This is a genomic window from Bacillus sp. GW821-FHT11D08 (assembly GCF_058808515.1).
In genome coordinates this window covers 1-57,671 of the sequence record NZ_JBXARS010000001.1, presented here as the reverse complement: position 1 = coordinate 57,671, position 57,671 = coordinate 1, and the positions used below count along the sequence as shown (strand labels likewise).

The window sequence follows — 57,671 nt, the reverse complement described above, 5'->3', positions numbered from 1 at the left end:
GATCGTTTTCAGCAGGTCATATTCTTTTTCTGATTGAATATGGCTGAAATCAAGATCTGCCGCCGGTTTAAGTCCCTGCTCCTCCCCTTGGCGAAGCATGCTGCAAATACGTGCATGTGCGTATTGTGCATAATACACAGGGTTTTCGTTAGATGTGGATACGGCAAGATCCAAGTCAAAATCCATGTGCGTATCAGCGCTGCGCATCGCGAAGAAATAACGCACGGCATCCAAGCCGACTTCTTCAATCAGGTCGCGCATCGTTACGGCTTTCCCCGTACGTTTGCTCATCTTCATTTTTTCGCCGTTTTTGTATAAATGAACGAGCTGAATGATCTCAACTTCCAATGTGCCTTTCTTGTAACCGAGCGCTTCAATCGCCGCTTTCATACGCGGAATATACCCGTGGTGATCCGCGCCCCATACATTGATGAGCTTGTCGAATCCGCGGTCAAGTTTGTCTTTATGGTATGCGATATCCGGCAGCAAATAAGTGTATGAGCCGTCTTTTTTGATCAGCACACGGTCTTTATCGTCGCCGAACGATGTGGAGCGGAACCATGTCGCGCCGTCCTCTTCGTATACATGGCCCTTTTCGCGAAGCGCCTCAAGCGCCTGATCAATTTTTCCGTTTTCGTACAGTGACGTTTCAGAATACCATACGTCAAACGGCACGCGGAAATTTTCCAGGTCGGAGCGAAGTTTATCAAGCTCGTACTTTAAGCCGTATTCACGGAAAAACGCCTGACGTTCGCTCTCCTCTTCGTGTACGAAACGGTCGCCGAAATCTTCGGCAAGCTTTTTCCCGATGGCGATAATATCCTCGCCGCGGTAGCCGTCTTCCGGCATCGGTTTCTCGAGACCGAGCGCTTCAAAATAACGGACTTCAACGGAAAGCGCCAGGTTGTTAATCTGGTTGCCCGCATCATTAATATAGTATTCGCGGCTCACATCATAGCCCGCTTTAGAAAGCACGCTGCACAGCGCGTCACCTACCGCCGCGCCGCGCGCATGGCCTAAGTGAAGATCTCCCGTCGGGTTGGCTGATACGAATTCGACCTGAATCTTTTCGCCTTGTCCGATGTTTGTCTCTCCGTAATGTTCACCCGCTTCAAGCACGGACGGAATCAGTTTTGTTAAGTAGCTGTTGTTCATGTAAAAGTTGATAAAGCCGGGTCCCGCAATATCCATCTTTTCAATGGAAGCTTTGCCTTTATCAAATGATGCCACGATCTCCTCAGCGATTTGGCGCGGCGCTTTTTTTGCGATTCTCGCCAGCTGCATCGCCATGTTTGTGGAATAATCACCGTGTGTTTTTTCTTTCGGCGTTTCTAACAGTACGCTTGGAATCTGGCTTTCGTCCGCCAGGCCCGCTTTCAGAACGGCCGCTTTGATTTCTTCCTTCAGCACGTCCTTCATTTGTTCCGCAATGTTCATGCGTGAGTTCCTCCCTCATACGTGATCGTCATATTATGTAAATGCTGCTGCCCGTCTCCGACATGCATGTCATATGCGATGCTGATTCGGCCTTTTTCTTCACCGAGATCAGATTGAATCGATTTTGTGCTTGTTTCCAGCTCAAGCTCACCAAATGACATTTTATATTTCGCAATTGTGGAAGCTCCCGTTATGAAACGCTGATTCATTTTAACAGCGCCTGACCTCATGATCAGGACTTCGCCTTCGCTCACCTTCACAATCGTTTTTACTTTGCCTAGGTCGTGTTCTTCATAATAAGATAGATACACTTTTTGTTGTTTTACATAGTAAAATCCGGTAGTACGGAATTCGATGACTTCATCATTTCCGTCATCCTCGATCACAGACTTCACATGGAGTGTTATCGGTGTCTCTTGCTTCATTTTGACACGTCCTTTTCATCATTCCACTTTGACTTGAATAGTATAATCATTCAGCTTGTAAACTTCAACTGCTTCTATCTTACCATCATTGCTCATTAGATTTGAAGATAAACCTCATAAAAAGCAGTTCCTTATGAGAAGAGAAAATCATATCACTATGTCACCCAATCCGTAAAAAACATGACAGCAGCTTTTCAGAAACTCACACAGTCTCATCGAAGCTGCTGCGACTTCCGGCAACATAGATTGTGCAGCAGAAATGCCAACGATGTCAAAGCGCTGCGTGACAGCTATAAAAACGTCCGCCAAACACACGTGATGGCTGCTGTATTATGCCAAGTCATCATATTCGGCTGCGTGTTCGAAATCGTCAAAGCCGTCCCTTTCCGCTTTCACACGCCCCTTGCCGTATCAATGGGACTCGCGGTGTTACTGATTTTGTATTTATTGTATTTTATGCGGACGTACTTGCTGCAGCTTTTCCAGCATGTCAGCCTGTTCAAAAAAGGGCATGCGGGAGCGCTGACAGGAGCCGGGGTTTGGCGGATGCTCAGTTTCACTGTAAGTGAACTGCTGTTTTTAATCATCCTGGCTGCCATCCAGCAGATCGGCTCATTTATTTATAAACGATTTTTTTATCGCAGCTCTGCTTCTCTCAACCTGTGAAATAAGCTACATCGCAATCGCTGACGGACCAGTCCCAACCGGAATCACCGTCATGGCTGTATAATCACTCGTGCGGTACACGGTTACGGTATTGTCGTCGGGCTGTGCTGCATAAATGTACTGATTATCAGGTGTTACGGCGAGGTCAAAGGCGCCGGGCAGAGACACGTTTGCAATGATCCTCTGTCCAGCCGTATTAACTACGTATAAGTTATTAATGAGAAACGGTTCACTATATGGCTCTAGAAAATAAGCCCTAGTGCTATCGCGAGAAAATACAATCGTCCTCAGCGTTTCAAATAAACGGTTGAAGTCGCCTCCCCTGCTTAATGGTGACAAACTGATCTCCGTTACCCCTTTCGGCAGCAGCTCACCATTCAACACATACGCAAAATTTCCAGCGTAAGGAGTGGCAATTAAACTGGGAAATTCAAATGTATCTATGATACTTTCTACCAACTGCCCAGTATTTACATCATATTTATCAACCGACCAACTGCTTCCATTAGCGGTATAGACATACTGTCCATTCGGATCAAGAGCAAAGTCTAAAGCGCCGGGTATCGGAATGACATCAATGACCGATTGAGAGGCCATGTTGATCATATATATAGATCCGGCGGCCATCACGTACGCGAACTCATCTGTTGAATCAAATTCAACCTTTCTCGGCCCTCCTCCAACAGTGATGGTATTTATGATGGTTAATGTTTTATTATCTAGCACTGAGACAAGGTTGGTATTCCCATGGAGGACATACGTGAAAGCTTTATCGAAAGTAACGCCTAGATTAGTTGGCACGTCAGAAAAAGGGATTGTTTTTACAACAGTGTTTAAATCTGAATCAATAACCGAAACCGTGCTGTCTCCTGAATTGGCTGTAAACACATACGATTGAGGGTCTGGCGGTGGCGGTAAAACAAGCGTCCCGGTCACCGTAAGCGGACTGCCGTAGAAAGGCGGTACAATGAGAAGATCTTCCACTGTTATTTGACTGAAATCAGGACAGCGGCCAGACTGCGCTGCATAATAAACAACTTGATCAATCTCTTCAGTATGAATCACAGAAACAGACCCGTCCCCTTGTCCATATTGATTTCGTACAGGCGACACACTGACAAGAAGCGTAACGGTCCCTTTTACTCTCACGGCATATCGAACACCGATATCTTCTGGTTCCGGCCCAGTCTGGATTAAGCAAGGCTCACTGATACATAATAAATGATCAGTACTCCATGTAACTGTCGCAGCTGCTTCGGCAGAATCAATGGTGAACCCCTCGGGAATGTCAATCGGCACTTGAAACGGCGCTTCTCTGCTAATTTCCTCATCACAAAAACAGAAACAATTTTCCTGTAAAGCAGACAGATCATTCTTTTTCATGAATTCACGTCCTTTTAGAAATGCACAGCATGCAGTTGGTTAAATCACAATATCTCCCGGTGAAACCCCAAGAGATATCACAGTTTCCACAGAATAATCATCCGTGTTGTAAACAGTGATGTTCTGCTCTAAAAAATGAGCAGCATACAGAAATTCGCCATTCGGAGTAAACGCAAAGTCTCTTGCCGATTGCGGAACATTTCCTATAACGCCTGCACCATTCGGACTGACAGCATATAAATTGCCAGTGAAGCTGTCATGTAAATACACCTCTGATCCACTCGTAAACATTACATATTGGCCATCAGGCTCCAGCTCTTGGGTAATGCTGATCGTAAACGTATTTAAGTCAATAACCGTCAAATAATTGAATAAGAATTCTTGTTCTAACACATACGCATACCTCTCCAGAGAATCTGTTTCTATGGATGATACGATAAGATCTCGTTCAATCGTTCCTGTGACTTCACCGGTGAATAGGTCCACTTTTTGCACTAAACCAAAATCAAGAACATAGGCGAATAACCCATTGGGATCAATTGCAAAATCAAATCCTTCCACAGGAATCGACCTATCCACAGTTAACGTATCAATTCCAATCACATAAATCGCAGTATCGCCGAGAACATAAGCAAACTCATGATTTGGGATACATTTTATCGATCCAGGCGGCTGATCCAGCAGTATGGATGCTGTCACTGTTAAAGTGTCATAATCGATGACAGAAATCACATTATTGTTGAAGTGCAAAACAAACACAGCACTTTTATCCGGAGTTATTTCAATACCTGTCGGCCGGTACGGTAGAGCAATCGTTGTCACAACAGTATGAGTGTTTGTATTAATCACAGAAACTGATTGATCATTTGGATTCGCTGTAAACGCATAAACGGGTTCCGGCTCAGGAACAAACACAATCGTGCCCGTCACCGATAAAGGACTGCCATAGAACGGCGGAACGACAACAAGGTTCTCGATCGTAATGTCACTGACATCCGGGCAATCATCGGGTTCATCAGAATAATAGACGACTTGGTCAATCTCTGCATTGCGGATGACAGAAACAGACCCGTTCCCTTGTCCATATTGATTTCGCACTGGTGAGACACTGACGAGAAGCGTAACAGTTCCCTGCAGGCGCACTGCGAATTGAACACCGATTTCATCAGGCTCTGGCCCCGTCTCAATGAAACAGCGTTCAATGACACAAGAAAGGCCGTCTGCATTCCACGTCACGCCTGCAACAGCTTCAGCCGGATCAACGACAAACCCCTCAGGCAATTCAATCGGCGCTTGAAACATCGCTTCACGGCTTGCTTCTTCCTCGCAAAAACATAAACATTCTTCTTGTGCGGCTCCTGCTTTTTCTTTAAAGGAAAGCTTGTTATTTCTCATATCTTCACTTCCTTTTCAGACATACACTGCTCACGCAGATACAACAGAATATGGGAAGGTGTATTTGTTTGCTTGTACAAATTGTGGGGATAATAGTGGATTTTTGAAATGATATCCGCAGACATGCGGTTTTAACGAAAGAAAACATTGCGGTATTTTTGCGCTATCCTTCCGAATGAAAATGATAAAATATGTCATATACATAACGTGGAAGGGAGGGATTCGGAATAGTGGCGAGTGTTTTATCATCTTCAGCGGTTGGAGAAAAAATCAACGAATGGTATATGTACATTCGAAGGTTCAGCATCCCGGACGCCGAGTACTTGCGGAGAGAAATCAAAGAAGAACTTGCAGGTCTGGAAGATGATCAGGATCTTCATCTATACTATTCTCTCATGGAATTCCGCCATAATCTGATGCTCGAATACCTCGAACCGCTGGAATCGCAGCGGATAGAAGAACAGCCGAGACTATCGGATCTGCTCGCGGATATTGATAAAAAGCAGGCCCGGCTGACCGGACGTCTTGATTATTATTTTAATTTTTTCCGGGGGATGTATGAGCTGGAATGCCGTGAATATCTTTCAGCGATTCAGTTTTTTAAGAAAGCTGAATATAAGCTTGATTTTGTCAAAGATTGTATCGAGAAAGCTGAATTTTATTTTAAGATGTCAGAGTCCTACTATTATATGAAACAGACTTATTTTTCTATGGATTATGCCCGGCAGGCTTATAAAATTTATCATAAGCAGGAGGCATATAATATAAGGGTGCTTCAGTGCCATTCATTGTTCGCTACCAACTTTCTTGACTTAAAGCAATATGATGAAGCAATTCAGCATTTTAAAAAGGCTTATGCCATGGCAGAGGCAGAACAGCAGCCTCAATTAATGGGCCGGACTCTATATAATATCGGACTTTGTTTTAACAGCCAAGAAAATTACAAACCAGCCATTGACTACATAAAACGGGCAATAGCTGTTTTTGAAGATGGGAACATCATCACTTCTCTCCCGCAAGCCTATTTCTTAATCACACAAATACATTATAAAATCGGAAATATGGCCATAGCCAGACAATATCATGACAAAGGGGTATCTTATGCAGAGGAGGCAGAAGATTCCTTATATATAGTGGAGTATGAATTTTTGGAATCTTTGTATGTCGGTGAGCCTGATGAAGAAGCAATCATGGAATGTTTTGACTTTCTCAGAGATAAATCGATGTATGCTGATCTTGAAGATTTTGCCTTAGATGTGGCAAAATATTATCATGAAAGAGAAAATTTCGAGAAGGCTTCCGCATATTTTTTAAAGGTGGAAGAAACAAGACAGCAGATTCAAGGAGGTGTGAAGTTGTATGAAATTGAAGTATAAATTAGCACTTACTTGCTTGGCAATAAGCACTGTTTTTGTTTCAGCCGACATCGCAAGTGCACCGAAACATCAATTTGAAGTTGCTCAGCGCGGAATGATTTAAATGATGATTACTTTTAGGCTTGCAGGTTAAACTGCAAGCCGTTTTTTATATAAACAACTAATTTGCAAAAACAAAAATCATACCTTAAAATTCAAATGTGTAAAAAGTATTTGACACACATACATATATTATTTAAAATAAATATATATAAATTTGAAAATTTAAAATAAAAACAAAAATATTTAAGGAGGGTTTTAGTGGATAACAATATTAAAAAACTTAGAACAGCAGCTGATATTTCACAAAATGATCTGGCTAAGCTCTGCAATGTGACCAGGCAAACCATCAATGCAATTGAAAATAATAAATATGACCCGACATTAAGTCTGGCTTTTTCGATAGCTCACGCATTAAATACGGGAATAGATAAAGTATTCAACTATAACGCCAAAAAAAAGTAAGGGAGCGGTTCTTATGAAGAAAATGGATGAGATGCAAAAACACCAATCGGGTATAGCCGCCAGAATAGCATTTAGTTTTTATACTGTCGCTTTACTGATATGGTCATTAATAGATTATTTTAAAAACGGAAATACAGGATGGCAATTTCCAATACTTTTAATAGGCTGCGCGCTCTATTTATGGATTCAAGTTTATCATAATCGAAAAACAAGGTAACAATTCCAATACACTTCCGGAGGATTATACAGCAATGTACGAATATAAGTTCATAAAAGTAGAAGTAAACCGATGGAAAGGAAAGCCTAAAGAAGACTATAAAGAAATTATTGAAAAGTATTCGCAGCAAGGATGGAAGCTGGTTCAAATATTTGCTCCTCCTATTTCAGGTTATGGGGCAGCCGATTATTTTGATATTATTCTTGAAAAAAAAGTATAAATGTTTCAGTACAAAGAAAGCCGGATCATACATATGGTCCGGCTTTCTTTGTACTGAAATAAGTCAGCAGATACCTTAACGGATTTCACCTCTTAAATATTTTTTCGGAAATCCGCAATTCAAATAGCTTCCAATATATTTTATTATTTAACTTGCTGGGGATATTGAAAAAATTGGAGGAAAAAATGAGTCTACTTTTAAAAACACAAAATAGTAAAGCGATTTTTACATTAGTAGCATCAGGAATCATTGTTCTCGCTCTTTTCAGTATAAAACATAATCATTTAAGCATGGATGTCATCGATATTTTAAACAGAGCTGGAATAATAGCTCCTAGTTGGATTGTCAGTGCTATCACCGCAACGGGTTCAGTCCTGGCTATCATTACTGTTTTAGGATCTCTTGGTGCAGGCTTGCCTTTAGCCGTTTTAGAACAATTGGCTGCAGCAAGTACAGCAGCAGCTTAACATAAAACATTAAATTCAATATCCCTGGCAGTCCCTTAAACGAATGGATGAAAATACTTTGTTTAAAAAGAACGTTTTAGTCAAATTGTACATACTCTGTCTGATCTTATTTTTAATTGCTTTATTTACAGCATATTTTTATACAGATCCCGCTTCAAATGTAAATAATCTAAATCGAAATATCCGTCCGGATTTTTTTCAGATTTTCTTTAATAATATTAAAGTAGCGAGTCTGCTTGTTTTTCTAGGCCCGTTGACGCTGTCACTCGGCACGATTGCAGTTTTAATTATTAATGGATTCATTTTAGGAAATGCGATAGGAAACATCAAAGACAATTTAAACCTTTTACTGCTTGTTATACCCCATGGAATAATTGAAGTGCCGGTATTGCTTCTTGCAGCTTCTGTAGGAATGAAATTAACTTTGGATTTATTACTCCTCAAAATAAATTTAAAATTCACTTTTAAATATATTGGTATTATATTTCTCGGTTTAATGATAGCAGCTATGTTAGAAACATTTCTTACACCTATCTTTATAAAAGGAGTCTCTTAGGATTATGCAAATTGAATTATCTTCATTTAAGGACCGAAACATTAATTTTTTGTCCTCATTTTTGTTTTATATTATCGGGTTAGCTTTTTATTTAAGTTCCCTATTACCTTTTATGAAAAGTTTAATTCCCAAAAACATCCCTATACAAGTTGTTGAGCAAGTAAAACATTTAGATTATATCATTGCGATAGCCGCACTGTTTCTTTTAATGTTCGGGGTGATTTTTGAAGGATTTGTATTATTTCTCATTATAAATTTTCTTGGCGCTCAAATTAAGATTAAAACCTTTTATTCCCTATTTATGTTTTCTAACATCCCGGTCGCAATTAAGTTTTTTCTTATATCATTCAAAAACATTTTCGCAGAACATCCAAACACTAGTTTATTTTTCACAAGTAATCATTTGATTTTTTCTATCTTTGATTTGTTCAATATTGCATACTTATTTCTTTTGTTTATTCTTCTGAAATGGAGAACAAATTTGAACTACCTGACAATCTCAGTTTTTATTTTTACGGCATTCCTGTATAGAATGTTTTTTTAGCATATATAAATAAACCCCCTCAATAGGGGTTTTTCTTTCATTTCGTTCACTGTATACAATTCCTTTTATATGCTTCCGAAACAATACCGACTCTAGTACTCACATTCCACTTTTTACAGAGACCGGCTATGATATATTCGACATTACGCTGCGAGTAGTTTAATGACTTAGCGATCTCTTTATTAGGTTTTTCAGCAATTATCAGTTTAATTACTGAAATTTCAATCTTTTTTAATTCCAATTCATTTTCTACTGCTGTTTTCATTCTAACTTCCTTTCTAAAAATGTATTTACTAAATAATACCCTATTATATAATTTTTATCAATAACATCAATTATTAATGGTAAAATAATATGTTGCTTTTACTAACTTCTAAGTAGTTTATATACAATATAAAAATCCCCCGCGTGTTTCAAGCGGGGGAAATTCTTTTATTTCACAAACCCAAGCAGCATTTCACGAATCATCTTGCTTGCCGTGTTTGCGGTTTGTTCTGAGTGGTCATAGACCGGCGCAACTTCTACGAGGTCAGCGCCTTTTACATTGACTTCTGAGCGCGCGATTTCATGGATGGACGCGAGCAATTCTTTAGACGTGATGCCTCCTGCGTCAACCGTGCCCGTTCCCGGCGCATGAGCGGGATCAAGAACGTCGATATCGATGGTGACATAAACAGGGCGTCCCGCAAGCTGCGGCAGCACTTTTTTCAGCGGCTCAAGCACTTCAAACTTAGAAATGTGCATGCCGTTTTCTTTCGCCCATTCAAATTCTTCCTTCATTCCGGAACGGATGCCGAATGAAAATACGTTTTGCGGCCCGATGAGCTCGGCCGCTTTTCGGATCGGAGTAGAGTGGGAAAGCGGTTCGCCTTCATAATCCGTGCGCAGGTCGGTGTGCGCGTCAAAATGAATGATGGCAAGGTCCGGAAACTTCTTATACATGGCTTTTATGACAGGCCATGATACAAGGTGCTCCCCTCCCATGCCGAGCGGGAACTTTCCTTTTTCTAAAATGCTGTCCACGTATTCTTCAATCATATCAAGGCTTCTTTGCGGATTGCCGAACGGAAGCGGAATGTCTCCGGCGTCAAAGAAATTCAAATCAGCCAAGTCACGGTCGAGATACGGGCTGTATTCTTCAAGACCGATAGACACCTCGCGGATTCTCCCCGGCCCGAATCGTGAACCCGGACGGTAGCTGACCGTCCAATCCATCGGCATGCCGTAAAGGATGGCGTCCGCCTCTTTCCAGTCGGGGCGGCTTGCGATAAATACTTTTCCTGAATATGCTTCATCAAACCTCATGATAAAACCCTCGCTTTCCTGTAAAAAAGCGCAAGATTCGCTCCTGCGCCGTACGTTTTTATTTGATTAAGTCGCTCACAAATTTCGGAAGAACAAATGCCGCTTTGTGAAGCTCTTTCGTGTAATATTTCGTGTCGATGTCAAAGAAACGGCTGTCTTCCACTTCAAGCGGATCGTACTTTTTAGAACCGATCGTAAATGTCCACAGGCCGCTCGGATACGTCGGGATATTAGCCGTATACAGACGGGTGATCGGGAAGATTTCTTTCACGTCACGCTGTACGTTTGTAATCAGCTCCGGTGTAAACCACGGGTTGTCCGTCTGCGCGACGAAGATGCCGTCTTCTTTTAATGCCTTGGAAATTCCGGCATAGAAGCCTTTTGAGAACAGATTGACGGCCGGTCCGACCGGTTCTGTTGAATCAACCATGATGACGTCATACTCATTCTCTGATTTCGCGATGTGCATGAAACCGTCATCGACTCTCACGTCGACGCGCGGATCATCAAGCTTGCCCGCAATGGACGGAAGGAATTTTTTAGAGTATTCAATAACCTTGCCGTCAATGTCGACCAGCGTCGCTTTTTTTACGCTTGGGTGCTTCAGAATCTCTCTGATGACACCGCCGTCTCCGCCGCCGACAACGAGGACGTTTTCCGGATTCGGGTGCGTAAATAACGGGACGTGCGCAACCATTTCATGATAGACAAATTCGTCTTTTTCAGAAGTCATGACCATTCCGTCTAAGAACAGCATGTTGCCGAATTCTTCTGTCTCCACCATTTCCAGATGCTGAAATTCCGTCTGTTCCGTATGTAATGTTTGTTTCACCTTTAATGTAATGCCGAAATTCTTCGTCTGCTTCTCCGTATACCAAAGCTCGCTCAATTGTCATCTCCCTTTCAAGGCTTATTTCATTTATTGTAAGCGTCTGTATCGCTTTTATTCCGGTTAAAATCTCATTTTCACCTAAGGAAAAAGTATAGAGGATGGAGGGGAAAAAGTAAAGAAGTGTCCGGTTTGATATGTTTAAAAAACCCCCTTTTTTCACATAATAATAGAATCATGAAAAAGGGGGTCCCCAAAAGTGGATAAAGTATCTGGAAAACAGCTCAGAATCACATTCAAAATCATCCGCGCCTGCATCTTTCTGACACTGATCGGCGGAATGCTGGCCGGCGTCTGCTTCACATCCGTTCTTCTTGCAGCGAAATGGCAGGGGGCCCCCTCCGTCCGGGTTCCTCAGTCTACGATTCTTTATGCAAATGACGGCTCAAAGCTAGGTGAGACCGATTTCGGGGAAAAGCGCTACTGGGTCCGGTTAAAAGATATCAATCCGATAGCGGTGCAGGCCGCCATTGCGGTGGAGGATCAAAACTTTTACAATCACCACGGTTTTGATTACCGGCGGATGGCCGCCGCCGCGCTGGCTGACATAAAGGCAATGGCCAAGGTTCAGGGCGCAAGCACCATCACCCAGCAATACGCGAGAAATCTCTACCTTGAGCATGATAAGACATGGAAACGAAAATGGAACGAAGCATTTTACACGATCCGCCTTGAACAGAACTATTCTAAAAACGAGATTTTAGAAGGTTATGTAAATACGATATATTACGGCCACGGCGCATATGGAATTGAAGCCGCCTCGCGCCTGTATTTCGGCAAACACGCCAAAGATCTGAACGATGCGGAAGCCGTGCTTTTGGCGGGCATACCGAAAGGCCCGTCCGGCTATTCGCCATATGTCAGCGAAAAGAAGGCCAAACAGCGCCAGGAAACCATTCTCCGACTGATGATCGGCCAAAAAATGATCTCAAAAGAAAAGGCGGAAAGGCTTAAGAAAACGCCGCTTGCCTATCAGCCGCTGAAAAACAGGACCGCAGCGAAAACGGCGCCTTATTTTTACGATGATGCGATGAAAGAACTCGAGAAAAAGCTCGGCATGACGCGCGAACAGCTCGCAACGAGCGGATTGCGTGTTTATACGACGCTTGATAAGCGCATGCAGCGGATTGCGGAAAACACTGTGGCACATACGATCCGTACCGGCTCTGACATTCAGGTCGGCTTTTCCGCGATTGATCCGGCAACAGGGCGCGTGCTTGCGCTTCTCGGCGGACGTGACTACGAAAAAAGCCCGTTTGACCGGGCGACACAGGCGAAACGGCAGCCGGCTTCCACGATCAAGCCGCTTTTGTACTACAAAGCGATTCAAAGCGGCTTTACACCGGTCACGCTGATGAAAAGCGAAGCCACAGAGTTCAAGATTGACGACAACGGAGATACTTATTCTCCAAGCAATTACAACGGCTACTACGCCAATAAACCGATTACGCTGCTTCAGGCGCTTGCGTTATCAGACAACATTTATGCCGTGAAGACCCATCTCTTTCTCGGCATGAATAAGCTCGTGTCGGCGGCAAAGGAATTCGGCATCAGCGAACATTTAAAGCCTCTTCCGTCTCTGGCGCTCGGAACTGAACCCGTGCGCCCGATTGAGATGGTTAATGCCTACGCGATGCTCGCAAACGGGGGAAAACAAATCACCCCTTCCTTTATCACAAAAGTGACGGATACCGCCGGCAACGTCTTGTATGAACAGCCGCGCGGACATCAGCAGACGCTTGATAAAAAAGCCGCTTTTGTGACGGCGAGCATGATGACGGGCATGTTTGATCAGGATTTAAACGGCTATACTTCCGTCACGGGACGCACCATTTCGGACCGGCTGACCCGAACCTATGGCGGTAAATCAGGCACGACAAGCGCAGACAGCTGGATGATCGGCTTTAACCCTGCTCTTGCCGCCGGTGTATGGACAGGTTATGACAAAAGCAGCACGATTGATTCAGTAGAAGAAAAAAGCTATGCGAAGACGATTTGGGCGGACTTTATGGAGAAGGCGCTCGAAGGAGAACCGGAAATAGCGCTTAAACCGCCGAAGGGCGTCACGGGCGTCTATATCGATCCCGCTTCCGGCTACACTTCGGGACCCGGCTGCGCCGCAAAGCATTATACGTATTTCATCGCAGGCACTGAGCCCGCGGATGTGTGCTACGGACCGGAACCTTCTAAAAAAGAAAAGGAACACGCCCCCGCCCGCAAAGAAGCTCCGCGCAAAAAGTGGTGGGATAAGTGGCTCGGCAAAAAAGACTGAGCCCGGTGCATTGCGCGCCGGGCTTTAATCCGCGTCTTCCTCAAGCACCCACGGGAGCAAGAGTGAAAAGTCGAGATGGATAATAGGGTCAGGAAAACCCTTCGGTATAAAAAATGTTGTACTCGGCAATGAAAACGAAAAGCGGATATCTCCCGCCCTCTCGATATGAAACTTTGGCCAGCCTTCCCTAAGCCTGCCGACAATCGGATAGCTGCCCGCATAATGATGCAGGCCGTTTTCCTTTCCATGCTCCCCCAAGTCGTGACAGACAGCCGGACGAATCCCAAACTGCGTAAACAATCTTGTTTTCTCGGCGGGAAGGAGATTCACCGCCTCGGAAAAGTTCCGGCAGCTCCCGCAATCGCAAGGATCAGGCCATGATTTTTCGTATTGTTTTCTCGTTTCCGCCGCATCTGCTTCAATGACCCATGGCCCGTTGTCAAAGACGGTGAACATGATGAAACCTCCGCGTAAACATGAAAAACCCCGAGTCTTGGTTCGGCTCGGGACTTTCCATGTCCTGATTCTGTATCAACAGTTTACTCAGTACAATTGCAAAATAGTGCAAATATTTATAAAGTTCACAAAAAGTTCACAAATTATTTTTCTTCCGGAAGCAGACCTGTTTTCAATTCATCGGATGAACGTTCCCAGAGCCCTTGGTCATGCTTCTGCAGAAATTCAGCAAGCACCTGCTTTGAGCTGGCGTCCATTTTGTCCACGATAATGCAGCGCTTCATTGATTTATCCATTAAATTCACATGCTCCGGCAATGACTTATAGCCTCTGCGGATACTTCTGTCTACGGTCATTTCACAAGCCGTCACACCCGCGTAATAAGGGCCTTCTTCTTTTCTGTCGATGGTGACCCACACGAGCCAGTACGGTTTTCCGTTCGGCACTTCATCTTTGTTCGGCAGGAATTTGATGCCTTTTTCAACGACACTGCGGGCATGCATGGCGCCGATGTCAACGAAGGCTTCCTTCTCTTCCACATCGACAAATACCGGAGAAATATTGTCAAGGCTCAGTGCCCCGGCGCCAAAACCGCCATGTCCGTCGGTCGGATCACTTTTAATAATATTAAATCCGATTGTTTTCTTCTTTTTTTCTTCCATGAAAATACCCTCCTACAAAAGCGGTTGAAATATAATGGCAAATACCTTGAGAATCCAGTCTCTCCCCTCACTTAACAGCGGCCACACGACATAGGAGCCGACCGGTGTCACAAACAGCACGAGAAACACGATAATCCCGTAGCTCTCAAACTGAGTCATTTTGGCGCGCACCCGCGGCGGCACGAGATCCTCAATAATCCGGTAGCCGTCAAGCGGAGGAAGCGGCAGCAGGTTGAATAAACACAGCGCGAGATTCAGCTGAATCCAAATAGAGAAAAAGCGGTCAAGCCCCATGCTGAATGCAGAAAGCAGCTCCATTCCGTAAGCATGCATCAACACTAGCAAAAAGAAACCGATAAAGGCAAGAAGCAGGTTGCTTACAGGCCCGGCGACGGAAACCAGCACTCCCGCCAGCCGCGGTCTTTTAAAGGCGCGGCGGTTCACCGGCACCGGACGGGCCCAGCCGAAACCCGCGACCAAAATTAGAATCGTTCCGAAAACATCAAGATGTTTAATCGGATTGAGCGTTAATCTGCCCTGTCTCGCCGCGGTATCGTCTCCGAACCGATACGCGACATACGCGTGCGCCAGTTCATGCATCGTAAATGCCACAATCAGCGTAATCACGACATAGGGCATAAGCTCCAGCGGATAATATAAAAATCTGTCCAAATGTAAAAATCCCCTTTTTTAAAAAATGCAAGATTGTCCTTCATTCAGTATACTATAAGTGACCTCTCTTCCAAAGAGAGGAAACGATAAAGGAGGATCAGCACCATGCCGCTCGTAACCGTTAAAATGCTTGAAGGCCGCACAGATGAACAAAAACGGAATCTGGTTGAAAAAGTGACAGAAGCCGTAAAAGAAACGACAGGCGCAGCCGAAGAAAAGATCATTGTCATGATTGAAGAAATGAGAAAGGATCATTACGCCGTCGCCGGCAAACGGATCAGCGATACGGAGTAATCCTTGATAATGGCCGGCGCTGCTATGTCAGGCCGGCTTATTTCATTACTTTTTCAACGAGGCTGAAAAAGGTATTCTTTTCTTCTTCTGTTAATGCCTCGAACAGCTCGTCAATGAGCATCTGCCGGTTTTCAATCATTTGCATGGCCGCCATTTTCCCCGATTCGGAAAGCGTCATCCATACCGTGCGTCGGTCTTCGTTATTTCTCGACCTTTCCACGAAACCCTCTTTTTCTAAGTGATTCAGAGCGGTTGTCGTGGCTGAAGGCGATAATGTGACTTCCTGCAATATATCTTTAATCGTGCACGTGCCGTGCCGGTAAATAATCCTGAGAATAAATCCTCTGATATTGTTTATACTCTTCGGAATTGTCGCCTCATCAAGCTTTTTCGTGCTCTTTAAATATTTCGTGAGCGCGTAATCCAGTACATTTGCTTGCAATATATCGTACTCCATGCAGAAACTCCCCATTTCAAGATGCATCCATCATCATTTGATTGTTTTTTATTACATTTTACTGATACCTCGCGGGGAAAGTCAAAATTTCGGCCGGAAAGCCCGCAACTTTTATCCTGCCCTATACAGACTATTATCTCCTGCTTTTTCACCCATCCCTTTTATGCAATGCTGGTTTTATAGACATGATTCAGGTAAAATCATTAAGGGTGACTGCGTTTGACGGAAAGGATAATCTGATCGGATGCAGCAGACAATATGACTGGAAAAGAAACGGAACAGACGGGGAAACAGAACACAGGATTGTCGATTACACAGAAGATGTGACACGGGTAAAAGCCAAAGAGCCCCTCTTGGCTTTTGCTTTTGGATGGAGGGATGCGTGTTGCGGAATATCCTACAAAAAAAAGACATCACCCAGCTGCTTGAACAAAGCAGAAACAGGCAGACTGCCAAAACGATGGGTGGATTTGATTTAACATTACTGGGCATCGGCGCCGTCATCGGGACGGGCGTCATGGTTCTTACAGGCATTACGGCCGCGAAAAACGCCGGACCTTCCGTAATCTTTTCTTTTATCATTGCAGCCGTTGTCTGCAGCCTTGCAGCATTATGTTACGCCGAAATCGCTTCTGTTCTCCCGGTTTACGGAAGCGCCTATATTTACTCTTATACCACCATGGGAGAAATTGTCGGCCATTTAATGGGCTGGACGCTCTTATCCGTTTATATGGTGACGGCGTCGGCGGTGGCAAGCGGCTGGTCAAGTTATTTTAATAATCTGTTAGCCGAAATCGGCATGCCTTTGCCGGACAGTCTGCTGCACGTGCCGAGCCAGGGGGGCATCGTCAACCTTCCTGCCATCATCATTACTCTATTAATTGCCGTCGTTCTGTCACGCGGCTCTAAAGAGAGCAAAACCTTTAATAATATAATGGTTCTCGTAAAAATCGGAATTGTTTTGCTGTTTATCATCACAGGAAGCTTTTTTGTAAAGCCGGGCAATTGGCATCCTTTTATGCCTTTTGGAATCAAAGGCGTCATTACGGGGGCTTCTGCCGTCTTTTTTGCGTTTCTCGGATTTGACGCGATTTCCGCTTCGGCTGAAGAAGTCAAAAAACCGCAGCGCAACCTGCCGATCGGTATTATCGGTTCACTGGTGATCTGTACATTGGTATACGTCATCGTCTGTCTCGTCATGACGGGGATGGTTCCGTATTCACAGCTTAATGTGCCGGAAGCCATGTCTTATGTGTTGCAGTCTGTCGGACAAAACGCGGTGGCGGGCGTTATCGCTGCCGGTGCGGTGATCGGACTGATGGCCGTCGTTCTCGCCCATACCTATGCGGCGACCCGTATATCTTTTGCGATGGCAAGAGACGGAATGCTGCCGAAAGTCTTTACCATTGTCGGAAAGAAATCGGGAGCGCCGATCTTTAATACGTGGCTGATCGGACTGATCAGCGCCTGCATCGCGGGTTTTGTTGATCTGAAAGAGCTGTCAGATCTCTCAAACATCGGCGCGCTATTGACATTTGCCATGGTCAGTCTGTCCGTGCTGATTCTGCGCCGCACCCATAAGGATCTGCCACGGGGATTTAAAGTGCCTTTTGTACCCGTTCTGCCGATTTTGGCCATTATCTGCTGTTTGTTTTTAATGGTCAATCTGCCGCTGAAAACGTGGCTTTATTTTGCCGTCTGGCTGATCATCGGCGTCATCGTTTACTTTTTATATTCGTACAAGCACAGCAAATTGAGACAATAAACAAAACCAGGCCCGCTTTATCGCGGCCTGGTTTTTTCATCAAAAAAGACGAAAGCCATCGCCTTTAACAAATGTGTTTCAGCTCTTCTATGTAGTGAAGCGCCTCATCATATTCTTCATCCGTATATTTCTGTTTGCTTTTTATCGTAAACACTTTCTCTTTCTTTTCCTCAGCTTCAAGGCCGTCAAAATACAAAATCGTAGACACCAGCTCCAAAAACCGGGATGAGCGGCTGTTGACGCTGTCGATGTACTTCTTCATATCCGGCATCGTAAGCTCCGCATGATGTAAAAACTCGGCTCCCGTCTCCGTCAGCGAGTACCGGTATTGAAAGTAGCCGCCCTTTTTTTCCTTCACCTCATCCAGAAACCCAAGATTGCACAGCTCTTCAATTCGAAGCGTCAGTTCTTCGGAATACGGGCCGTAAAAATGAAAATCATATTTTTCGTAGAAAGGATACTGCATTTTCTTCGCGATATAAATGATTTTCTGCAGCTTTTTCCGCCCGATGATTTCTCCAGAATCCGAGAACACCTTCATCAGTTTTGCATGTTCTTTCAACAAATTCCCGACATCTCCTTTTCCTTCTTTACCAAAATCCTTCTATGTCAGTCCCAGCAGCTGCCGGATTTTTAATTTTGCTTCAGGGTTTTCTGAATCGTCACAAATGAGGTCCATCGGATAGTAGAGCTTATGGTCCGTCCGGCGTTTGCCCGAAATGGATTCGACAATGGCGGACTGCCTGGACAGCTCTTTGATCTGGCCGTTCTGCGTTAACAGGTGAATCGGCAGACGCTCCTCCTCTTCACCCGGCCGGTAAAAATCATACGGCAGATCCGATGAAGAATCGACCACTAAATAGTAATTGGGATCAATTCCCGCCTCTTTAAACAGAGCGGTCAGTTCAAAATAAGCCGACATTTCCTCATTGGGGTTAAATTCGGCATATTGAAACAGCTGGCGGTTAATGAAGCGGCGGCACAAGTCGGACAGAATCGGGTCCTCTTCTTCTTCCCAAGCCTGGAAATAATATAAAATGATGGCTTCATCAAGCTTCAGATAATCCGCAAGCGTCAGCTTCCCTTCAAAAATGGAATAAAAATGAACGGGAGCATGAGTGAAGATATACCCTTCTTCATGGAGCTGCTTCGCACGGTGGAGAATTTTCGTCAATATGACTTCAGCGCTTCTCGTCACGGGATGAAAATACACCTGCCAGTACATTTGATAGCGGCTCATAATATAGTCTTCGACAGCGTGCATGCCGCTTTGCTTAATGACGATCTGATCCTCTCGCGGACGCATCACCCTTAAAATCCGTTCCATATCAAAATGTCCGTAGCTGACGCCCGTATAGTATGCGTCCCGCTGAAGGTAATCCATCCTGTCGGCGTCAATCTGGCTCGAAATCAGGCTGACCACCTGTTTGTTTTTGTATGTTTTGGCAATGACTTCGGCAACATCCTGCGGAAATCCCGGTCCCGCCTTTCTGAGAACCTGATTCACCTCGGTGTCGCCGAGAATGATTTCCCTCGTATAGTCTTCATGATCCAGATGAAAAACCTTTTCAAAGGAATGCGAAAACGGCCCATGTCCCAAATCGTGCAAAAGCGCGGCGCTGAGACAGAGTTCGCGTTCATTGTCATCCCATTCAGGACGCCCTTTAAAAACATCATCAACCATTCGTCTGACAATCTCATAGACGCCGAGAGAATGGTTAAAACGGCTGTGTTCCGCGCCGTGAAACGTCAAATACGTCGTACCGAGCTGTTTGATCCGTCGCAGCCGCTGAAATTCACGGGTGCCGATCAAATCCCAGATCAGCTTGTCCCGCACATGAACATAGCGGTGAACGGGATCTTTAAACACTTTTTCTTCTGATAATTTTCCGTTTGGATACGCCATCGTCATTCCCTCTTTTTTTTAGCCGTGATTCTATTATATCGGCTCTGTAATTTGAAAACATCCTTGAATTTGTCCGGCGTTTTGTTCCAGTTTTCCGACATTGATTTTTTGAAGCAAAAAAGCCTGACCCATCGGGCGAGGCTGTCGTAAAATACACATTTACTTTTTGATCTTCTTTTTCACTTTCTCAATCAGCTCGTCCTCAGTCGGCGCCGACAGCGGGCGGTTGTTTACGAAAGCAAACGATTTTTTGCGTCCGGGCCCGCAATATGACTGACATCCGACCTCCACTTTTGCATCCGGGTCAGCTTCTTTCAAACGCGGCAGCAAAGTCTTAATATTGGTGGCCTGGCAATCATCACACACTCGGAATTCATTAGCCATGATGTACGCTTCCCTTCATTCAATGTTCCTCTATGTTAAATCTTAATTTTAAAAACGAAAAAAATCACATCACATCTCATTGTACAAGGATTCATCTTATCCTGCAAGGCTCTGCGTATCTCTCATTCTTTCAGCCAATTTGTATAAATATTTTCCAATCTGGACATTCTAATACCATCAAAGATATTGGGGGTTGAGAACATTGACAAAACAAAGACAGGACGCCTGGTCGGAGGAAAATGACCTGCTGCTTGCGGAAACCGTGCTCCGGCACGTCCGGGAAGGAAGCACGCAGCTGAACGCCTTTGAAGAGGTAGGCGATAAATTAAACAGAACGTCGGCAGCGTGCGGTTTCAGATGGAATGCCGTCGTCCGCCATCAATACGAAAAAGCGCTTCAGCTCGCCAAAAAACAGCGGAAACAGCGGATGCGCGCGCTCGGAAACGGCCAGCCGGCCAAGAAGAAACTATTATATCAGCCGCCTGCGCCGGATGCGGACATCATGCAGGAAACCGCAGCCGAAGAGACGGTTCAAACGGAAGCGCCAAAAGAGGATCGGCAAGCCGTCATGTCCGGCGAACATATGCCTTATGTCGATGAAAGCTTCAAGGAAGAGTTAGCTAGTTTATCACATTTGCTGGCGCCTCAGCAGCCGAGCCAAAAGGCGGAGCTCACAATGGCAGACGTCATTCAATTTCTGAAGAGCTATGAAGGCAGCGGAAAGCAAACTTCCGCCCTGCAAATGGAAAATGACCGTTTAAAACGGGAAAACCAAGAACTTCAGTCTAAAACCGAGCAGCTGGAAGCGGCCGTCGAAAAGCTTGAAAAAGATCAAAAAACCATTCAGGAAGACTACGAAACCTTGGTGAAAATTATGAACAGAGCCAGAAAACTAGTTTTATTTGAAGACGACGAACATGCCTCTCCGTCCTTCAAAATGGACCGGAACGGCAATTTAGAAAAAATGGCCGAATAACGGAAAAACCCCTTTCCTTGTCATGGAAAAAGGGGTTTTTGCCATTTGTCAATGACGCGCATCCTGATCTATATTAATGTAAACATTGTTCAGGAGGCCTTCTTCCCGCAAGGGCTGCGCATCTCGGTCCCCGCCCGCACATAAGCATAAAGATTCAATTCCTCATCCCAAATGGTTCTTGGGAATTATTGATCGATTAGCTACTGTGCAATACACTGTATAGAGAATACAATTATTAGATATGATGGGAATGATAGTAAATGAGTAGCCAATTACGAAAAGGAGCGTTGGAACTTTGTGTGTTGTCCCTGCTTCTTTATGAAGATTTATATGGTTATGAATTAATCAAGATCATAAGTGAAACGTTCCCTGTATCGGAGGGCACCATCTACCCCATATTACGAAGACTCACAAAAAATAACTACCTAAAAACGTATACAGCAGCTTCCGATCAAGGCCCGTCACGCAAATATTACAAAGTAACAGAAGAAGGCGCCTTATATCATCAAACATTAAAATCGGAATGGCTTGACCTGTCCGAAAAAGTGAACAGCATCATTAAGGAGGGAAAATGAATGTGTAAAGACCAATATTTAAAACATCTCCGGCGGGAAATAAAAGATCTGCCGGAACTTGAGCAAAAAGAGATACTCGCCGATATCGGCGAAATATTCCAAATGGGCGGCGCTGAAGGAAAAAGCGATGAACAAATCGCCGGCAATTTAGGAAACCCCAAAACACTTGCGCGCGCCTTAAAAGCGGATATTTTCATTAGTGATGCCGAGGAGCAGAAAACATGGCGCTCCTTTTTCAAAGCATTCGGCCTGATGCTGGGGATGGGCATGTTCAACTTCATGTTTATGCTGACACCGTTTCTTTTTGCCTCTGTTGCGGTGTTAAGTTTGATGGCGATCGGCCTGATGCTGATGACCGGATCATTCTTTCTCCTCGTAAAAGTGCCGATTGTAACAGCCATTTTTAACGGATGTATGGTTCTTGGAGCGGGTATGGCGGTGTTTATGGCCGGATTTGATCTTTCGAAACTGATATTCCGCATCTTTTTGCGCTATTTCAAATGGAATGTCAGCGTTGTAAGGAGGGAAACCATTGAATCGAAAAATGTGGTATAGCATTGCTCTCATTTTAATCGCTGCCGGCCTGATCGGAAGCATGTTCTTCGGTTTTGACGGCTTTTACCCTAAATCATAAGGAAGGTGTGCAAATATCATGACTGAACCAGCCCTGATATTAAAAGATGTCTCTAAAACAATCAATCATACCCCTATTGTACAGTCAATTTCTTTCGATGTGAGAAAAGGCGAGATTTTCGGCCTTTTAGGGCCGAACGGCTCAGGAAAAACCACTATTTTCAGAATGATCGTACAGCTTATTAAAAAAACAGAAGGAGCCATTTCATTCAGAGGCAGACCGGACAGCGACTTTGAATATTTTATGAGACATATCGGGGTTATCATTGAAGGCCCGGATATGTATCCGAATATGACCACTTTGCAAAACCTAAAATATTTTACTAAACTGCGCAGCACCTCGCTGCGAACGGATGACCTTATGAATACCCTTGCAAAAGTCGGACTAGAGCAGGCTGCCCGCAAAAAAGTGAAACATTTCTCATTAGGCATGAAACAGCGCTTGGGGCTCGCTTATTCTCTTCTTCACAATCCCGGATTATTAATTCTGGATGAACCGATGAACGGCCTCGATCCTAAAGGAATGAAAGAATTGCGCACCATTCTTTCCGATTTAGCGAAGCAAGGGGTTTCCATTTTATTATCAAGCCATTTATTGTCGGAAATGGAGGAGATTTGCGATAGGGTTGCCTATATTAAAAAGGGACGGATTTTAGGAATTGAAGACATGAAGAACAGACATGACCTTGGTCAGAAAAAGCTGTTTACCGTCACGGTCGATCATCCGGCAAGGGCGAAAGAAATATTAGAGCAGGACGGTATTCTTCAAGTACAGCAAAAAGACAGCCGCATCATTGAATTGGAAGCGGAAGAAGATACCATCCCGTATGTCATTAAATCTTTGGCAGAGAAAGAGATTCTGATTTCCCGCGTTTCTGCAAGAACTTTGTCATTGGAAGAGAAATACATGATGATTACAGATCAGGAGGACGCGGTATGAGCATATTTCATCTGGCGCAGAACGAATTCATAAAAATAACCCGAAAAAAAGGCACACTTTTATCTCTTTTTTTCCTGTTTCTCATCGTTTTGCTGGCCGGCCTTATTATGAATCATGAGTTAGATGCTTCCTCGGATAACAATTGGAAAGAACGGCTTCTCGCCGAAAAAAAACAGGAAGAAATTGATAAACCGGCTGAAACGACAGGCGTTTATTATTCTGCTGATGTTAAGAATAAAGACTATTATTTGGAGCATATCATCAACCCTTATGAATGGAACGGCTGGAGGTTTTTCGGCACGGTTACTTCAAACGGGCTTGAGATTTTCGTCAGCTTGACCGCGATTTTAACCGTCAGCGGGGTTGTTTCTAAAGAGTTTGCCCTTGGGACGATTAAGTTTATCGCTACAAGCCCGAACCGAAGATGGCGGATTTTAACATCGAAATTTCTGGCCTCTCTTCTGTTTACCGGTATGATTTACTTATTTTACTGTGTGAGCTGTTTGCTGATCGGCGGCGTGTTATTCGGTTTTTCCAATGCTTCATATCCGCTCGTCTATACTCATTTAAATGACAGTCTGTATACCATCAGTTCAATCAAAGCATCCGGAATCATTCTGCTTTTGCGTTTCATATCAATTATAAGCATTGTCACCATTGCGTTCACTTTGTCAGTATTGTGCAAAAGCCAGGCGCTCTCCCTTTGCTTATCCATTTTACTGCTGTTTGCCGGCAGTATATTGGGCGGAACTGATTTGCTTGCCCAATTTACGTGGTATAAATTTACGCTCTTTCCGCATTTAAATCTCGTTGCTTATGTAAATAAAAGTGCGGGTGATGCGATTTCAACGTTAAACATCCCCTATTCCATGACGGTTATAGCGATCTACTTTCTTATATGTTTATTGATTTCTTTTTCCGTCTTTCAAAAGAGAGACATTACAGCATAGACAGAGAGGCGGCGGCATAATGAGCGGACGGCAGGAAATACTGACGGTCCAGTAATTTGCCGCTGGCCGCCCCTTGGTCCATCGCTAACGGATTCAAATAACCGAAGCTCCCGCTGCTTCGCTGCTGAAAGTGTAGAAATTCCCGCCCTTCCCGTATAAAAAGCGCCTCATCGAATCGGAGAAATTTCATAATGGCAGTGTATTTTGCAACGGCGTCAATGTGATACTTTCTGCACTCGGCTAACATTAAACCTGAAAAAGCAAAGTCTGATGTTTTGTACCATTCCGTGAGAAAAGGCTGCAATTCTTTCATTTGCAAATAAGTGACGGCATAAAGGGCATCCGCCTGTTCTTCCTGCATGCCGCCCGGTGCCATGAGCAAATCGGCCTCACGTTTCATCCCGGTTTCTAAGAACACGATCAGTTCTTCCGGAGTCACCGCCCCAAAATAAGCTCCTAACACCATGAGGATCATAGAGGACGGCTCTGATTTCAGTTCCTCTTGTAAACCGCGGACCATTTGTTCAAGTCCGTTATGAAAAAAGATGCTTTTTGCGGCATCTATCCTGCGGTACACATGATACGCATACGCGAACAGGACCGGATGGCATTCGTGCGTTTTTTCTCCAAAATAACGATCTAGGAATAGAATGACTTCTTCTGTATCCTTTCTTTTTTCAAAGTGATGACATGCCGCTAAACCGCAAAACAGGTGCATGAGATCATCTGCTTCTATTTCTTCCGGCTGCAGCTGAATGTTCTTCCAAAAACCCAGCAGCCATTCTTCTGTTTTTTTTATATTAAAATGTTCCTTGACTATCTGCATGTTCCACACTCCAGATTCAGAATCTCAATCGCCGGCAGAAGAGCCGGAGCACAATGAATGGATGGATTCTCGTTATTTATATGATGAAGAGCCGCTTGACAGCCATAAAAAAATGGATCGATACACGATTGGATAAATAACATATTGCACAGCTGTTTCATTTTTCGGCTGCCGAGACAAAACACAAGCCATTTTTGAATGGACGCCTTCAAGCCGGGATGAAGCAGATGCTCTCCCTCATTCAAATGAAGAAGACAGTACTCGACAAACTCCAGCTCGTTTTCAGCTGTTCTTTTCCATGCGTCATGGAGCAAAGGCTGAAACATCGAATTCTTGTAAAAGCGCACTTTTTCATGGTCAGTTGACATTCCCAGCTCGCTCAGCAAACCGACGAATTCGGCGTATTTAAAATAAGGCCATTCTTTTTTTATAAGATAGCCGTTTTGCAATCCGTGACGTATGACCTGATCATCCGAATCCATTCCCTGCTTCTTTTTATAAGCTTTTGCCGTTAAATAGATATGAATCAACTCATTGACAATGGCCGTGTTACAGTGAAACAGATCTTCCCAGCATGACTTATCAACGAAAGCGGAGGCAATCCTTTCAGTATGTTCTTTTACAGCGGAAGAATGGCTCGTCTTCCTGTAGTACTTGCAGAAGCCGGCAAACAGCTGAATGCTCTTTTGATCCGGAAGCGATTGTTCAGCAAAAGATAATAAAAATTGATCTGTCTCTTCAGCTAATCTATTCAAGTTAATCGTTCCTTTCTGCTCTAAGACAGGCATGCGCGGCACCAGCGGCGACAAGTGTTGTATGATAGCAATGTTTGAACACATCTTCTCTTCGCTGTTCACCTGTCAAACCGGGTTTATGTTGATAGGTGATGCTCGGGACATTCCCCTCTTTCATTCGGCCCTGATAGATTTTATTCCAGGCTGCTTCATAGAGCGGTTTATGGTTGTCCTTATCCATGTTGATATGTAAAAAAGAGCTGCACATCAATAATTCACTGGTAATATCTAAATTCTCAAGACAGATATAGATCCCGAGAAATTTCAGGACCTTTTCTTTTAAGGACGGCAGATGATACTCTTTATCCGTAAGCGAAGAACATCCCATGTCTGTTATATAAAAAATCGTATGAGTGATGCTGTACGCATCATGATCCGTCATATATGTATTTGGGATATCCTGACCAGCTGCTGTGTAGTGATATAAGTCAGAAAAATCCGTTATTTCCGAGGTTACGCCTGCTCTTTGCAGACTGTACTTCAGATCCATTTTCCGAAAGGGAACTTTAGCAAGGCTGCAATCAAAACGCGCTGCCGTGAATTTTTCCAGCTCCCATATCACCGAAGCCCGTGACGGATGATCAGTCAAGGTAAGAAATTCACCCGCAATAGCCAATCCGGCGAGACCGTCCGGATCAAAATGAATAAATTCTTCAAGCTGATCATTACGGAGCCTTTCTGTAATAAACTCCGTTATAACAGCAACTTCCTTATCATCTGCCTGATTTCTGATCAGGTAATTGGTAAGAAAAATGAGTTCTATAAATGTTTTAAGGCGCCATCTGAAATCATTCGCTACTTTATGATTCATATCAAAATAATGGATATTTTTAACAATCCATGACAGTGCTCCCCGCTTAATTTCTCTTATATACTCTTGTGTCAAACTCTCACCGCCTCGTCTCAGATGTGTAGGCTCCAAACAGTGATTATCCTACTTTTGAGCGGCTAAATCAGAGAAATTCAAATTCGGGTTTTGATTGTCTTCTTGGCTCGGCACTACAAGCACCCAGCCGCTCCAAGCGAAAGAATTGCCTGATTGTTCCGCATCTCCGGCTAACAAATGTGTCGGGATCGTGATTCTTTTTTCTTCTTTTATTTTTTTAAAGTTCATATCTCCATCTCCTTCAGTTTATAGAATTATTTGGAACCTACATAAATATATTAATCAAATAAGGTATATAATGTAAACTAGTTTTGATATAACGATTCTTTTTCACTATAACTAAATAGTATATAATTACCAAAAACAAAAAAGCCCGGACTTAGTCCAAGCTTTCCTGCGTGCCGAACACCTTCTCATTCCGTTCCAGCATTCGGGTCAGATTTTTTTCAAATACCATTTCCTCTTCCGGCGATAATCCGGCTGCATACAGGCGTCCGCTGAGTTCCTTCAGTTCAGTCAAAAGCGCCAGCATTAAGTCTTGCACGGTAATGTCCGTTTGCAGCAATTCGCTTAATGAAGCCATCGTTTCGGGCCGGATATCGGGATATACGCCTTTTGTATCGTTGCTTTTGTCTTTTAAAGCGGCTTGATAGAAACGTCTGATCAGATCGGCGCGTTCGCTTCCGCTTTTATCGGCGCAAAGGTAAATCTGAACCGCGGTTCCGCCCCGCAGGCGTCTTTGTGAGATTCCCGCGAATTTTCGTCCGCCGATGCTGAGATCATAGCTGCCCGGACAGTACGATCCTTTAATTTCATATGCTTCAATTTCGGCATGGTGCGGACGCAGCATCCGCCGCACCAGCTCTGTCATCGCCTCGTAGCCTCTGTCGATGTCGATGCCTTTTTTTTCGTCTTCAAAAATAAGGGAGATATTCAATACGCCTTCGTCCAGTACGACGGCGAGGCCTCCGGAATTGCGGACAATGACACGATAGCCTTCGTCCTCCAGCAATTTCACGCCGTCCTCTAAAAACGGCAGGCGTGTGTCCTGAATGCCGAGCACGATCGTCCGGTGGTGCACCCAAGAGCGTGCCGTCGCAGGCGATTCCCCTTTGCCTACGGAGGCGCACAGCGTATCATCCATTGCGAATGACTGCTTCGCATCAAAATAAGGGCCGAGGCTGGATTGGTCAATGATTCTCCAGCTCGGCTGCATCAGTAAATCAATCGGTTGCTTTCCCATCTATATTAAATCCCTTTCGTCATAGGCTTTCCATGCATTTATTATATCACTCCGCTTGTGATGATTGAAATTGGCTTTTCAATAGAGCGATGAAGATTTCTTTGTTTTTTGTGTTCTCCATAATGGAAGATTGGATGATAGACAGTTTCCGTTTTAAGGAGAACCCTTTTACCTCAAGCACGGAAATGCTGCCGTGAAGCAGATCCTTTTGCAGCACGCTTTTTGACAGAACGGAAAGACCCATTCCGCTGATCACGGCTTCTTTGACGCCCTGGTTGCTGCTGATCGTCATCATGGATTTCGGCCGCAGTCCGTTTGATTGAAGGACATGGTCTAAATATTCCCTCGTTCCCGAACCCTTCTCCCTCGTCACCCACGCTTGATTTTGCAATTCTGCAGCCGGGATGTTTTTTCTGCCGGCGAGCGGGTGTCCGTTCGGTGCGGCAATGCACAATTCATCCTCCATAAACGGCTGAATGTCCAGCTCGTTTTTCCCCGTATGCCCTTCAATTAATCCGATATCGGCTTGAAGCATCCGAACCGCTTCGCTGACCTCCTCCGTGTTTCCGATCATGACGTCCAGGTTCAGCTCGGGATACTCGTTATGAAGCTTTGCGAGAAGCGGCGGCAGAATATATTCGCCGATGGTAAAGCTCGCGGCGATTTTGAGCTTCCCTTTGACATAATGATGATGGGCGTAAATTTCGGATTTCGCCTGTTCGTACAAAAAGACCATCTGCTTGGCGCGCTGATAGAGAATGTCCCCCGTCGGCGTAGTCGTAAAGTGCTTCGGAGAGCGGTTCAGCAAGGCGGTTTGAAATTCTTTCTCCAGGTTTTTAATGTGAAGGCTGACGCTCGGCTGAGAAATCATCAGCTTCTGCGCCGCCTTTGTAAAGTTTTTTTCTTCCACGACGGCAATGAATGTTTTCAGTTCCCCATAATACAAAAAGCATCGCCCCTAATCATTATTTTTCCTAATCGTTTAGATCATATAAATATATTTTACTAATGATTAAGACCGCAGTAAAGTGGAGTTATCAAGATAATGGGAAGTGACTGAGATGAAGATGGTAAAAGGTGTTTCAGTTACCGCAGGAATTGCGTTTGCGGCTTTCTATGTCAGCCGCCTGCCGTTTTTGCATATGTTCGGAATGCTTGTCCTTGCAATGCTGATCGGCATGCTCTGGCGCGCCGTATTCGGACAGCGGGCGGCATTAGAGCCGGGGATCGCGTTCTCAAGCAAATACTTGCTGAAAGCAGGCATCATCCTGCTTGGCATGAGACTGAATCTGGCGGATATCTATCATGCGGGCTGGCACGTATTTGCAATTGCCGTCTGCTGTATGATGTTTGCGGGTGCCGTTGTATACGGACTGTCCCGGCTGTTCCGTATAGATCAGACACTCAGCACGCTGACAGCCTGCGGCACAGCGATCTGCGGAGCGGCTGCCATTGCCGCGATCGCGCCGCAGATCAGATCAAATGAAAATGCAACCGCCATCAGCGCGGCCGCCGTTTCGTTATTAGGAACCGTTTTTACTGTTGTATATTCTCTTGCTTATCATGGATTGGGCTTTTCTCCTGCGGCTTACGGAGCCTTTTGCGGGGCAACGCTTCACGAGGTGGCGCATGCGGCGGCGGCCGGCAGCGCCGGAGGAAAAGCAGCCGTCGAGATGGCGGTGATCGTCAAACTGACCCGGGTCGCGCTGCTCGTCCCGGCCGCATTCATGCTCGGAATGCGGGCGCGCCGCAGCGGAAAGTCAAAGACGGCTTCTGCCGCTTCGCTCCCCATCCCTTGGTTTATCTTCGGATTTCTCGGAATGAGCGCCATCCATACATCAGGCGTTATTTCAGCTTCGTTTTCCGCGTTTCTTGTTCAAGTGTCTTATGTTTTAATCGGCATGGCGATGGCGGGTCTCGGTTTGAAAGTCCATATATCGGCGTTTCGCCATAACGGCTGGCGAGCTCTCGCAGCAGGCTTGATCGGTTCTCTCTGTTTGTCCCTGTTCGGCTGGGCCGCAGTGACGTTCTTTCTATAAAAAAATGCCGGCCCTCGTAAAGGCCGGCTTTTGCGGATTACAGCGCTTGAGCAGCCGTAATTAACGCAAGATTGTAGACGTCTTCCGCATTACATCCTCTGGAAAGATCGTTTACAGGCATATTTAATCCTTGCAGAATCGGTCCGACCGCTTCAAAGCCGCCTAAGCGCTGAGCGATTTTGTAGCCGATGTTTCCTGCTTCAAGGCTTGGGAATACAAATACATTCGCGTCTCCTTTAATGTCGGAGTCCGGCGCTTTTTTCTCAGCGACAGACGGCACAAATGCAGCGTCGAATTGGAATTCGCCGTCAAGCGTAAGCTCAGGCGCTTTTTCCTTCGCAATTTTCACGGCTTCAGCCACTTTGTCCGTCTCGTCTGATTTCGCCGATCCTTTTGTAGAGAAGCTGAGCATGGCAACGCGCGGGTCAATGTCAAACATTTGAGCCGTATTGGCGCTTTCAATGGCGATTTCGGCAAGGTCCTGGCTGTCAGGAGAAATGTTGATCGCGCAATCAGCGAACACATACTGCTCGTCACCGCGGGCCATGATGAAGACGCCTGATGTTTTTTTCACGCCTTCTTTTGTTTTGATGATTTGCAGTGCAGGGCGCACCGTATCAGCAGTAGAATGTGCAGCTCCGCTGACAAGTCCGTCTGCGAGACCTTTGTACACAAGCATCGTGCCGAAATAGTTTTCGTCCAGCAAAGCTTTGCGGGCCTGTTCTTCCGTCGCTTTGCCTTTGCGGCGTTCTACGAAAGCCTGAACGAGTTCTTCCATGCCTTCATATGTATGCGGGTCAAAAATGTCCACGCCGTCAAGCGTAAGATTTAATTCTTTCGCTTTTGCTTGAATGTCTTCTTTATTGCCGACTACGATCGGCTTTAATACCTTGTTGCCCGCCAAGTTGTTGACCGCAACCAGGATACGTTCGTCCAACCCTTCAGGAAATACGATTTTCACATCTTTTCCTGCGACTTTTTCTTGTACTTTTGTAAATAAATCTGCCACGATATTCCCTCCTCTATGTTGACAAAAAACGCTTACTTTTACAGCATACTCTTCTTCCAGCTAAATTCAAATAACCAACTTCTATTATAGCGCTTTCAAAAAGAAATCTTATTTTTCTAACTAATTTAATTGACGGTTTGTTTCACGGCTTAGTTTCTGACACAAGGCTTCGGATTATTCAAGGTTTCTCCACAGCCGAAACGGTTAAACTGTGATATAGTGAAGGCATCAATGAAAAGATATAGGAGTGAAGATACATGAGTGAGCAGCAAAAAACGAACGAAGCCGCCCAAACGCTTGACGGCTGGTACGCGCTTCACGAGTTCCGCACAATGGACTGGACGTCATGGAAGATGTTATCCAGCGATGAGCGCCTGTCGATTATTCACGAATTTACGGGACTGCTTGAAAAATGGGGCGTCGCCCAAAAAGAAGGCAAAGGCTCGCAAACGATCTACAGCATCGTCGGACAGAAAGCTGATTTTATGCTGATGATTCTTCGCCCGACAATGGAAGAGCTGAACGAAATCGAGCTTGAATTTAACAAATCAAAGCTTGCTGAATTTACAATCCCGGCTTATTCTTACGTGTCCGTGGTTGAGCTGAGCAACTACCTGGCAAGCGGAGAAGGCGATCCGTATGAAAATCCGCATGTCCGCGCCCGCCTGTATCCTGAGCTGCCCGAAGCGAAATACGTCTGCTTCTATCCGATGGATAAAAGAAGAAGCGGCAATGACAACTGGTACATGCTTTCTATGGATGAACGCAGAAACCTGATGAGAAGCCACGGCTTGATCGGACGGAGCTATGCCGGCAAAGTCAAACAGATTATCACGGGATCTGTCGGTTTTGACGATTACGAATGGGGCGTTACGCTCTTCAGCGATGATGTGCTTCAGTTCAAAAAACTTGTTTATGAAATGCGCTTTGACGAAGTCAGCGCGCGCTACGGCGAATTTGGTTCATTTTTTGTCGGAAACCGCTTGTCTCTCGACACGCTTCCGAAGTTTTTGCACGTGTAACACCCACCCGCCTGTCCGGCGGGTTTTTATTTGTCAGAATTTAAATAAAATTTGCTATTTTTATCATTTTTTTTTACGATGTAAAGGAGATTCCATTTTGGTAAAGGGGTGCAGACAGTTGTCAAAACGAACCGCGTTTATTATGGGAGCCAGTCAGGGGATCGGCAAAGCGATCGCTCTGAAACTGGCGGACAATGGCTTTCATACCGTCATTAATTCACGAGTTCCCGAAAATATCGAATCGGTAAAAGAAGAGATCCTCGCCAAACATCCGGATGCGGGCGTCACCGTTCTGGCCGGGGATATGTCGGACCAGAAGACAAGAGCCGGCATTTTTGAAGAGATCAGATCACAATGCGGACGGCTTGATGTATTGATCAACAACATTCCGGGCGGCTCGCCGGATACCTTTGAAAACTGCGATATAGAAGATATGACAAATACCTTTACGAATAAAACGATCGCTTATATCGACTCTATGAAAACGGCCGCAGCAATCATGAAGCAGCACGAATTCGGCAGAATCATTAATATCGTCGGAAACCTATGGAAAGAACCCGGCGCCAATATGTTTACCAACAGCATGATGAACGCCGCTTTAATTAATGCCAGCAAAAACATCGCCATTCAGCTTGCGCCTTTTCACATTACTGTCAACTGTCTGAATCCCGGGTTTATCGCCACAGACCGTTATCACCAATTCGTGAAGAATGTCATGAAGCAAAACGGCATTTCTAAAGCGGAAGCGGAAGAACGGATTGCCTCAGGCGTCCCGATGAAGCGTGTCGGAACTGCGGAAGAAACCGCGGCGCTGGCTGCCTTTCTTGCCTCTGAAGAAGCCTCCTATATTACCGGACAGCAAGTATCAGCCGACGGCGGCAGCATGAAAAGCATATAATAAAAACATCCCGCTCTCAGCGGGATGTTTCTTGTAATGAAGGAAAGGACAAACCGAGCTTTTGAATCCGCAGCACGAATTCCCTCAAATCGCCCTTCTTGGCCACCATTGATATTCTGACATAACGCTTTCCGCCGTTGCCGAAAATCTCGCCGGGCGTCACGACAACATGGGCATGCTCCAGCAGATAGTCCGAAAACTGGTGTGAAGACTCGAATTCATTCGGAATTTCAGCCCAGACATAAAAAGTCCCTTTCGGTTTTTCAATGCTCCAGCCTAATTCCTTTTCACATAACGCCGTGAAAAAGTCAATCCGTTCTTTATATGTGCGCTTCAGACGCTCGGTATGCTCAGGATTTCCTGACAGCGCCGCCGCTGCCGCCTGCTGAAGGCCGCCGAACATGCCGACGAAGACGTGATCCTGAAACTCATTGACCGCCTGAATGATTTTCTCATTCCCCACAGCAAATGCCATTCTCCAGCCTGCCATATTGAAGGTTTTCGAAAATGAATAAAGCTCCGCGCCGACCGTTTTCGCTTCTTTCGCCTGAAGAAAGCTGGCCGGGTTCTGATCAAATTCGAACGCGCCGTATGCAAAATCGTGAATAAGATGGATGTCATGTTTTTTTGCAAACGCTGCCGCTTTTTCATAAAACGCCTGATCCGCAGTCGCGCCCGTCGGGTTATTCGGGTAATTCAAAAACATCAGCTTGGCTTTTTTCAGGACTGCGGGATCAATCCGCTCAAAATCCGGCAGATAGCCGTTTTCCGGATGAAGCGGCATCTCATGCAGCTCCGCTCTGGCCATTGTAATTCCCGATAAATACTCAGGGTAGCCGGGGTTCGGGACTAAGGCGATATCGCCGGGATTCAGCAGGCATTGCGTCAAAACGTACAAACCAGCTTTCCCTCCGCCGAACAGCGCGACTTCTGTCTCCGGATTGACCGATACCCCGTACTCTCTCTCATAAAATTCCGCGATGGCTTCTTTCAGAAACGGATAGCCTCTGAACGGGCCGTATCCGTGATACGAAGGATTCAGCGCAGCCTCCCGCAATGTTTCAACGATATGCGGCGGTGTGGGGAGATCGGGATTCCCCTGCCCGAGATTAATGATCTGGGCTCCCGTTTTCTCCATCTCTTTTACCTTTTGAAAAACGAGCGAAAATTCCTGTTTCGGAAGTGTCTTGATGACGTCGGACGGTATGATTTCCATCTGAAAGGCTCCTTATAAATGAATTTGCTCTGATTCGTTATTCCGTTCTGAAAAGGATTTATTGACCAGTTTTGTATGCAGAAACAGCCCGCTGACCAAAAGGACGATAAACGCCATGATGACTGCCGCGTCTACAATGTTGATCAGCATGGAACCGACGGCGATGCACAATCCGATGGAGGCCTCCGCCACCGAAAAGATCCGGCCCTGAATCTGGTTCGCCGCGTTCTCCTGAACTTTGACCTTCGCCAGCACTTCACCGTATTCCATTGCGATAAAGAAAAGAATGGCGGCAATGACTGACACGGCGAAAATCGGGGTAAACAAAAACAGCGCAAGCGAGACGATCGATAACACTGTAAAATACATCAGCCCTTTATTGTTGTTAAAGCCCCATTTGCTGACAAGAGCGGCGCCGATAAAGCCGCCGAAGCCGATACAGAACGTCAGGACGAAATTGCCGATTTCACCGTCCCCTAAAAAGCGGCTGACAATCGGGAAATAGCTGTAGACGACACCCCACAAAAGCGCCATCGTAATCATCGTGAACATGGCGTTTAACACAAAAGCATTTGTTTTGATTTCCTTCAGGCCTTCTTTAAACGACTGAAAAGCTTCTCTCACGTTTTCTGACTGAATCGGCACGTATTGAAGCTTAATGCGGCTGATGAAAAACGCGGAGACAAGATAGGTCACCCCGTTAAACGCGACGGCAAGCTCCACAGAACCGCCTAACAGAAAAAGTCCGCCGGCTGCAGCGCCGACAATAATCGAAATCGTCGTGGCTTTTGCAAACAAAGTGTTGATATTTTTAATATCCGCTTCTAAAGACGACATGACCGCGAGACGTGCCGGGTTAAAAAACACGCCGCTTCCGTAAGAAACAAACAGCAGCGCCAGAAAAAGCAGCGGATATTCGCCTTTCGGGAGAAATGTCAGCCCCAAAAAGATGACACCTCTGATCACATCCGTCCACAGCATGATTTTCACCCTGTCGAGCCGGTCCACAAGCACGCCTAAAAACGGCTGAAACACCATCGGAATACTGCGGACCGCGATGACGCCGGACGTCACCCAGTAGTCGTGATAGTATGTAGACAAAATGAGCAGAGCCGGGAGAACGCAATAGTCTCCCATAAACGAAAGCGCCTGCCCGAAAAGCAAATACTTAGAGTTCGGTTTCAGCTGTTTCATACCGGTAACGCATACTTTGCAGTCAGCTTCGCCTGCTGCTGAATTTGTTTAATTGATTCGGCCACGTCACCCGAATTGCTTCCTTTCAGTTCGAACGCCGCAATGCTGTTGAACGCTTCGAACAGCCGCAGATCCACGGATGTACCCGCCTCGGCCGCCGAGAAAGAAACGATTTCGGTGTCTCCCTTTAAGACGCCGTCCGGAATGTCAATGCTTTCAATGACGAAATCGACAGCCGTCTCAGGCAGCTGGCCGTTTTCTTTGAAATGCTGAGGATACAAGTGGCAGTCGGCGACATAGCATGGCTCCTGCTCCAATAATCCTTTCGGCAGATCGGCTTCTTTTCCGAAACAGAGAACATCCAATAACAGCTGCGCCATATCGACGCCGAAGACCTTTTTAATATTCGGAATCATGTTCCAGCCCGCAAATCGTGCCGCTGATTCAATCAGTCCGGCTTCCCGGTTTTTCATTAATTTAATCTCTGTATGGGTTGCGCAGTTTTCGAGGCCGAGTCCTTCATTCGCCTTTTTGGCTGCTTCGACGATTTTCCGCTTCGCGTCATCATCCAGGATGGACGGCGTAATATGCGATGTCTCCGTGAATCCGATTTGCGGTGTTTTATCATGAATCGCGACAGGGAAGTATTCTCCGTCGGCCATGATGCCTTCTATGCTGATATAGTCGGAATAACCGCTTGTTTCGTACCAGTCGTCATACTCGCCCTGCAAAAATTCTTCCGCGATAAACGGCGCTTCAAACGTGACCGCTTTCGGTACGTTAATCGACTTCAGGTATTCATTGACTCTGTTAAATTCGGCTTCTGCCGTTTCCCTCTCTTTGATGAGCGTCACGCCGATGGAGCTCGCCAGATATGTAGGCTTCAGAATGAGCGGCGTTCCGATTTCCTGAAGCGCGGCGCGGAAATCTTCCAGCGTCGTCACCCGTTTGTTTTTGATAGACTTGACGCCGGCCCGGTTGAAGGCGGCTCTCATTTTGTTTTTATCTCTGGCATTTTCAGCGGCCTGTACGCCCGCTCCCCGCAGGCCGAGACGTTCACACGCTTTTGCCATCGGAGCGATAAACAGTTCATTGTTGGTCGTAATGGCGTCAACCGCGAACATGCCGGCCACCTTGACGATTTCTTCGACTACTTCTTCCTCAGGTTTGTCATGATCTTCATGAGCCCAGTAAATCGAATCGGGATGCTCAAAATCAGCCAGACTCTTAAAATAGTCTTTATCTTTTATGACCGCGACCGAGTATTTTTCAATTAATGCCGCATGAGAGGCTGTAATTGCAAAAGGTCTCGGAATAAAGCTGACGAGGTTGTATTTTTCGGCTGCGCTTTTGTAAAACATATGCGGCGGGCATCCCCCAAGGTCAGCGATAACCAATACTGTTTTTCTCTCCATATGTAAACACTCCTTCTCTATTGTGCGGTGTATCCACCGTCTGCGGTGATCGCGCTTCCGGTCATATAGCTTGATAAATCCGACGCGAGAAACAGCATGACGTTCGCTATTTCTTCAGGCTTGCCGAGTCTCAGCAGCGGATTGACTTTCGCTTTTTCTTTTTTGATTTCTTCAAGCGTGCCTTCGTTGTTTTCAAGGAACGACTTTTCATTCAAAGGTGTGTCAATGATTCCCGGGCACACGCAATTGACGCGGATGTTGTGTTTGGCGTAATCGACGGCCATCGAACGCGTCAGCTGCAATACGCCGCCTTTAGAGGCGTTATATGCGGGAATGTCGGGCCATGCAACGACTCCTCCGACGGAGCACGTATTAATGATGTTGCCCTTGCCGCTTTTGAGCATATACTTGAGCGCGTGCTTGCTCATAAGAAACATGCCCGTCAGATTGACGTTGAGCACCTTGTTCCAATCGCTCAGCTCCATCTCGTGAATCGGGGCGACAATTTCGATGCCGGCGTTATTGATTAACACGTCCAATCCGCCGAACTTGTCCGCCGCTGACCGGATGGCGTTTTGACATGCCGGCTCATCTGTAATATCCGTCTGCACAAAATGCAGCCTGTCATTGTTTTCTTTCCTGATCATCGTTTCTCCCTGCGCCTCATCAATATCCGCGACGACCACATTCGCCTGCTGATTCAGAAACGCCTGAACCGCGGCATAACCGATGCCTGATGCGCCCCCTGTGATGAGGACGGTTTTATCCGTCAGGTTCATGACTCTTTCGCCTCTAATTTTTTCGCTTTTGCTCTGTTATAGCGCGGAGGGAAAAAGATATTGACTGATTTTGAATCTTTTTCAAATCTGTTGATGGCGCCGTGATCTTCTCTCGGATCGCAGAAATAAGCTGTGCCGAATGTCATATCCACTTTGCAGCCTTCAATGGTCATATCATAGCCGCCGCCGATGCAGATGCCGATCTGTTCATTGCGGTGTTTATGGAACGGCATTTCTCCCCCGTTGCCCGGAATGTTGGCAAGCATGATTTCCACCCAGTCTTCCACGAAGAACGTGACTTCCATACCGGGCAATAAGTCTCTCGTTTTAAAAATATTCAAAAAATAATCTTCAGGGCTTGTGTAGGTTTCACCGGCTTTCAGGCGTTTAATATCAATGGCGATCACTTCTTGATCCGTCTCATTTCTTGCGCCGTGAGGCACATTAGGAGGCGCGATATAGGCTGATTCCAGCGCTGTCATCTTTCTTGTGACATCTCCGACAGTCATGGACAGCTCCCCGGAAACGACAAGGCCGATTTGGACTTCCTTATGCTGATGCGGTTCCACGTTTGTATGCGGCGGAACGTAAGAAAGCAGAACTTCCGTATCTCCTCTGACGGACGAATATTGTCTTACTCCGTTATCCCATTCTATTAATTTAGGCGTCGGGAAATAAAGTTCCTGCAAATCTTGTTCAGTTTTCATCATGAATCTCTCCTTTTCCAAATAATGACCAGCTCATGGGAATGCTTTTAAATGTTTTGACAAAGTGAAGGCCGTACTTTTGTCTGGCCAGCTCATTTGTCAGCGCGATGTCGGACAAACCGTCCTTCACTCTTTTCGCGGCTGCGCTCGTTGAGTTCACCAGATCAAACGTGACATCTTTACGGGTAAAATACTTAATCAAATTGATAGGAGACGGGTGGGATACGATGACAGTCTGATCAAGCATGTCATCCGTATATTCAAAACCGGGCCGGACAGCCAGGCCGTACATCGGGGTGTCGCACCTGAAAATTTGCAGAAGCTGCAGATCCGGTCTCATGTAGAAGTGCTTAATGCCGTCATACGCGTGAGGCACAATTGTGTATTCCAGCGGACTTTGAAGCGTTTTTTCAATGCACGATTCAAATGTATCATGCAGTGATAATTTACTGTTCACCCCTTGGAGAAGGGTAAAATTGGTGATGAAGTTTTTTGCTGCGTACTCACTGCTTGTCCCTTCAGGACCGAGCGTGTTGATCGTAATCAGTTTAGATATTGAATAAGCCTTGCTTTTCGTTTGAATGCTATTATCCAATATAATCATGAGCACCAACCAATCTGTTAAATTTTAAGTAAATATTATCCATAGACGTTCAAGCTGTCAATATTATTTGAAAATATTGATAATTATTCCTATATATTAGAAAACACCCTATGAAATAGGGTGCTAAAAATTAACATTTACAAAATTATAGAAACTTTATTTTACCGATACAATGATTGGTCGGCCTGATGCTCATATTTCCCATACCTTCTGTATGCGAAAACGCTGAGGACAAAGCCGATGAGGGTGACGGCCGCACAGATAAATCCGACAGCTGCATATCCGTATCCGACATAGACCGGACCCATGACAGCAGAACCCAAGGTGACGGCCAAATTGGACGCCAGGCTGTAAAATGCCATGATTTTGCCCCGGCGGCTCTGTGAGCAATCACTTAAAATGGTGCTGAGCAAGGTCACCGTCAGGCTTTGCATCAATCCCCAGACGAATAACCCGATGACCAAAAACGGCATTGATGACGGCGCATAGGCGAGACAGGAAAGCCATATGCTGATCACGGCCAATGCCGCGATCAAAGAGCGCATTTTCCCCGCCTTATCTGCGATTTTTCCGGTGAACACGCTCATGGAAAAACCGATTCCGTACACCATGATCAGCAGCCCTGAAGCTGTATTCCCCCCCGGCAGCACGCGGTGAAGATATGTGCCGAGAAAGGAATACATGCCGTAAAAACCGATCATGTTGCAAAAAGTGATCGTGAGGTATACAGGGACACGGGGCACCTTCAGCGCATCCCGGAAAGTGCCTGCCTGCCGTCCGTTTTCCTCTTCTGTTTTATCCCCATCCGCCGTGCTGCGGCGCGCCTCAATGAAAATGAGCGAAGCAACGAGGACAGACATGAGGGCGAAAATCCAAAACGTCCACCGCCAATTTAAAACGCCGCCGATAAAAGAGCCGATCGGAACGCCGAAAATCAAAGCGAGCGACCAGCTTGACACGATCAGGCCCATCACCTTGCCGCGGTACGCATAAGGCACACGGTCGCCGACCACCGCATAAGCTGTCGGCACAAACGCACCCGCCGCAAGCCCGGAAAGCGCCCTGCCCAGAAAGAAGAAAAAGAGATTGTGCGCCAACGCGCAGATCACCGTGCCGGCCGTAAATATAAGCAGCCCCGTCATCAGGCTGAGTTCCCGGGAATATTTATCTCCCAGCGGAACGAGAAGCGGCGCGCCGATAAAAATCATCACTCCGTAAATACTGATGGAAAGCGCCAGCACACTGACATCCGAGCTGAAAGCCCGCGCTAAATCCGGAAGCAGCGGAGAAATCACCAGCTCTTCAGAACCGGCGGCAAATACGCCTAATGTCAAAGCAAGCGCGAGACAGATCGGAAATCGGCGTTTCGTTTCGATGTGATCGGTTTGTTTGCTGTTCATGCTCTTTGAACACCTCTTCCGTAAAACTTTTCTACCTTTTGTTGTTTTATAGTTTAGCATCCTTATGTTTCATTTTACATTTCACATGAAAACTAATTCTGTTTTTTTATTTACATTCAGATTTTAAATAAAATATTTAGTTTGTATTCAATAAATGATATAAAATACGTCGTCCGGTTATGCTATAGTGATAGAATCATTTGTTAAGGTGGGGGTCATGAAATGAATAACGCTGATTCAAAGGCCGCCCGCGCAGGCCTCGGCATGGTACTGATTCTCGGGACGCTCGCTTCATTCGGGCCGCTTTCGCTCGATATGTATCTGCCCGCTTTGCCTGAGGTGGCGGCCGATCTTCATACGACAGCGTCACTTGCGCAGCTGAGCCTGACGTTTTGTCTTTTGGGGCTGGCGGTCGGGCAGATCGTTGTCGGGCCGCTCAGTGATATGATCGGGCGCCGGAAGCCGCTCATTCTGTCATTGCTGCTTTATACGCTGTCTTCTTTATTATGCGCCTTCAGCCCTTCTGTTTCGTTTTTAATTGTCATGAGGTTTATTCAAGGATTCACCGGGGCGGCCGGAATCGTCATCGCACGGGCGTCCGCGCGCGATATGTATTCCGGAAAAGAATTGACGGCTTTTTTCTCATTACTGATGCTCGTCAATGGGGCGGCGCCGATTTTAGCGCCGATTACAGGGGGACTTATCCTTCAGTTTGCCGGCTGGAAAATCGTATTTGTCGTGCTGGCGGTGATCGGCTGTATCATTACTGCCGCCGTGCTTACGGCGTTGCCTGAATCACTCCCGCCGGAAAAGCGGACAAGCGGCGGACTCCGGGAGACGCTGATGACGTTTCGGGGCCTGCTTGGCGACCGGATGTTTATGGGATTTGCGCTCAGCCAGGCATTTGTGATGACCGGCATGTTCGCATATATTGCCGGATCGCCGTTTGTACTGCAAAACATCTACGGCGTATCGGCCCAAATGTTCAGCCTGCTGTTCGCCGTAAACGGTACGGGAATCATATGCGCCACCCAAATCACCGGACGGATGGCCAAAACACATGATGAACGGAAGCTGTTTGTCTCCGGACTGTTGATCGCCGTCATCGGAAGCATCGCTTTGCTTTTATCACTTGCGTTTGGTTTAGGCCTGACGGCGGTCTGCATTTCTTTATTCATCATTGTTTCTTCTGTCGGGATCGTCACGACGACGGGATTTTCTCTGGCTATGCAGAAACAGGAGAAAGGCGCGGGAAGCGCTGCGGCTCTTCTCGGACTCCTGCCCTTTATCGGCGGTGCGGCTGCCGCTCCCCTTGTCGGGATTGCCGGAGAAGAAAATGCCTGGCCGATGGCCGTCAGCATTTTCGGTTTTGAGTTCTTTGCCGTTCTATCCTATGTGCTGTCGGCCAAACGAAAAACAAAGTAAAGCCCGCCGCTTTTTGCGGAGGGCTTTTTTTCTTATCCGGCAGCGCCTTTTTTCGAAGAAGCCGGCTCACGATTCAGGCGTTTTTTAATACCGAAGTGATAATACGCGTAACAGATGATCATCAGCGGGACGCCGCAGTACAGACCGATACGCTGGTCGGGGATAAAGATGAGACTGATTAAGATAAGACCGTAAACCGAAAATCCGAGAATCGGCACGATCGGATAAAGAGGCGTTTTAAATGCCAGGTCTTTCAGGTTTCCTCCTTCAGCGAGAAAGCGCCTCCGGAAAACGAATTGTGAAGCGCAGATTGACATCCACGCGACGACCGTAATCATACCGGAGATGGAAATGAGCCACACATACACCGTTTCAGCCGCGAATACACTTGTCAGCAGGGATAAACCGGAGATAGCGATGGTGATGGAAAGAGCTTTCAGAGGCACGCCTTTTTTCGTCAGTTTCGTTAAGGAAGCGGGGCCCATCTTAGTTTTTGATAGGGACCACATCATTCTGGACGAAGCGTACAGCCCGGAATTCGCCACCGACAGCATGGCGGTCAGGATGACAAAGTTCATGATATCAGCCGCATAGGGAACGCCGATTTTATCCAGCACAGCCACAAACGGGCTTTCGATGACGCCTGCCGTTTGGTACGGCAAAATGGACACGAGAACAAACATCGCCAGCACGAAGAAAAACAGCGTCCGCCATATGACGTTTCGGATTGAGCGGGGAAGCGTCTTTTCCGGATTTTCGCTTTCTCCCGAGGCGATTCCGACCAGCTCGGTGCCCTGGAATGAAAAATTCACCATGACAAGGGTAAACAGCACGGCTTGGGCACCGTTCGGGAAAAGCCCTTTGTCCGTCGTAAAGTTTGACAGATACGGAGCCGTCTGCCCGCCGTTAAAACCGACAAAGCCGAATACCGCAGCGCAGCCGAGAATAATAAACAATACAATGGCCATGACCTTAATGCTGGAAAACCAAAATTCCATTTCCGCAAAACTCCGCGCAGACAGCGCGTTAATGGAAAAAATGACGACGCCGAATACAAGGCACCACACCCAAATCGGAACGGCCGGAAACCACCGCTGCATTAAAATCCCCGCCGACGTCAGTTCAAGCCCCACTGTATTGGCCCAGCTGAATGCGTACATCCATCCGATCGTAAAACCCGTCGACGGCCCGAGAAACTTTGCCGCATACGCCTGAAATGATCCTGCGACCGGCATGGCGACCGCGAGCTCCCCCAAACAAAGCATCACCAAATACATTAAAAATCCGCCGATCACATAAGCCAATATCGCGCCGATCGGTCCCGCTTCACTGATCGTAAAACCGGAGCCCAGAAAAAGCCCCGTCCCGATCACGCCGCCGAGGGCGATCATAAACAAATGCCGGCCCTTCATCGTGCGCTGCAATTCAGTTTGATTGGTATCTCCCTGCATATACATCCCCCTTATTCTGTTATGTCAGCCATTTGTGCGTATGTCTAATCGGTAGCTGTGCAAAAGGTGCATTGTTGTCTGCTGAATGAGTTCCGGCAGCACATGGAATGTGTACGGCTTGTACACGCGTTCCGTCCATTTATGGCCGTCCTTTCCGTATACCCCTATATTGACCGACGGAATATTCAATTCCCTGATTTCTTTAAAAGGAATCGTCCCGATGACATCCCAGCCCGGAAAATTATCGGTAAAGGCGGAGACCTCCTCGTCTGTTTCATGCAGCGATAAAAAGCTTCCGTCCGCTAAATAAGGGAAAAACTTTTTAAAGGCGAATGTTTCTCCGGTTGACGCCGCTGTTTTATCGACCGCTTCTTGAATGACATGCTGCAAAAGCCGGTCCCGTGTGCTCTCTTCTTTCAGATAATTGTGCGGAAGGTAAGGCGGCGCATAGAAAATAATGACCTTGGCTCCCTGCTCAGGATCGAGTTTTTGCAGTTCCTCGACGGCTTTAAAGCATCTCATCCGCAGTTCAAGATGTTCATATGTTTTAAATGCCTGCCCGATACACTGTGCAGGGTCTATCCCGCGGCTTCTCAGCCTTTTCAGGTAATCTTCCAGACTGTACACTTGAACGTTCCATGACATCTCTTTTTTCGGCAGGCTCGTTCTCTCACAGTATTCGTCGTAATAATCAGATAATTTTCGTTCTGTCTCTTTGCAGGCTTCGTCAGCCACGGCGGTCAGCTGATCCATGACTTCTTTGGCGGTTTTCTCGTAAATAAAATAATTAAAATAGACATAGCTGCTGACGGCGGTCTGCACGTTATACGCTTCCTTGTTGTCACGCTGGTACAGGCAGGTCGGCGGAAGCACAAGCTCCCCTTCAATGTTTTCCGCCATATGAATATTGTTGTGAATTCTTCTGGTGATTTCTGACGCGATCAAATTCGGATCGATGCCGGACAGCGTATCACCGACATGCACCTCCCGCCCGTAAATCGCAAAGCAAGGCAAAAGCTTTCCTGCCGCGCCCGTGTAGATGTACCTTGTCGTGTCACCCTCATACAGCGGGGTGATAAAATCGTTATTAATCGCTGCTAAATAACGAAGCTGCTTTTCTTGTTTCAGCCGTTTTAATTCAGAAATGCTGGTTAAAATGCCGGAATGCTGGCTTTCTTCATCCGGGTTTGCCATGAACAGAATATGGCCCGGCAGCTGATCGCGCCGTTCAGAAAAGTGAAGCAGATTGGCGAGATGAACGGCAATACCGCTCTGCATATCAACCGAACCCCTTCCGAACATCCACTCGCCTGAGCGGGCGTCCCGCTGCACATCCCGATCAAATTCATAGTTTGAGAAATACTCCGCGAGACGGTCGGAATCAAAAGCGATATCTTTTAAAGGGCCGAAATCCTCGATGCCGACCGTATCAAGATGAGCGTGATAAATGACCGTATTCAGGCTTTCGCCGTTTCCCTCAATAAATGCGAAAATATTTTTGCGGCCGTAAGGGTCCTCAGGAATCGCCTGCTCCCACACATGTGACGGATTCTCCTGAAAGTAGGGAAAGCTCTTGATCATATCTTTGATATAGTCGGCTTTTTTTCCTTCTCCCAATGTGCCGTTGATGCTGTTTAACGCCACCAGTGATTTCGTAATGGCTTCTATTTTCTCCTCCGGAAGCATTTTGCTGAGCTGCTGGTACATATTCCATCCTCCTTACCCTCATATAGAGAAAATAGCGCGACTCTCTTTTTCATCGCGCTATTTCCGAAAGATTAATAGGCTTCAGACGTTGTTTTTGCCTGCATATGAAGAATCAGATAGTCAGGTCCTCCTGCTTTTGAATCGGTTCCTGACATATTGAAGCCGCCGAACGGCTGGTATCCGACAATCGCTCCCGTACAGCCGCGGTTGAAGTATAGATTTCCGACGTGAAAATCTTCGCGGGCGCGTTCAATGTGCGCGCGGGTTTTTGATAACAGAGCGCCCGTCAGTCCGTAATCGGTATTATTGGCAATCTCAAGCATATGGTCGAAATCACGGGCTTTTGAGATCGCGACGACCGGCCCGAAAATTTCCTCCTTCATCAGGCGGGCGTTTTCATCAACATCCGCAAAAATGGTCGGCTGAATAAAGTATCCTTTTGAATCATCACCTTCGCCTCCCGTCAGGAGTTTTCCTTCTGTTTTGCCGATTTCGATATAACTCATGACTTTATTATAAGATGCTTCGTGGATGACTGGCCCCATGTATGTATCAAAATCTTCCGGACTTCCGACAGTGAGTGATTTTGTTAAAGCGACGGCTTTTTCAACAACTTCATCATAGACGTCCTGATGGATGACCGCACGGGAACCGGCTGAACATTTTTGGCCTGAGAATCCGAAGGCGGAATACACGATTGAGGAAGCGGCAAGATCAAGATCAGCATCTCTGTCTACAAGCACCGTATCTTTCCCTCCCATTTCGGCAATGACCCGTTTCAGCCACTTTTGGCCCGGCTGTACTTTTGCGGCGCGTTCATAAATACGGCATCCAACCGCGCGGGAACCTGTAAACGACACAAATCTCGTCTTCGGATGCTCAACCAGATAGTCGCCGATTTCTCCTCCGTCGCCCGGTATGAATTGGAGCACGCCGTCCGGCAGGCCCGCTTCTTTCATCACTTCAACGAATTTCGCCGCCACGACAGGCGCCGCATCCGCCGGTTTCAGCAGTATCGTGTTGCCTGTTACGATGGCTGCCGCCGCCGTTCCCGCCATGATCGCAAGCGGGAAGTTGAATGGAGAAATGACGATTCCCACCCCAAGCGGCTCATAGTGATACTGATTATATTCTCCGTCACGGCTCTTTACAGGAGAACCGTCTTTCAGTTTCAGCATCTGACGGGCGTAATACTCTAAAAAGTCGATCGCTTCCGCCGTATCCGCATCCGCTTCCTTCCACGGTTTTCCCGCTTCTTTCACTAGATACGCGGAGAATTCGTGCTTTCTTCTGCGGATGATCGCCGCCGCTTTAAACAGCACATTCGCGCGGTGTTCCGGCCGTACTTTTTTCCATGTTTGAAATGCCTGCAGCGCAGCCTGCATGGCCTTTTCCGCAAGTTCTTTTCCGGCGGCCGATACAGAACCGATCACTTCTTTTTTATCTGCCGGATTGACGGAAATGATCTTTTTATCCGTTTCAATCGCTTCACCGTTGATAATAAGCGGATAATGCTTGCCGAGCTGTGAATTCACATAAGCCAGCGCTTCCTGAAACGATTGTTTATTTGTCTCTTCCTGAAAATTTGTAAATGGTTCGTGTGCGTATGAAACTGTCATTAGAATTCCTCCCCGTATTTTGTAATGTGTGCTCACGCTTTATGATGATGCAAGAAGCATACCAGCATAGCAATTTGTGATAAAAATAAGAAAATCTTTGCCGAAAGCGGACGAAGCTTGTCCGAATCTGTCAGCTGTAATCTGAAAACGCAAAGAAATTTTGCGATCCGCTATATAACTGATGCAAAATCTCTTTGCGGATAACACTTATACCCAGCCGCGGAACCGGGCCGCTTCAGCCGACTTTCTGATGCCCGTCATATAGGCGGCTAAACGCATATCGACTTTGTGGGTATGCGCTGTCTGATAAATGGATTCAAACGAATTCACCATGACGCTGCGCAGTTTTCCGGCGACTTCCTCCTCAGACCAGTAAAAGCCTTGATTATTTTGCACCCATTCAAAATAAGACACCGTCACGCCGCCGGCGCTTGCCAAAATATCCGGCACGAGAAGCACGCCTCTTTCATTCAGAATTTTCGTGGCATCTATCGTTGTCGGGCCGTTTGCCGCCTCCACAATGATTGAGGCTTTAATGTGATGGGCGTTTTCAGCCGTAATCTGATTGGAGATTGCGGCGGGCACGAGAATATCACAGTCCTTTTCCAGCAGCTCCCTGTTCGTTATGACATCCGAGAAGAGATTCGTCACCGTGCCGAAGCTGTCCCGCTTATCCAGCAGGTAATCAATGTCAAGGCCGTCAGGGTCATACAAAGCGCCGTGGGCGTCTGAGATGCCGATCACCTTGGCACCGGCGTCATGCATAAATTTAGCGAGAAAGCTCCCCGCATTTCCGAACCCCTGAATGATGATCCGCGCATTTTCCAATGGAATCCCTTTTTTCTTAACGGCTTCCTCAATACAAATCGTGACGCCTTGCGCGGTCGCCGTCTCCCGCCCCTGTGAACCGCCGAGAACGATCGGTTTGCCCGTAATGAATCCCGGTGAATCAAATTCTCTCAGGCGGCTGTATTCGTCCATCATCCATGCCATAATCTGCGAGTTGGTATATACGTCGGGAGCCGGAATATCCTTTGTCGGACCGACGATCTGGCTGATCGCACGCACATATCCGCGGCTCAGCCGTTCCAGCTCTCCGAATGACATCGTCCGCGGATCACAGATGATGCCGCCTTTTCCGCCCCCGTAAGGAAGATTTGTGATGCCGCATTTTAAAGTCATCCAGATGGAAAGCGCCTTAACCTCTTCTTCACTGACTTCCGGATGAAACCGCACGCCCCCTTTTGTCGGGCCGACTGCGTCATTATGCTGTGAGCGGTAGCCCGTGAAAACCTGTACTGAGCCATTGTCCATTTTGACAGGGATGCGGACGGTTAAAAGCCGCATCGGCTCTTTCATCAGTTCATACATATTGTCAGGATAGCCCAGTTTGCGCAGGGCTTCTTTTATGATCGATTGTGTTGACAAGAACAAATTAAGAACTTCTTTTTCTTCATCTTTCTGATTGCTTTTAGAAAGCGGGTTGGCTGACATGTTTTATCACCTCATCGTATTTTACGTGTAAGCTTCAATTACCGGCAGAACAAAATGTAAGCGCTTTTACACCAAAACCCATCAATCCCTTTCACATTGTCGTTACGCCCTTTTTATATGCAAGATTCATGCCAGGTTTTTTGCGCATAAAAAAAGAGGCTGTTGTCAGCCTCTTTCATCCCCGATTAACGCGGGTCAATAACCAGCTTTGTTTCGGCATAAAGACTGCCGGCCCCCAAACCGTTTACGTAATCGCCTTTAATTGTATACGCGCCCGCGCGCGGAAGGTTTTTACGCACTAGGACGAGATTGTATTCAGACGCGCCCAATAAGTCAAGGGTAAGCGGAAGTCTGACCGTTTTTCCGTAGTTGAGAATTTGCGTTTCTTTCAGTGTTCTTCCGTTTACAGAGTCCCTCACAGTGGCGTTGAACCCGTCAGGAAATTGAAATTCAACGGCGCCGACGGCAAGCAGCGCATTCGGCTTGTATGTGACTTCAATATCAGACGTCGCGTATTCTTTCGTACTATTGACGGTTTTCGCTTCAATAACGGCAGATTGGGCATTCGCATGAAAAGATGGCAAGAACACAGATGAAAATACCGCAGCACTGATGAGAAAGGCCGAAAATGATTTTCTTTTTAACATCATGAATTCCTCCAGATCATATGGGATTCAGAGCGTCCTCTGCCGGAAAAGCGTGTCTGATGGTTCCATTCGCGAATTGGGTTTCTCTTTTCCTGAGAATAATCTACCACCTTTATCCATGGAAGTAAATTATTTTTTAGAATATTCAATCATTTATTTTTCACGAGATGAATCAGCACAAAAAACGAAGACATCCGCTGTCTTCGTCTTGTGCGCTATCGGTGAGCCGTCTGCCAGTCAAATCCGATGGTGTCATCATTCCACGGAATTCTTTTTTCGTCAGGCTGATCCGGATTGTAGGACATTGTCGTGAAATAAATAATGGTCAGCGGGGTTTCACCCAGCACTCTGTACCCGTGTGCGACGCCCCTAGGAATGAGAAGGAGCATCGGATTGTCTTCTCCCATGTAGTAGACATCCGTTTCTCCCTTGGTTGCCGACTCTTCGCGAAGGTCATGCAGCACGACCTGGGCGTGGCCCGTCGGAAAAAACCACAGGTCATCCTGTTTCTCATGATAGTGAAATGCTTTAATGACGCCGGGGTAGCTTTTGGACCAGGAAGCCTGCCCGAAACGCTCTAAGAGATGTTCATCGTCACGGACGAGTTCTGAGAAAAAACCCCGGTCATCGCTGTGTTTGATCAGCTTTTTGATTTTTACGCCTTCGATCACTTGCACTGTCCCTCCCTTTGTAAATAATCATGCAGCGCTTCCCGCCAATGCCTCATGCCGAGCCCCTGCCGTTCAATCGACTCAAGACTCAACACCGAGTAAGCGGGGCGCGGCGTCTCATTTCCGTATTCCTCCGTCGTGACGGGCAGCACGGAGGCGGTTCTGCCGCTTTCTTCAAAAATAGCCTTGGCAAATTCATACCAGCTGCACACTCCGCTGTTTGCGGCGTGGTATAAGCCCGGCGGCCTGTCAAACAGACCGATCACCGTTTCGGCTAAATCCTTTGTGTACGTCGGCGCTCCGACTTGATCGTTAACGACACGCACCTGATCATGTGTATCCGCAAGTTTCAGCATCGTATTGACAAAGTTGTGCCCGCCGCTGCCGTACACCCACGACGTTCTGATAATGGTGTGGTTTTTTCCCGTTAACCGGATCAGTTCTTCGCCGAGTTTTTTGCTTTTTCCGTAAATCGTGCCCGGATCTGCGGGATCATCGGTCTGGTATGGCCGTGTTCCTTTGCCGCTGAAGACGTAATCGGTGCTGATGTGAATGAATTTCGCGCCGGTGTTTTCAGCCTCAAGCGCGGCATAATAAGCGCCGATTCCGTTTATTAAATACGCTTTGTCGAGCTCCGTTTCACATTTGTCAACGGAGGTGTATGCCGCCGTATTGACGACGATATCCGGCTTGTAATGGCTGAACGAGTGCCGCACCGAACGCTGGTCGGATATGTTCATCATCGCTTTTGTCAAGGCGATCACTTCATACCCTTCCCGCTTCAGCTGGCGGCATAACTCCCGCCCCAGCTGGCCGGCCGCTCCGGTTACTAATACCTTCGTCAATCGGATCCCCTTCTTTCCGATTAGTCTTGGCTGTCTGTATACCAGCGAATGGTTCTTCTCATTCCTTCTTCAAATGTGACGTCCTGCCGCCATCCCAGCTCATTTTTCAGCTTTGAAGCATTGATGGCGTAACGGCGGTCATGCCCTTTTCTGTCTTCGACATGAGCAAACCGTTCCTCGACACCGAGCTCCTTCATGATAAATGACGCAAGCTCTTTATTCGTCCGTTCATTTCCTCCGCCGATATTGTAAATGTCACCGAGTGTTCCTTTTTCCAGCACGAGCTTAATGGCGCGGCAATGATCTTCGGCGAACAGCCAGTCTCTGATCTGCATCCCGTCGCCGTACAGCGGAACCGGCGTGCCGTTTACGGCATGCCTGATAATGGTCGGAATCATTTTCTCGTGATGCTGGTACGGCCCGTAATTGTTGCTGCATCTTGTAATGATGGCAGGAAGCTTATGGGTTCTCACGTAAGACATGACGAGCAGGTCTGAGCTTGCCTTGCTGGCGGAATACGGATTGTTCGGAGAAAGCGGCGTCGTCTCCGTAAAAGCGGGATCATCCGGCGCCAAATCTCCGTACACCTCATCTGTGGAAATGTGAATCAGCCTGCCGGCTTTTCCCTGTAACACCGCGTCCGCCAGTCGGTATGTGCCCATCACATTTGTTGTGATAAACGGCTCTGCCTGATTTATGCTTCTGTCCACATGGGATTCAGCCGCAAAATGAATGACAGCGTCATACATTTGGGAAAAGACTTTGTCAATGTCCTCTTTTTCAGAAATGTCACCTTTGATAAAACGGAAACGGCCGTTCTTTTTTAAGGCTTCTATTTCAAGCGGCCTGCTTGCATACGTGAGATTATCCAGGACGGTAATCTGCGCGTCCGTTTCTTTCAGCATCATCTTTGTAAAGGTAAGGCCGATAAATCCGGCGCCCCCTGTAATTAAATATGATTTTGGCATGATTAATGCTCCTGTCCTTTCTGTAATGCCTGATGCGCCAGGCTTCCGGCGAGGTAGAGCGATTCATGCGTGCCCGCATCCACCCACCAGCCCGTTAACACATCATACGTCAGCTCACTGTGTTCAATGTATAAATTATTGACATCCGTAATTTCCAGTTCGCCGCGTTTTGAAGGGGAAATTTGTTCAATATAGGAAAACACTTCTGCGTCGTACATGTAGATCCCTGTGACGCATAGTCTGGTCGGCGGCTGCTCCGGCTTTTCAATGATCGACTTGATCCGTTTGTTTTTCTCATCAATCTCGGCGATGCCGAAGCGCTCCGGATCGTCCACTTCTTTCAGCAGCACTTTCGCTCCTTTTCCCTGCTTTGCGAAACGCTCCGTATAAGGTTTTAATGAATCTTCAAAAATATTATCTCCCAAAAGCAGAACGAACGGATCGCGACCTGTAAATCGCTTTGCGTATGATAAACCGTCGGATATGCCGGATGCGGCTGGCTGAACCTGATATGTGATTGAGACGCCGAGCTCTTCTCCGGTTTCGAGAAGTTTATGAAATTGCGGAATATATTCTTTTTGTGTAATCAGCAAAATATCTGTAATCCCCGCTTCTTCCAGCTTCATGACCGACCAGTAAATCATCGGATATGGACCGACAGGGAGTAAATGCTTATTGACCGCTTTTGTCAGCGGCATAAGGCGTGAGCCGGTGCCTCCGGCTAAGATAACACCTTTCACATGAACACTTCCTTACGTGTGGTTTTATCACAAATCATAAAGAATCGCCGCCGCCCGTTTGATGCCCCTGCCGTCAACCAGCGGCTTTCCGTTTTGATGAAGTCCGGTCCGCATCGGATAATCAGCGGCCATGTCAGACATATGCCGTGCGAGAACGTCCGCTGATATGCATTCACCAAGGCCGAGATGAACGGCGGCCCCCCGTGCGACGAATTTTTCCGCCGTCTCAGTTTGATGCTCCACTTGAGAAAGTACGATGCAGGGCACACCTGTACAAATGGTTTCATATAAAGTGATCCCGCCGGACACGACGGCCATATCAGCCCTCGAAAGAAGCGCGGCCATGTCATTTGTCTGCCTTACCATCTCGGCATAAGGCATTTGTGTAAGATGCGCGCGCACGTCATCAGCATGAGCCGCGGCGCCGCCCATGACGATGATCACTCGTTTTCGATGAATGTCGGGGATGCGGCGGCATGCTTCCATCACTTTAAAGACAAGCTTCTTCGGGTCGCTTCCTCCTAATGAGACCAATATGGTCCGGCATTCTTTATTCAGCTGATAGAGCTGCTTTGCTTTTTCAAAACCCGGATGAAGAATCATATATTCCGGGCCTTCATATACAGCGGCGCTGCCCATTTGGACCGTCCGGCTTTTCAGCCCTCCGTAAATGCCGTTTATAACGGCATCGCATAAATGAATGACATGTTCCCGTTTTTCTTCAAATAAGACGATGCGTGCCGATGAATGCTTTTTGACTTCCTCTAACCAGTCACACGGCATATCGAGCAGATCGAATATGAGAAGGTCAGGAGCCTGCCTGTTTATTTCCCGGACAATAAATTCCTTCTGTCCCTTGTCAGGCTTGATGATCACTTCCCATTGATCAGATGACAGATAAGAAGAAGCCTCTTTATTTGTGTAGAACGTTATTGAGCAATTGTTCTTAATGGCACCGGCAAGCAGCTTCATCCGGACCGCGTGCCCCATGCCGATGTCACGGCCCCCGTCAGCGAAAATCAGAACCCGCATGCTAATCAGCCTCTTTTTGCCGGATCATTTGATTAATGGCCCTGAGCTCCGGATCACTATTCAGCAGATGGATCAATTCTTTTGCCGGAATATCAGGACGCGAGCCCGCTTTTACGTACAGCTCGCGGGCCAGCCTGTAGTCCTCTTCTGTATCGACGGTCATCCGCAAGTGAGGAGCCCGGAGTTCCTGCGGGGGCTCAGGAAAGAGAAGCCGGTACCTCTCAGGAGATTCTCTTATTAAAAGCGTGACATGTTCCTGGTATTTGTCCGCCAGCGTTTTGTCGGCATTGATCTCCGTTAAAAGTCGCGCGTTTACCGCCTCGCCGCCGATGCCGAGCGGTGTACCGCAGATATACGTGTAGTCTGCGTGCTGATCTAAATGCGATTGAATCAGAAAATCAAGCAGCGAAGGGTCGACAAACGGGTTATCCCCCGTCAGTCTGACTGCGATGTCCGGTTTAACTTGTTCGATGACTTGTGAAAACCGGTCAAGCACGCGCTGCTCGCTGCCGCGGTGCACACGGTAGTTCTTGCTGAGGCAGTGCGCAGACAGAATGTCGTCGGTCTTGCTGTCAGACGCGGCGACGATCAGATTATCCCGCGATTGATCATAATACGCGCTTTGCCGAACCCTTTTGACAATCATATCGAGGATCGTATACCCGCCGATCGGTTTCAGCACTTTACCGGGAAGACGCCCGCTTCCCATCCGCGCCTGAATGATAAACAAAATGTCAGTCATCATATGGGCTGCCTTTCGTCAAAAGGTCATCCCAAGTGATGCCCGTGTCAGCGGGGATATCCCTGACCGCACGCGTCCCGTCAGTTAAAAGTTCAAAATATCTCGGGTGGAGCCCCTGCGGTTTTTGGCCGGGACGAAGGACGGCAAGGTTTTCCGCCGTAAAACATTCGCCTTTTTGAATCGGCGCTGTTGAAAAAATGCCTCTGTAAGCGAACCTTCTGATATCTCCTTCAATCGGTGTCGTGGTTTTATGGGAGCTTCCCGACAGCACTTCCGGCACCGAAGCGTGATGCCCCTGCCGCAGCTCCGCTTCAACTGAGCGGATCGCCGCAACCATTTGTTTTAATTCATCCGGATTGAGGGCGAAGGAGTGATCAGCACCGGGCAGGTTTTTATCGATCGTAAAATGCTTTTCAATCAGTTTCGCTCCGAGCCTGACAGCCGCGCACGGCACATCATACGGATGGGCGCTGTGATCGGAGAAACCGATCACAGCATCCGGGAATGCAGCGGCAAGCATGGGAATGACGCTCAGATTGCTGTATTCAGGCGGCGCGGGATATTTCGCTACACAATGCATGATCGCAATTTCTGTGTTCCCCTTGCCGGTAATGGTTTGATAAGCCTCCTGAATATCTGAAATATCAGCACCCGCGGTGGAAAAGATAATCGGTGTCTTCAGTCCCGCAACATATTTCAATAACGGCAGATGATTCAGCTCGTAGGAGGCGATTTTAAAGGCTGAAGGGGAAGTCGCATACAGTAAGTCGGCAGAGCCTTCGTCACAGACCGTGCTTAAAAACAGCACGCCTTTTTTCTTACAATATTCAAGCAGCGGTTCGATCCACTCGGGGGGCATTTCCATTGATTGCACTAAAGAAAAAATAGAGACGTTTTTTCCCGCAGCGGTTTTGTACAAGCCGGGGTCTTTCTGATACATTTTGTCAGCCTGAAACATTTGGAACTTGACCGCGTCCGCGCCGGCCTCACTGGCCGCATCTATCAATTCAAACGCCTGGCTCAGTTTTCCGTCATGATTAATTCCGGCTTCGGCAATGATGAATACGGGCGAACCTTCGCCGATTGACTTCGTTCCGATTTGGCATGATGCCATCAGTCCGCCTCCTTCCCGGGCCACACATGATAGTAGTAATAGGACGCATCCGCTTTAAATCCCATTCTTTCATACAGGCGGATGGCTCTTACATTGTGGAGCTGCGTTCCCGCTGATACAGTCTTATGCTGAAAGCGCAATGATTGTTCAATCACATGCGCCGCTAAATGGAATCCCGCTCCTTTTCCTTCAAATCCCGGCTTTACCGCCATCAGATCAAGGACGAATTCATCGCCTTTAGACAGCCCCTGAACAAAGCCCACGGTCTCTCCCTTATATGTGGCGGCGAATTGTAACGAAGCTCTGCCTTCCGCATTATTCCGCGCCCACTCTTCAAACAGGCGGTTTGCACTTTCATAGCTGAGATGGGGGTCTTGATAATACCTGCTTTTTGTAAAGGCGTCGCGGGCCAGCCGGCTGATCGCTTCCGTGTCGCCGGGTCCGGCTTCTGTAATCTCAAATGGCGGCGTGCTGTTATAAACACGCACCGGACTGACGAGCTTGAGAAGACTCCCTACAAAATAAGCGTTCGGAAGCTGCTGAACGACCTGCATCGCGCCGATATCTTCAGCCGGTATTTTAATAAATATAAAATCAGTGCCTGCCGCCCGCCTTGCCGCGTAAAATTCCTGAAACAGCCTTTTAAGCTGACCGGCGCTGTTTGCGGCTGCAAGCTTCACATTGATGATATTTTTTCGGAACAATTGACTTTCCCACGAAGAGTTTTCATATAAAATCACGCCTTGAAGGCTGTTTTCTTCCAATAAACAGAGCGACGATTCATAGGCTTCCGGCTGAATGCCCTTCTGATGCAGGAAGGTATGAATCATGTCCTGCGCAAGATTTTCCCTCAGTCTGTACACCTAATCAGCCCCTTTGACGATATCCGTAACGGCTGCAATGACGTATTCAACGTCGTCATCTGTCATTGACGGATAAAGAGGGAGTGACACGGTGCGGTGATAATACGCTGCAGCGGCCGGAAAGTCAGTTTCCTTATACCCGTACGTTTTTTGATAATACGGATGGAACGGAACCGGAATAAAATGAACACTTGTGCCGATATTATATTGGTCTTTTAAAGCGGAAATCAGATCGTTCCGGCTGACCCCGGCCTCCTGCTCCTCTATTTGAAGAACATACAGATGCCATGCATGCCGTCCGTCATCACTGACATGCGGGATGGTCAGCCCTTTCATGTGTCTGAAGGCGTCCTGGTAGCGGCTCGCAATGTCGGCTCTTCTTTGCTGCATGCTGTCAATCCGTTTCAGCTGATGAAGCCCAAGCGCTGCCTGAAGATCAAACATATTCATTTTATAGCCGGGCGTTTCGACCTCGTAGTACCAGCTTCCGTTTGAAGAATAGCGGTTCCACGCGCCTTTGCTCATGCCGTGAAGGCTGAGCACCCTGATCTGATCGGCGAGCCCGTCATCGTCCGTCGTCAGCATGCCGCCTTCACCGGTTGCCAGGTTTTTTGTCGCGTAGAAGCTGAATGCCGTCGCATCGCCGATTGATCCGATCATTTTCTGTTTATACGTGGTATACACGGCATGTGCGGCATCCTCTAAGACAAATAACTGATGCTTTTCGGCAATGGCCAGAATCTGATCCATATCACACGACTGGCCGGCGAAATGAACGGGTACAATCGCTTTTGTCCGCGGGGTGACGGCCGCCTCAATTTTTTTAGGGTCCGCATTCAGCGAAAGCGGATCGATGTCAACAAACACCGGAACGGCGCCTGTGTGCACGATTGTATTGGCCGTTGAACTGAACGTCACGGCAGACGTGATGACCTCGTCGCCGGGACCGATCCCTTTCGCTTTCAGGGCCAAAAACAAAGCGGCGGTACATGAGTTCAGCGCGATCGCGTGCTTTGCCCCCGTCCAGGCGGCAAAGGCTTTTTCAAACGCCTCTACTTTCGGTCCCTTTGAAAGCCAGCCCGATTCAAGCGTATCAATAACCTCCTGAATTTCGTCCTTCCCGATCATGGGCAATGAATAGGGAAGAAAAGCTGATCTTTTTTGCACCATTTTCTTTGCGCTCCTATCTTTTTTATGAAGGGTCAACCCGTCTGAAGCTGACTCCGGTTTTTTCCTGAAGCACTTGGCATAAAGCGGCAAGCGAATCCTGAACCGGGTAGTTCGCGGCGACAAAAGCACGGCGCGCCTGTTCCGCTTTTTGATATTCTGCGGGGCTTTCGCATATCCGGATTAATTCCTGAGCAAGTGCCTGCGGGTCCTCAAAGACAAATTCTCCAAGTGAGTGATAATAAGGGTATCGGCGGGTTCCCGCTGATTTTCCGATCAGCACGGGCTTTTGAAACAGCATCGCTTCAAGACCGACCGTTGATGTCTGTGTCACCGCAGCGTCAACATACGGGAGAATATCATACAGCTCCATCTCTTTTTTGATGATTTTGCCTGCTTTATATTTCCGCAGCACCTGATTGTAAGCATCCAGCTTGTTTTTGCCGATTTCCCACGGATGCGGTTTAATAATGAGCTGCATGTTCTTTTGGCCGGCAAGCTCTTCAAGCACTCCTGTATAAAATTCATCAGAAAACGGCTGCGTGGCGATCAGCGCCGTCCGCTGTGACGGGAGAAAAGAAAGTTTGCGGTAAAACGTGTCCTGATCTATCGGCTCTCTTGAGAAAATCTCGTCGAAACGGGGATGCCCCGTGATGATGATTTGTTCATCCCTGCAGCCTTTTGCTTTATACCACTCCGCTTCATAAGCCCCGAATACGGCCTGATAGTCCGTAAATACGGGCAGAAACGCTTCATCTCCCATAAGCGCTCCGTGCTGCAGACAGATGCTGACGGCGTTTTTTTTCGCGCACGTCAGCGCCAGCACAC

Annotated in this window: 62 protein-coding genes and 1 pseudogene (1 of these 63 running past the window's edge); 20 read left to right on the top strand and 43 right to left on the bottom strand. The window is 46.9% G+C overall.

Features of this window, described 5'->3' with window-relative positions; translation table 11 throughout:
• Positions 1–1,437 carry the 5' portion of an arginine--tRNA ligase gene (gene argS, locus AC1RRX_RS00315; protein WP_094032563.1) on the bottom strand. It extends 234 nt beyond the left edge of the window, so 1,437 of the gene's 1,671 nt are visible here — the first part of the coding sequence; its start codon is at positions 1,435–1,437; the stop codon falls past the left edge of the window.
• On the bottom strand, positions 1,434–1,862 hold the full coding sequence (locus AC1RRX_RS00310) for a YwiB family protein (RefSeq protein ID WP_007407634.1): 429 nt from the start codon (positions 1,860–1,862) through the stop codon (positions 1,434–1,436). Before AC1RRX_RS00310 ends, argS begins: the two co-directional genes overlap by 4 nt.
• A 153-nt stretch (positions 1,863–2,015) precedes the next feature.
• Between AC1RRX_RS00310 and AC1RRX_RS00305 the strand changes: the two are divergent.
• Positions 2,016–2,528: pseudogene (locus tag AC1RRX_RS00305) on the top strand (bacteriocin biosynthesis protein AlbG); the annotation flags it as partial.
• Between the two features lie 6 nt (positions 2,529–2,534).
• On the opposite strand, the gene AC1RRX_RS00300 reads toward AC1RRX_RS00305, so the two are convergent.
• Positions 2,535–3,911, bottom strand: a complete 1,377-nt coding sequence (locus tag AC1RRX_RS00300) for a YncE family protein (RefSeq protein WP_144463840.1) — start codon at positions 3,909–3,911, stop codon at positions 2,535–2,537.
• A 39-nt stretch (positions 3,912–3,950) separates the two neighbouring features.
• A complete protein-coding gene (locus tag AC1RRX_RS00295) occupies positions 3,951–5,306 on the bottom strand; it encodes a YncE family protein (RefSeq protein WP_144463839.1) in 1,356 nt (451 codons plus the stop codon).
• Positions 5,307–5,536: 230 nt separating this feature from the next.
• On the opposite strand from AC1RRX_RS00295, the gene AC1RRX_RS00290 reads away from it, so the two are divergent.
• The 7 genes from AC1RRX_RS00290 to AC1RRX_RS00260 all read left to right on the top strand — a co-directional run bounded on the left by AC1RRX_RS00290 (position 5,537) and on the right by AC1RRX_RS00260 (position 8,646).
• Complete coding sequence (locus AC1RRX_RS00290) at positions 5,537–6,682, top strand: response regulator aspartate phosphatase (RefSeq protein ID WP_033574379.1); 1,146 nt, start codon at positions 5,537–5,539, stop codon at positions 6,680–6,682.
• Positions 6,666–6,785 (top strand): phosphatase RapF inhibitor PhrF, encoded by a 120-nt coding sequence (gene phrF / locus AC1RRX_RS00285; protein WP_015240778.1) that lies wholly within the window; start codon positions 6,666–6,668, stop codon positions 6,783–6,785. Before AC1RRX_RS00290 ends, phrF begins: the two co-directional genes overlap by 17 nt.
• A 197-nt stretch (positions 6,786–6,982) precedes the next feature.
• Positions 6,983–7,186, top strand: a complete 204-nt coding sequence (locus AC1RRX_RS00280) for a helix-turn-helix transcriptional regulator (RefSeq protein ID WP_007407640.1) — start codon at positions 6,983–6,985, stop codon at positions 7,184–7,186.
• A 13-nt stretch (positions 7,187–7,199) separates the two neighbouring features.
• Positions 7,200–7,403, top strand: a complete 204-nt coding sequence (locus AC1RRX_RS00275) for a hypothetical protein (RefSeq protein ID WP_007407641.1) — start codon at positions 7,200–7,202, stop codon at positions 7,401–7,403.
• A 34-nt stretch (positions 7,404–7,437) separates the two neighbouring features.
• The gene (locus tag AC1RRX_RS00270) at positions 7,438–7,623 is read left to right on the top strand and encodes a DUF4177 domain-containing protein (protein WP_007407642.1); all 186 of its coding nucleotides are present in this window, start codon (positions 7,438–7,440) and stop codon (positions 7,621–7,623) included.
• 185 nt (positions 7,624–7,808) lie between these two features.
• A complete protein-coding gene (locus AC1RRX_RS00265) occupies positions 7,809–8,090 on the top strand; it encodes a hypothetical protein (protein ID WP_007407643.1) in 282 nt (93 codons plus the stop codon).
• Between the two features lie 43 nt (positions 8,091–8,133).
• Entirely contained in the window at positions 8,134–8,646 is a 513-nt protein-coding gene (locus AC1RRX_RS00260) for a stage II sporulation protein M (RefSeq protein ID WP_031378560.1), read from the top strand.
• 590 nt (positions 8,647–9,236) lie between these two features.
• On the opposite strand, the gene AC1RRX_RS00255 is transcribed toward AC1RRX_RS00260, so the two are convergent.
• The 3 genes from AC1RRX_RS00255 to speE form a co-directional block, all read right to left on the bottom strand.
• Complete coding sequence (locus AC1RRX_RS00255; RefSeq protein WP_003151056.1) at positions 9,237–9,455, bottom strand: helix-turn-helix transcriptional regulator; 219 nt, start codon at positions 9,453–9,455, stop codon at positions 9,237–9,239.
• Positions 9,456–9,622: 167 nt separating this feature from the next.
• Positions 9,623–10,495 (bottom strand): agmatinase, encoded by an 873-nt coding sequence (gene speB / locus AC1RRX_RS00250; RefSeq protein ID WP_007614448.1) that lies wholly within the window; start codon positions 10,493–10,495, stop codon positions 9,623–9,625.
• A gap of 58 nt (positions 10,496–10,553) precedes the next feature.
• Complete coding sequence (gene speE / locus AC1RRX_RS00245) at positions 10,554–11,384, bottom strand: spermidine synthase (protein WP_003151052.1); 831 nt, start codon at positions 11,382–11,384, stop codon at positions 10,554–10,556.
• Between the two features lie 199 nt (positions 11,385–11,583).
• On the opposite strand from speE, the gene AC1RRX_RS00240 reads away from it, so the two are divergent.
• Complete coding sequence (locus AC1RRX_RS00240) at positions 11,584–13,656, top strand: transglycosylase domain-containing protein (protein ID WP_033574377.1); 2,073 nt, start codon at positions 11,584–11,586, stop codon at positions 13,654–13,656.
• 24 nt (positions 13,657–13,680) lie between these two features.
• On the opposite strand, the gene AC1RRX_RS00235 is transcribed toward AC1RRX_RS00240, so the two are convergent.
• From AC1RRX_RS00235 to AC1RRX_RS00225, 3 genes are all read right to left on the bottom strand, one after another.
• Positions 13,681–14,112: a hypothetical protein gene (locus tag AC1RRX_RS00235; RefSeq protein ID WP_144463838.1), complete on the bottom strand. Its 432-nt coding sequence runs from the start codon at positions 14,110–14,112 to the stop codon at positions 13,681–13,683.
• A gap of 143 nt (positions 14,113–14,255) precedes the next feature.
• Positions 14,256–14,774, bottom strand: a complete 519-nt coding sequence (locus AC1RRX_RS00230; protein WP_007407649.1) for a YwhD family protein — start codon at positions 14,772–14,774, stop codon at positions 14,256–14,258.
• A gap of 12 nt (positions 14,775–14,786) precedes the next feature.
• Positions 14,787–15,446 (bottom strand): site-2 protease family protein, encoded by a 660-nt coding sequence (locus AC1RRX_RS00225; RefSeq protein ID WP_003151043.1) that lies wholly within the window; start codon positions 15,444–15,446, stop codon positions 14,787–14,789.
• 105 nt (positions 15,447–15,551) lie between these two features.
• Between AC1RRX_RS00225 and thmT the strand changes: the two genes are divergently transcribed.
• Complete coding sequence (gene thmT, locus AC1RRX_RS00220) at positions 15,552–15,740, top strand: 2-hydroxymuconate tautomerase (protein WP_003151042.1); 189 nt, start codon at positions 15,552–15,554, stop codon at positions 15,738–15,740.
• Between the two features lie 37 nt (positions 15,741–15,777).
• Here the strand turns inward: thmT and AC1RRX_RS00215 are convergent, their stop codons facing one another.
• Positions 15,778–16,197, bottom strand: coding sequence for a MarR family winged helix-turn-helix transcriptional regulator (locus AC1RRX_RS00215; RefSeq protein ID WP_020957978.1), 420 nt, complete (start codon positions 16,195–16,197; stop codon positions 15,778–15,780).
• A gap of 385 nt (positions 16,198–16,582) precedes the next feature.
• Here AC1RRX_RS00215 and AC1RRX_RS00210 point away from each other — a divergent pair, with 385 nt between their 5' ends.
• Entirely contained in the window at positions 16,583–17,962 is a 1,380-nt protein-coding gene (locus AC1RRX_RS00210; protein ID WP_032865071.1) for an amino acid permease, read from the top strand.
• 64 nt (positions 17,963–18,026) lie between these two features.
• Here AC1RRX_RS00210 and AC1RRX_RS00205 read toward each other — a convergent pair whose 3' ends face one another.
• The 3 genes from AC1RRX_RS00205 to AC1RRX_RS00195 form a co-directional block, all read right to left on the bottom strand.
• On the bottom strand, positions 18,027–18,527 hold the full coding sequence (locus AC1RRX_RS00205; protein ID WP_007407653.1) for a YwgA family protein: 501 nt from the start codon (positions 18,525–18,527) through the stop codon (positions 18,027–18,029).
• Positions 18,528–18,566: 39 nt separating this feature from the next.
• A complete protein-coding gene (locus tag AC1RRX_RS00200) occupies positions 18,567–19,868 on the bottom strand; it encodes an HD domain-containing protein (protein ID WP_003151035.1) in 1,302 nt (433 codons plus the stop codon).
• A 159-nt stretch (positions 19,869–20,027) separates the two neighbouring features.
• Positions 20,028–20,252: a YuzB family protein gene (locus tag AC1RRX_RS00195; protein WP_003151034.1), complete on the bottom strand. Its 225-nt coding sequence runs from the start codon at positions 20,250–20,252 to the stop codon at positions 20,028–20,030.
• A 202-nt stretch (positions 20,253–20,454) separates the two neighbouring features.
• Here AC1RRX_RS00195 and AC1RRX_RS00190 point away from each other — a divergent pair, with 202 nt between their 5' ends.
• The 5 genes from AC1RRX_RS00190 to AC1RRX_RS00170 all read left to right on the top strand — a co-directional run bounded on the left by AC1RRX_RS00190 (position 20,455) and on the right by AC1RRX_RS00170 (position 24,326).
• Positions 20,455–21,228, top strand: a complete 774-nt coding sequence (locus AC1RRX_RS00190) for an RsfA family transcriptional regulator (RefSeq protein WP_007407656.1) — start codon at positions 20,455–20,457, stop codon at positions 21,226–21,228.
• A gap of 260 nt (positions 21,229–21,488) precedes the next feature.
• Positions 21,489–21,803: a PadR family transcriptional regulator gene (locus tag AC1RRX_RS00185; RefSeq protein ID WP_020957979.1), complete on the top strand. Its 315-nt coding sequence runs from the start codon at positions 21,489–21,491 to the stop codon at positions 21,801–21,803.
• Positions 21,804–22,358: an HAAS signaling domain-containing protein gene (locus AC1RRX_RS00180; protein ID WP_012118697.1), complete on the top strand. Its 555-nt coding sequence runs from the start codon at positions 21,804–21,806 to the stop codon at positions 22,356–22,358.
• Positions 22,359–22,455: 97 nt separating this feature from the next.
• Entirely contained in the window at positions 22,456–23,376 is a 921-nt protein-coding gene (locus AC1RRX_RS00175) for an ATP-binding cassette domain-containing protein (protein WP_144463837.1), read from the top strand.
• Complete coding sequence (locus AC1RRX_RS00170; protein WP_144463836.1) at positions 23,373–24,326, top strand: ABC transporter permease; 954 nt, start codon at positions 23,373–23,375, stop codon at positions 24,324–24,326. The genes AC1RRX_RS00175 and AC1RRX_RS00170 overlap by 4 nt, the downstream gene beginning before the upstream one ends.
• On the opposite strand, the gene AC1RRX_RS00165 is transcribed toward AC1RRX_RS00170, so the two are convergent.
• The 6 genes from AC1RRX_RS00165 to cysL all read right to left on the bottom strand — a co-directional run bounded on the left by AC1RRX_RS00165 (position 24,316) and on the right by cysL (position 29,021).
• Positions 24,316–25,152: a hypothetical protein gene (locus AC1RRX_RS00165; RefSeq protein ID WP_144463835.1), complete on the bottom strand. Its 837-nt coding sequence runs from the start codon at positions 25,150–25,152 to the stop codon at positions 24,316–24,318. The two genes, AC1RRX_RS00170 and AC1RRX_RS00165, sit on opposite strands and share 11 nt — an antisense overlap.
• A complete protein-coding gene (locus AC1RRX_RS00160) occupies positions 25,143–25,940 on the bottom strand; it encodes a hypothetical protein (protein WP_020957984.1) in 798 nt (265 codons plus the stop codon). The genes AC1RRX_RS00165 and AC1RRX_RS00160 overlap by 10 nt, the downstream gene beginning before the upstream one ends.
• Positions 25,909–26,832: a DUF6895 family protein gene (locus AC1RRX_RS00155; RefSeq protein ID WP_007407663.1), complete on the bottom strand. Its 924-nt coding sequence runs from the start codon at positions 26,830–26,832 to the stop codon at positions 25,909–25,911. The genes AC1RRX_RS00160 and AC1RRX_RS00155 overlap by 32 nt, the downstream gene beginning before the upstream one ends.
• Positions 26,833–26,880: 48 nt before the next feature.
• Positions 26,881–27,060, bottom strand: a complete 180-nt coding sequence (locus tag AC1RRX_RS00150) for a hypothetical protein (RefSeq protein ID WP_003151018.1) — start codon at positions 27,058–27,060, stop codon at positions 26,881–26,883.
• A gap of 151 nt (positions 27,061–27,211) precedes the next feature.
• Positions 27,212–28,075: an octanoyl-[GcvH]:protein N-octanoyltransferase gene (lipL, locus tag AC1RRX_RS00145; RefSeq protein ID WP_007407665.1), complete on the bottom strand. Its 864-nt coding sequence runs from the start codon at positions 28,073–28,075 to the stop codon at positions 27,212–27,214.
• A gap of 46 nt (positions 28,076–28,121) precedes the next feature.
• Entirely contained in the window at positions 28,122–29,021 is a 900-nt protein-coding gene (cysL, locus tag AC1RRX_RS00140) for a cysJI operon transcriptional regulator CysL (RefSeq protein WP_020957985.1), read from the bottom strand.
• 115 nt (positions 29,022–29,136) lie between these two features.
• Between cysL and AC1RRX_RS00135 the strand changes: the two genes are divergently transcribed.
• Entirely contained in the window at positions 29,137–30,114 is a 978-nt protein-coding gene (locus AC1RRX_RS00135) for a YeiH family protein (protein WP_144463834.1), read from the top strand.
• A gap of 37 nt (positions 30,115–30,151) precedes the next feature.
• Here the strand turns inward: AC1RRX_RS00135 and pta are convergent, their stop codons facing one another.
• Positions 30,152–31,123 (bottom strand): phosphate acetyltransferase, encoded by a 972-nt coding sequence (pta, locus tag AC1RRX_RS00130; RefSeq protein WP_007407668.1) that lies wholly within the window; start codon positions 31,121–31,123, stop codon positions 30,152–30,154.
• 257 nt (positions 31,124–31,380) lie between these two features.
• On the opposite strand from pta, the gene hemQ reads away from it, so the two are divergent.
• Together hemQ and bacG are read left to right on the top strand one after the other, a co-directional pair.
• Entirely contained in the window at positions 31,381–32,145 is a 765-nt protein-coding gene (gene hemQ, locus AC1RRX_RS00125; RefSeq protein ID WP_144463833.1) for a hydrogen peroxide-dependent heme synthase, read from the top strand.
• 118 nt (positions 32,146–32,263) lie between these two features.
• Positions 32,264–33,043: an NADPH-dependent reductase BacG gene (bacG, locus tag AC1RRX_RS00120; protein ID WP_007407669.1), complete on the top strand. Its 780-nt coding sequence runs from the start codon at positions 32,264–32,266 to the stop codon at positions 33,041–33,043.
• Between the two features lie 16 nt (positions 33,044–33,059).
• Here the strand turns inward: bacG and bacF are convergent, their stop codons facing one another.
• The 7 genes from bacF to AC1RRX_RS00085 all read right to left on the bottom strand — a co-directional run bounded on the left by bacF (position 33,060) and on the right by AC1RRX_RS00085 (position 40,358).
• Entirely contained in the window at positions 33,060–34,259 is a 1,200-nt protein-coding gene (bacF, locus tag AC1RRX_RS00115; RefSeq protein ID WP_053104075.1) for a transaminase BacF, read from the bottom strand.
• 12 nt (positions 34,260–34,271) lie between these two features.
• Positions 34,272–35,453 (bottom strand): bacilysin exporter BacE, encoded by a 1,182-nt coding sequence (gene bacE / locus AC1RRX_RS00110; protein ID WP_059367586.1) that lies wholly within the window; start codon positions 35,451–35,453, stop codon positions 34,272–34,274.
• The gene (gene bacD, locus AC1RRX_RS00105; RefSeq protein ID WP_007407672.1) at positions 35,450–36,868 is read right to left on the bottom strand and encodes an alanine--anticapsin ligase; all 1,419 of its coding nucleotides are present in this window, start codon (positions 36,866–36,868) and stop codon (positions 35,450–35,452) included. Before bacD ends, bacE begins: the two co-directional genes overlap by 4 nt.
• 17 nt (positions 36,869–36,885) lie before the next feature.
• On the bottom strand, positions 36,886–37,647 hold the full coding sequence (bacC, locus tag AC1RRX_RS00100; RefSeq protein ID WP_039253426.1) for a dihydroanticapsin 7-dehydrogenase: 762 nt from the start codon (positions 37,645–37,647) through the stop codon (positions 36,886–36,888).
• Entirely contained in the window at positions 37,644–38,354 is a 711-nt protein-coding gene (gene bacB / locus AC1RRX_RS00095) for a 3-((4R)-4-hydroxycyclohexa-1,5-dien-1-yl)-2-oxopropanoate isomerase (RefSeq protein WP_003151000.1), read from the bottom strand. The genes bacC and bacB overlap by 4 nt, the downstream gene beginning before the upstream one ends.
• Positions 38,344–38,958: a bacilysin biosynthesis protein BacA gene (locus AC1RRX_RS00090; RefSeq protein WP_015418458.1), complete on the bottom strand. Its 615-nt coding sequence runs from the start codon at positions 38,956–38,958 to the stop codon at positions 38,344–38,346. Before AC1RRX_RS00090 ends, bacB begins: the two co-directional genes overlap by 11 nt.
• 161 nt (positions 38,959–39,119) lie before the next feature.
• The gene (locus tag AC1RRX_RS00085) at positions 39,120–40,358 is read right to left on the bottom strand and encodes an MFS transporter (RefSeq protein ID WP_007407675.1); all 1,239 of its coding nucleotides are present in this window, start codon (positions 40,356–40,358) and stop codon (positions 39,120–39,122) included.
• 222 nt (positions 40,359–40,580) lie between these two features.
• On the opposite strand from AC1RRX_RS00085, the gene AC1RRX_RS00080 reads away from it, so the two are divergent.
• Positions 40,581–41,783, top strand: a complete 1,203-nt coding sequence (locus AC1RRX_RS00080) for a multidrug effflux MFS transporter (RefSeq protein ID WP_144463832.1) — start codon at positions 40,581–40,583, stop codon at positions 41,781–41,783.
• A 32-nt stretch (positions 41,784–41,815) separates the two neighbouring features.
• Here AC1RRX_RS00080 and AC1RRX_RS00075 read toward each other — a convergent pair whose 3' ends face one another.
• The 15 genes from AC1RRX_RS00075 to AC1RRX_RS00005 all read right to left on the bottom strand — a co-directional run.
• A complete protein-coding gene (locus AC1RRX_RS00075) occupies positions 41,816–43,234 on the bottom strand; it encodes an amino acid permease (protein ID WP_032868187.1) in 1,419 nt (472 codons plus the stop codon).
• A 24-nt stretch (positions 43,235–43,258) separates the two neighbouring features.
• Positions 43,259–44,941, bottom strand: a complete 1,683-nt coding sequence (locus tag AC1RRX_RS00070; RefSeq protein ID WP_007407678.1) for a M20 family metallopeptidase — start codon at positions 44,939–44,941, stop codon at positions 43,259–43,261.
• Between the two features lie 71 nt (positions 44,942–45,012).
• On the bottom strand, positions 45,013–46,560 hold the full coding sequence (gene pruA / locus AC1RRX_RS00065; RefSeq protein ID WP_015418463.1) for an L-glutamate gamma-semialdehyde dehydrogenase: 1,548 nt from the start codon (positions 46,558–46,560) through the stop codon (positions 45,013–45,015).
• A gap of 207 nt (positions 46,561–46,767) precedes the next feature.
• Positions 46,768–48,054, bottom strand: coding sequence for a Glu/Leu/Phe/Val family dehydrogenase (locus AC1RRX_RS00060; RefSeq protein WP_003150991.1), 1,287 nt, complete (start codon positions 48,052–48,054; stop codon positions 46,768–46,770).
• 185 nt (positions 48,055–48,239) lie between these two features.
• Entirely contained in the window at positions 48,240–48,701 is a 462-nt protein-coding gene (gene bslB, locus AC1RRX_RS00055; RefSeq protein ID WP_022537147.1) for a biofilm surface layer hydrophobin BslB, read from the bottom strand.
• A 215-nt stretch (positions 48,702–48,916) separates the two neighbouring features.
• Positions 48,917–49,372, bottom strand: coding sequence for a dTDP-4-dehydrorhamnose 3,5-epimerase family protein (locus AC1RRX_RS00050; RefSeq protein ID WP_007407682.1), 456 nt, complete (start codon positions 49,370–49,372; stop codon positions 48,917–48,919).
• A complete protein-coding gene (gene rfbD, locus AC1RRX_RS00045; protein WP_007407683.1) occupies positions 49,369–50,217 on the bottom strand; it encodes a dTDP-4-dehydrorhamnose reductase in 849 nt (282 codons plus the stop codon). The genes AC1RRX_RS00050 and rfbD overlap by 4 nt, the downstream gene beginning before the upstream one ends.
• A 20-nt stretch (positions 50,218–50,237) precedes the next feature.
• On the bottom strand, positions 50,238–51,185 hold the full coding sequence (rfbB, locus tag AC1RRX_RS00040; RefSeq protein WP_007407684.1) for a dTDP-glucose 4,6-dehydratase: 948 nt from the start codon (positions 51,183–51,185) through the stop codon (positions 50,238–50,240).
• 2 nt (positions 51,186–51,187) lie between these two features.
• Complete coding sequence (locus AC1RRX_RS00035; RefSeq protein WP_012118722.1) at positions 51,188–51,925, bottom strand: sugar phosphate nucleotidyltransferase; 738 nt, start codon at positions 51,923–51,925, stop codon at positions 51,188–51,190.
• Positions 51,926–51,952: 27 nt separating this feature from the next.
• Positions 51,953–52,957: a PseG/SpsG family protein gene (locus tag AC1RRX_RS00030; RefSeq protein WP_144463831.1), complete on the bottom strand. Its 1,005-nt coding sequence runs from the start codon at positions 52,955–52,957 to the stop codon at positions 51,953–51,955.
• Between the two features lies 1 nt (position 52,958).
• Positions 52,959–53,699, bottom strand: coding sequence for a cytidylyltransferase domain-containing protein (locus tag AC1RRX_RS00025; protein ID WP_032868195.1), 741 nt, complete (start codon positions 53,697–53,699; stop codon positions 52,959–52,961).
• Positions 53,692–54,813, bottom strand: coding sequence for an N-acetylneuraminate synthase family protein (locus AC1RRX_RS00020; protein WP_144463830.1), 1,122 nt, complete (start codon positions 54,811–54,813; stop codon positions 53,692–53,694). The genes AC1RRX_RS00025 and AC1RRX_RS00020 overlap by 8 nt, the downstream gene beginning before the upstream one ends.
• Positions 54,813–55,676 (bottom strand): GNAT family N-acetyltransferase, encoded by an 864-nt coding sequence (locus AC1RRX_RS00015; protein WP_032868197.1) that lies wholly within the window; start codon positions 55,674–55,676, stop codon positions 54,813–54,815. The genes AC1RRX_RS00020 and AC1RRX_RS00015 overlap by 1 nt, the downstream gene beginning before the upstream one ends.
• On the bottom strand, positions 55,677–56,846 hold the full coding sequence (locus AC1RRX_RS00010; protein ID WP_007407691.1) for a DegT/DnrJ/EryC1/StrS family aminotransferase: 1,170 nt from the start codon (positions 56,844–56,846) through the stop codon (positions 55,677–55,679). It lies immediately after the preceding gene.
• A 22-nt stretch (positions 56,847–56,868) separates the two neighbouring features.
• The coding region (locus AC1RRX_RS00005) for a capsular polysaccharide export protein, LipB/KpsS family (RefSeq protein ID WP_492870778.1) at positions 56,869–57,671 on the bottom strand (803 nt) is incomplete at its 5' end.

Coding starts and splice junctions, on each gene's coding strand:
- bacE (WP_059367586.1), bottom strand. CDS start 35,453: ATGAAACAGCTGAAACCGAACTCTAAGTATTTGCTTTTCGGGCAGGCG.
- speB (WP_007614448.1), bottom strand. CDS start 10,495: ATGAGGTTTGATGAAGCATATTCAGGAAAAGTATTTATCGCAAGCCGC.
- AC1RRX_RS00060 (WP_003150991.1), bottom strand. CDS start 48,054: ATGTCAGCCAACCCGCTTTCTAAAAGCAATCAGAAAGATGAAGAAAAA.
- AC1RRX_RS00215 (WP_020957978.1), bottom strand. CDS start 16,197: ATGGAGTACGATATATTGCAAGCAAATGTACTGGATTACGCGCTCACG.
- AC1RRX_RS00030 (WP_144463831.1), bottom strand. CDS start 52,957: ATGCGGGTTCTGATTTTCGCTGACGGGGGCCGTGACATCGGCATGGGG.
- bacC (WP_039253426.1), bottom strand. CDS start 37,647: ATGAACCTGACGGATAAAACCGTCCTCATCACAGGGGGCGCATCAGGC.
- AC1RRX_RS00265 (WP_007407643.1), top strand. CDS start 7,809: ATGAGTCTACTTTTAAAAACACAAAATAGTAAAGCGATTTTTACATTA.
- bacB (WP_003151000.1), bottom strand. CDS start 38,354: ATGAAAACTGAACAAGATTTGCAGGAACTTTATTTCCCGACGCCTAAA.
- AC1RRX_RS00310 (WP_007407634.1), bottom strand. CDS start 1,862: ATGAAGCAAGAGACACCGATAACACTCCATGTGAAGTCTGTGATCGAG.
- AC1RRX_RS00300 (WP_144463840.1), bottom strand. CDS start 3,911: ATGAAAAAGAATGATCTGTCTGCTTTACAGGAAAATTGTTTCTGTTTT.
- AC1RRX_RS00135 (WP_144463834.1), top strand. CDS start 29,137: ATGAAGATGGTAAAAGGTGTTTCAGTTACCGCAGGAATTGCGTTTGCG.
- AC1RRX_RS00070 (WP_007407678.1), bottom strand. CDS start 44,941: ATGTACCAGCAGCTCAGCAAAATGCTTCCGGAGGAGAAAATAGAAGCC.
- bslB (WP_022537147.1), bottom strand. CDS start 48,701: ATGTTAAAAAGAAAATCATTTTCGGCCTTTCTCATCAGTGCTGCGGTA.
- AC1RRX_RS00075 (WP_032868187.1), bottom strand. CDS start 43,234: ATGCAGGGAGATACCAATCAAACTGAATTGCAGCGCACGATGAAGGGC.
- AC1RRX_RS00165 (WP_144463835.1), bottom strand. CDS start 25,152: ATGCAGATAGTCAAGGAACATTTTAATATAAAAAAAACAGAAGAATGG.
- rfbB (WP_007407684.1), bottom strand. CDS start 51,185: ATGCCAAAATCATATTTAATTACAGGGGGCGCCGGATTTATCGGCCTT.
- bacF (WP_053104075.1), bottom strand. CDS start 34,259: ATGGAAATCATACCGTCCGACGTCATCAAGACACTTCCGAAACAGGAA.
- AC1RRX_RS00150 (WP_003151018.1), bottom strand. CDS start 27,060: ATGAACTTTAAAAAAATAAAAGAAGAAAAAAGAATCACGATCCCGACA.
- AC1RRX_RS00295 (WP_144463839.1), bottom strand. CDS start 5,306: ATGAGAAATAACAAGCTTTCCTTTAAAGAAAAAGCAGGAGCCGCACAA.
- thmT (WP_003151042.1), top strand. CDS start 15,552: ATGCCGCTCGTAACCGTTAAAATGCTTGAAGGCCGCACAGATGAACAA.
- AC1RRX_RS00200 (WP_003151035.1), bottom strand. CDS start 19,868: ATGGCGTATCCAAACGGAAAATTATCAGAAGAAAAAGTGTTTAAAGAT.
- pruA (WP_015418463.1), bottom strand. CDS start 46,560: ATGACAGTTTCATACGCACACGAACCATTTACAAATTTTCAGGAAGAG.
- AC1RRX_RS00020 (WP_144463830.1), bottom strand. CDS start 54,813: ATGGCATCATGCCAAATCGGAACGAAGTCAATCGGCGAAGGTTCGCCC.
- hemQ (WP_144463833.1), top strand. CDS start 31,381: ATGAGTGAGCAGCAAAAAACGAACGAAGCCGCCCAAACGCTTGACGGC.
- AC1RRX_RS00255 (WP_003151056.1), bottom strand. CDS start 9,455: ATGAAAACAGCAGTAGAAAATGAATTGGAATTAAAAAAGATTGAAATT.
- AC1RRX_RS00010 (WP_007407691.1), bottom strand. CDS start 56,846: ATGGTGCAAAAAAGATCAGCTTTTCTTCCCTATTCATTGCCCATGATC.
- AC1RRX_RS00235 (WP_144463838.1), bottom strand. CDS start 14,112: ATGTTCACCGTCTTTGACAACGGGCCATGGGTCATTGAAGCAGATGCG.
- AC1RRX_RS00080 (WP_144463832.1), top strand. CDS start 40,581: ATGAATAACGCTGATTCAAAGGCCGCCCGCGCAGGCCTCGGCATGGTA.
- AC1RRX_RS00275 (WP_007407641.1), top strand. CDS start 7,200: ATGAAGAAAATGGATGAGATGCAAAAACACCAATCGGGTATAGCCGCC.
- AC1RRX_RS00090 (WP_015418458.1), bottom strand. CDS start 38,958: ATGATTATATTGGATAATAGCATTCAAACGAAAAGCAAGGCTTATTCA.
- bacD (WP_007407672.1), bottom strand. CDS start 36,868: ATGGAGAGAAAAACAGTATTGGTTATCGCTGACCTTGGGGGATGCCCG.
- AC1RRX_RS00180 (WP_012118697.1), top strand. CDS start 21,804: ATGTGTAAAGACCAATATTTAAAACATCTCCGGCGGGAAATAAAAGAT.
- AC1RRX_RS00230 (WP_007407649.1), bottom strand. CDS start 14,774: ATGGAAGAAAAAAAGAAGAAAACAATCGGATTTAATATTATTAAAAGT.
- AC1RRX_RS00270 (WP_007407642.1), top strand. CDS start 7,438: ATGTACGAATATAAGTTCATAAAAGTAGAAGTAAACCGATGGAAAGGA.
- AC1RRX_RS00170 (WP_144463836.1), top strand. CDS start 23,373: ATGAGCATATTTCATCTGGCGCAGAACGAATTCATAAAAATAACCCGA.
- AC1RRX_RS00025 (WP_032868195.1), bottom strand. CDS start 53,699: ATGACTGACATTTTGTTTATCATTCAGGCGCGGATGGGAAGCGGGCGT.
- lipL (WP_007407665.1), bottom strand. CDS start 28,075: ATGGGAAAGCAACCGATTGATTTACTGATGCAGCCGAGCTGGAGAATC.
- AC1RRX_RS00175 (WP_144463837.1), top strand. CDS start 22,456: ATGACTGAACCAGCCCTGATATTAAAAGATGTCTCTAAAACAATCAAT.
- phrF (WP_015240778.1), top strand. CDS start 6,666: ATGAAATTGAAGTATAAATTAGCACTTACTTGCTTGGCAATAAGCACT.
- AC1RRX_RS00160 (WP_020957984.1), bottom strand. CDS start 25,940: ATGCCTGTCTTAGAGCAGAAAGGAACGATTAACTTGAATAGATTAGCT.
- AC1RRX_RS00195 (WP_003151034.1), bottom strand. CDS start 20,252: ATGGCTAATGAATTCCGAGTGTGTGATGATTGCCAGGCCACCAATATT.
- AC1RRX_RS00085 (WP_007407675.1), bottom strand. CDS start 40,358: ATGAACAGCAAACAAACCGATCACATCGAAACGAAACGCCGATTTCCG.
- AC1RRX_RS00185 (WP_020957979.1), top strand. CDS start 21,489: ATGAGTAGCCAATTACGAAAAGGAGCGTTGGAACTTTGTGTGTTGTCC.
- AC1RRX_RS00260 (WP_031378560.1), top strand. CDS start 8,134: ATGGATGAAAATACTTTGTTTAAAAAGAACGTTTTAGTCAAATTGTAC.